Source organism: Geoglobus acetivorans (assembly GCF_039641995.1).
GTDB classification, from domain to species: Archaea; Halobacteriota; Archaeoglobi; order Archaeoglobales; family Archaeoglobaceae; genus Geoglobus; species Geoglobus acetivorans.
This window is the reverse complement of the sequence record NZ_CP087714.1, coordinates 225,208-279,997: the sequence shown is the minus strand read 5'-3', so window position 1 is coordinate 279,997 and position 54,790 is coordinate 225,208. Positions and strand designations below refer to the sequence as shown.

Below are 54,790 nucleotides of genomic sequence, written 5' to 3'. Positions count from 1 at the left end.
CAATAAAAATCGAAAGCGGTGTTGTTGAACTCATTTCAGAGCCTCAGTTTTACGAGAAAGCTGCACTTGAAAAAATTTACAGTGACAGGACCGCCAAGCTGGATGAGAAAATCCTGAGAGAGCTGAAGAAAAGGAAGCTTTTAAGGGAGGAGCAGTTCAAGGAAGTATCCTTCAAAATAATCAGAAAACCCGATATCGAGTTGAAGGAAAAAATTTCGGACGTCACTCCTGAAATCCTCATCTCAGGAGCATGGAAAGGTAAAGAATTCTTGGAATACGACATAAGAATTCCCTCGAAAGAAGTGTTCACTGCCAAAATTCACCCATACGAGAGAATAATAAGAGAATGCAGAAAGATCTTTCTGGAAATGGGCTTCACGGAGATAAAGGGCCATTACATCCAGCCAGCATTCTGGAACTTCGATGCCCTCTTCCAGCCGCAGGATCACCCCGCCAGAGAGATGCAGGACACGTTCTATCTGGATGGGTACGTCGAGCTTGAAGGAGATGCTGTCGAAAGAGTTAAGCTAACGCATGAGGATGGATGGGTGACTGGCTCCAGGGGATGGGGTGGAAAGTGGAGTCCTGAGAAGGCAAAACAGCTCGTGCTGAGAACCCACACAACTGCCATAACAATCCACTACCTTGCCCTGAACCCCGAACCACCAGTTAAAGCGTTCTGCATAGACAGAGTTTACAGGAGAGAGACGATAGACGCTACTCACCTTCCTGAATTCGACCAGCTTGAGGGCGTTGTTCTCGACAGAGACGTTGGATTTACTGACCTGCTTGGCCTGCTGAGAGAGTTTTTCCACAAGATGGGTTTTGAGGATGTGAGATTCAGACCGGGTTATTTCCCGTACACCGAGCCGAGCGTGGAACCGGAAGTCTACGTTGATGGTTTGGGATGGGTCGAGCTTGGAGGAGCAGGGATATTCAGAAAGGAAGTTACCGAACCGCTTGGAATAAAGGGGAAAGTCCTTGCCTGGGGCCTCGGAATTGGCAGACTTGCAATGCTCAGGCTTGGAATGAAAGACCTGAGAAGACTGTACATACCAGATATTGGCTGGCTGAGGTCCCTGCCAGCGATAAAAAGGTAAATGCTCTTTTCTGATTTTTCCAATTTTTCGCCATGTTTATAAATCAAATGGACTTTAGATTCTGTAAAAATCCCTTGACTGTGATACGATGCCGAGGCCGCACACAAAATTCGCCATCCTGATCCTTGCCGGAGTTATTTCGTTTTTAGTCGGCATCAGCACAGGCTCATCAAAGATCGGTCTGAATGAGATACTGGGCGTAATTTCAGGTGTCGAGAAAGAATATGTAGCAAACATACTCGATTTCAGGTTGAGGCGCACCCTTCTCTCAATACTCGTTGGAGTGGCATTATCTTCGTCAGGATGTGCCATGCAATCCCTCTTCAGAAACCCCTTAGCGGATCCATACATCATAGGAGTTTCAAGCGGAGCGAGTGTTGGGGCTGCAATTGCAATTCTGACCGGACATGGTTCTTCTATAAACATAATGGCCGCAGCTTTCATATCTGCCATAATTACAGTATTTGTTGTATATAACCTGGGAAAGGATTCCACATATTCTCTCCTGCTCGCAGGTGTGGCGATGGCCACATTCCTTTCGGGAGTTACATCACTTCTCATATACATCTCGGGACAGAGTCTGCATCAGGTTCTCTTCTGGATAATGGGTGGATTCTGGAATGCAAACTGGTTTAAGGTGAAAATCGCATTTGTGGGGTCCCTGATAGGTGTTGCTATAATCCTGTACAATTCGTGGAGGCTGAACGCCCTTTTGCTTGGAGAGGAGCATGCGCTGAGCGTGGGAATAAACATCGAACGGCTCAAGAGAGAAATTATCGCTGCCACCGCTTTTCTGACGGCAATTGCAGTATCGGTAAGCGGGGTCATAGGCTTCGTAGGCCTGATAATTCCGCACACAATGAGGTTGCTATTCGGAGAGGACAACAGGGTGATTGTTCCGACATCGATTCTCTTTGCATTCACATTCATGCCGGCAGTGGACACGGTTGCCAGAATTGCTGTTCCTGGGGAACTTCCAGTAGGGGTGATTACATCACTTCTCGGCGCCCCATTTTTCATTTATCTCCTGAGGAGGAAGAGGTATGAAACTAAGGGTCAGTAACATCACTGTCAGGCTAAACAGTACTGAAATACTCAAAGAGGTGAGTTTGGAGATACACAGAGGAGAATTCGTAAGTCTGCTTGGACCAAACGGCAGTGGTAAATCAACAATACTCAGAACAATCTACGGCATTCTTAAGCCAACCGGAGGCGCAGTATATCTGAATGGAAAAGAGCTGAATGGTGCCGGTTTTGAGGAGGTTGCAAAGCTCATAGGGTATCTGCCCCAGGAGCAGTCTGAAGCCAATCTGAAAGTTCTCGATGTTGTTCTGCTTGGGAGAACCCCATACATAAGAATAAATCCAGGCAAAGACGATTACGCACTCGCAATGAAGGCCCTCGAACTCGTCGGAATGGAAAATTTTGCACATAGGAGATTCTCAGAGCTTAGTGGTGGTGAGAAGCAGAAGGTCATGCTTGCGAGGATCTTCTGTCAGAACACAGATTTCATGCTTCTCGATGAGCCCACCGCACATCTTGATGTCAAAAGCCAGCTTGAAATTCTGGAAATTGTGAAAAAAATGGTGAAAGCCGGCAAAAGCACCCTCATCTCTCTGCACGACATAAATCTCGCCGCAATGTTCAGCGACAGAATTCTCATGATCAGGAATGGTAAGATCATCTATGCCGGTACTCCGGAAGAGGTTATCCGGCCCGACAGGATTGAGGAGGTCTTCGGGATTCGAGCAGAGGTTATCAGGCACAACCAGAGAATTCTTGTAATTCCGGAGGTTGTCAGATGAGGTACAGAATTGATGACGACACCCTTATCGTAGAAGGCAAATTTGACGCCATAAGCTCGGGTCTGAAGGGTGGCTGGAAAGAAGTTGGCAGCATATTCAACCACACGGTTTCGGATGATTTCTGCGATTCTGATCCAATCCATTATCTCGAAACCGTTGCAGAAAGGCTCGGACTGAAAAATTACTTTGGATTGCTTACATCAGTTCCAATGGACAAACTGGCAATCGTGAAAAAGGACGAGGTTACGGCATTCGTAACTGCAGGGGTCAAAAACCCCAACGAAGTCATCGGGACTATAAACATTATCCTGATAATTGATGCAGGACCATCAGATGGTGCGATGGTGAACGCCATAATAACCGCAACCGAGGCAAAGAGTCATACCCTTCTGGAGATGGGCTACAGCTTTACAGGGACAAACACAGATGCTGTTGTGGTTGCAAGGACTGGTGGCAGATATTACGAGTACGCTGGCCCTGCAAGTGACCTCGGGAGCAAAATCTGGTACTGCGTAAAAAGAGGAGTTTCAGAGAGTTTGGGCAGATGGTGACAGGAGAACAATTCGTTAAAGTTAAATACAATTTTCTTTACCAAACATCAAAAAAAATTTAGAGGTGGTATGGAATGGAGTGGAAAAAAATTTTCATATTCCTGACACTGGCTGCACTGATCCTCGTATCAGGCTGCGCAGATACCAAAAGCCCGGAGATGCAGAGCAAAACCGGTGAAAACATCAAAACCGAAAAATTTCCTGTTACCGTTACCGACGACTTTGGGTTCAACATAACAGTAGATAAAAAACCGGAGAGAATCATTTCTTTAGCGCCATCAAACACAGAGATCCTGTTCGCTCTTGGCCTTGGGGATAAAATAGTGGGGGTTACGGAATACTGTAACTATCCTGAAAAGGCAAAAGAAAAACCCAAGGTTGGGGGATACTCCACAATAGACATCGAGAAGGTACTCAGCCTGAAACCGGATCTGGTCGTTGCATCGTTTGGAAATGGGGAAGAGACGATACAGACTCTCAAGGAATATAACCTGACAGTAATAGCGCTAAATCCAAAAGACCTCAAAGGAATAATGAAGGATATTGAAATGCTCGGTAAAGTCACCGGAGAGGAAGAAAACGCAACCAAGCTCATAAAAATGATGGAAGACAAAATTGAAACCGTGAAAGCTAAAGCCGAAAAAATGGAATCGAAACCAAAGGTTGCCCACATCCTGTGGCATGATCCTATTTACGTCAGCGGTAACGGCACATTTGTAAACGAACTGATAACCACTGCAGGAGGACAGAACGCTTTTGGAGACATTGAGGGCTGGAAGGTTGTGAGCATTGAGGACCTGTACTCCAGAGACCCGGACATAATCATCGTGAACAGTGGCGATGGCATGAATGCAAACGGTGAAAACATCATATACAAGTGGGTTACAAGCGAACTTAAAGATCTCAGAGCCGTGAAGGAAGGAAAAGTATACATAATAAACTCTGACATGATATCAAGACCGTCATACAGGCTCGTCTATGCTCTCGAGGAGATTTCAAACATAATAGCTGAAAATAGTGGTTAAATATCAATTTCAGTAGATTTTTTTGTATTTTTCTTTATCTCCCTTGAAAGTCGCATCCATCCCAAGTTTTGAGGTGATGTTGTCCTTAGCAGAGGGGTCAAGGCTGCTTCCTCTCGCATTCGTTATCACCACCAGGTCTCTGTCCGCCTGAAATCTCGTTGCAATTGCATACTCAACATCCTCCATACTGTAAATGTCAATGTCATCATCCACCACAACCACATGCTTCAGGCTCGGGTGGGCTGAAAAGGCAGCGAGTATCGCATTCTTTCCATCTCCGTCAGTTATCTTCTCAATCTGGACTATTGCATGGAGGTAATGCCTGCCTCCAGCAGTCATAATTACATTCCTCACCCTGCAAACCCTCGCCACGGCTTTGTAAATTTCGGGTTCGTAGGGTATGCCCATCAGGACCTGATGCTCGTAGCCCGCTGGAGTTATCGAGTAAAACATGAAGTCCTCCTTTGCGTAGATAGCATCCACTTCAATTACCGGAGCCTTCCTTACCCGATCGTATGTGCCAGTTATATCTATAAAAGGCCCTTCATCAACCATCTCCCCGGTTATCCTCCCCCTGATAACTATTTCGGATTCAGGAACGTGTATGCCATCAACGTTGCTCACCTCAAGTGTTTTCATCAGTGAAGAGGCATAGTGGTATTCCATGCCCTCATCAACCCTCGTTGCTGCTGCAAACATGAATAGGGGGTGTGGTGAGATGGAAATGGCAATTTCAAGATCATCGCCGCTATCAACGGCAGATTTCCATCTCAAAAAGGTGTGTCTTGGAGGTACGAGTCTGACAGCCATCCTCTTTTTGTCAAGAATGAGCATTCTGTGGAAGCTCGCATTGTAACTTCCATAATCGTTACCATTTCCTGTAACGATAATGCCAGCGGTGATATACTTCCCAGCATCATTCTCAAAATACTTCGGAACAGGCAGATCTTCCAGACTGTCAAGTTCCACATAATCAACATCCCTTTCAACAATCCTGCCACCCATTTTCAGATTCGCAAGATATTTTGCGAGATCAGAAACGCAGATATCCATATAGCCGCATAAAAGCTCTCTTGTTGCGAGAAAGTTCGTGGCAACCTTTTTTCCCTCAACGTTGATGATGGCAGGAGTTTTTTCAAGTCCCCGCTCTCCAATAAACCTCACAACATCCTCATGACCGATTTCCTCTTCAAAGACTCTGTAACCGGCATTCTGGATCGCATCCCTGAAATTCATAAAAATAACAGCAGGGAAAATTATAATAATTTTATTGCAATTTTCAGCTTATGCCATCGTCAAGAATTCCGGGATTCTATAAGATGAGTGTTCATGAAAGAATAGAAAAGATTTCCGAATTTGCAGAATTGACTGAAGAAGAGAAGAAGATGCTCCTCGAAAAGGGTCTTCCCTTGGAGATAGCTGATAGAATGATCGAAAACGTCATAGGTACTTTCGAACTTCCTTTCGGGATAGCAACGAACTTCCTAATTGATGGAAAGGACTACCTCATCCCCATGGCCATCGAGGAGGCGAGCGTTGTTGCCGCCGCAAGCAACGCAGCAAAAATGGCGAGAGAGGGAGGGGGATTCACAACAGACTATTCAGGGAACTTAATGATCGGCCAGATTCAGGTTGTAGGTCTCAAAGATCCGTATTCTGCAAAATTCGAGGTTTTGAGAAACAGAGAGGAGATCATAAAGCTTGCAAATGAACAGGACCCCATTCTGGTTAACCTGGGCGGTGGGTGCAAGGACATAGAAGCGAGAATAATCGAAAGCATTAAGGGAAAGATGCTGGTTGTCCATCTGATTGTGGACGTTAAGGATGCAATGGGCGCAAATGCAGTAAATACGATGGCAGAGGCTGTTGCTCCCCTCATTGAGGACATAACTGGAGGGAGGGTATATCTTAGAATAATATCAAACCTTGCAGTTTACAGACTTGCAAGAGCAAGAGCGGTTTTCAAAAAGGACGCAATAGGAGGAGAGGACGTCGTTGAGGGCATAATGAATGCCTACGCTTTTGCGGAAGCGGATCCTTTCAGATGTGCCACCCACAACAAGGGGATAATGAACGGAATTTCTGCAGTGGTTATAGCAACTGGAAACGATTTCAGGGCGGTTGAAGCAGGAGCACACAGCTATGCTGCTCTTAGAGGCTACAAACCCCTGACGACATACGAAGTAAATAAGGACGGAGATCTCGTGGGAACAATCGAGCTGCCAATTGCGGTGGGAACAATCGGCGGTGCGACCAAGGTAAACCCCTTAGCTCAGCTGAGCCTCAAAATTCTCGGGATAAATACTGCAGAAGAGCTTGCGAGGGTCATGGCTGCTGTTGGACTTGCACAGAACTTTGCAGCTCTGAGAGCTTTGGCCACAGAAGGAATACAGAGGGGACACATGGAGCTGCATGCGAGAAACATCGCAATTATGGCCGGAGCCAGCAAGGACGAAGTGGATCAGGTCGTTGAAGAGATGCTAAAAGCCGGAAAGATAAGGATGGATGTCGCCAAGGAAATCATAGAAAGGCTGAGAAGCTAAAACTGACCTTTAATTATTTTTGAATTCCCTACAGGACCTCCACAAAAAACCTCGCAGGCTCTATCCACTCGCTCCTGCATTTCGGGCATCTTCCAGGATTCATTTTTTCAAACTCAAAGCCGCACTTTTTGCACACTGGCGGAGACATGAGCAGCATTTTTCCCTTCCTCTTCAGAACTTTCGATGCCTTCTTCAATGCTTCATAAACCTCTTTTTCTCTGGAAATGTCTATTTCCAAGGCGTGACAGATTTCTCTGGCAGTTAATGGCCTTTCCTCAATGAGTGCAATAATTCTCTCAAGCTGCACAATTTAACGCAGGTCTGTGCATAATATAAAATCTGCCTTCAATTCATCAGTAAGTAAAGCGTCAAAAACTTACTGCATCATGAACCAGTAGGGATGTGCAGAAAGAGTTCTACCTCACCTGTCCCCCGGGACTCGAATTTGTTTCATCCTGCGAACTGGAAAATAAAAAGCTTGGAAAAGTTTTCGAAAAAAAAGGACAGGAAAGGGGAGGGTGTTCTTCAGATCAGACTGCGAAAAAATACCCCTAATGCACTGCATGCTGAGAACAGCTGAATGGATAGTCCTTCTTCTCGAAAGAGATGAAGCTGAAAATTTAGAAGACATATACAGAATTGTCAGGGGTGTGGACTTCTCATTCATCCGGCCAGACTGGAGTTCTGCCGTTAGAGCCACACGGGCCGGAGATCACGACTTTACATCCATAGATATTGGAAGGGCAGCGGGAAAAGCCGTAATCGACAGCTACAAAGAGAAGAGATGCACAAAGCTCAGGGTAAACCTGAACGAACCGAATGTTATTGTGCAGTGTGATCTGACAGGCACAGACTATATGGTCGGTATGGACATGACAGGGACAGAGGACTCCACAAAAGGAGTTACAGGACATACCATCATCCAGCACCGCTCAACCCGGTTATAGCCGCATCCCTCATACACATTTCAGAATGGAGGGAAGAGAATCACTGCTCGACCCCTTCTGCGGGAGCGGAACAATTCTGTTCAAAACAGGGATGATTGCAAAAAAACATTCCAATTATCTGCTGGAGCCATGATTTTTCCACCCCGGCACAGCCCCAATGTGCATCTTGCACACGAACAAATTTCAAGTGAAAAATATAAAAAATATCTTAGAAAAATACTTCCTCGGACTGTTGGACAAAAAAATTAAATAATTCATGGCTCACTTTTTCCTCCAGGAGGTGATACTGGTGGGAACGGTAAAGCCAGCATATATCAAGAACATCGCAATGGAATTGCTCAAGAAATACCCGGATGCATTCACAAACAGCTTTGATGAAAACAAGAAGCTCGTTCAGGAGTTTACCAACGTAAGGAGCAAAACTGTAAGGAATAGAATAGCCGGATACATTACAAGAAAAATAAACAAGGGCTGGAAGAATGTTTGAGGGTGTAATCCCTGCCCTCGTAACACCATTTAAGGAGAACTTCGAGGTCGATTTTGAAGGTATTGCGAGGAATCTGGATTACCTCGAAAAACATGTTTCAGCGTTTGTGCCTACTGGCACCACAGGAGAAGCTGCTACTCTGAGCTATGAAGAACACATAGAAGTTGTGAGATACGTCTGCGAGGTTTCGAAAAAACCGGTTATCGCAGGAGCAGGGTCCAATTCCACGAGAGAGGCTGTTTATCTCGCAAAGGAGGTTGAAAAAGCTGGAGCCGATGCGGCAATGTTCGTAACACCCTACTACAACAAGCCAAATCAGGACGGGCTTGTGGAACATTACAGGGCTATTGCGGAAGAGATCGGCATTCCCATGATCGTCTACAATGTCCCGAGCAGAACCGGGACCAATATTCTGCCGGAGACTGCCAGAAAACTCTCAGAAATCGACAGCATCGCAGGAATAAAGGAGGCCAGCGGGAACCTGAAGCAAATAGCCCAGATAATAAAGCTTTGTCCTGACGATTTTACAGTCCTCTCTGGAGATGACTTTCTCACCCTGCCAATTATGCTAATGGGTGGAAAAGGCGTAATCAGTGTCACAGCCAATGTTGCACCTCATTTAATGAACGAGATGTACCAGGCATTTGTTTCAGGCAACATTGAAAAAGCAAGAGAGGTCCACTACAGACTGATGCCGCTTTTTGATGCCCTGTTCATAGACACCAATCCAATCCCGGTCAAAAAAGCTCTCGAGCTTATGGGCCTTGCGGGAGGAAAACCAAGACTTCCCCTTGTGGAACTGAGCAGCGAAAAAACAGAGAGGCTCAAGGCAGTTCTGAAGGACCTTGATCTGATTTAGTGTATTCTTTATTCCAACACTCAGTCCCTCACCCAGTCGCTCAGATAGAGCCTGTAGGTCTTTCCAAACCTCTCACGGTAGATCAAATCCTTTTCCTCGAGCTTTTTAACAATCATGGATACCTTTGATGTGGAGAAGCCTGTTCTGAAGTGCAGGCTGTCCTGTGTGACGCCCTCATTTTCCGCAATGATTTTCAGTACCTTCTTTTCGTCCTCCTCGAGGAGTTTTTCCGCAACTGCGAGTGTTTCTGGAGTTTTCCTGTATTTGCGAGACACATGAGTTTCAGACGTGATTCCCGCCCTTTTCTTCGATTTGTCTTTAAAACAGATGACGAAAGGAGTAACAACCAGTGTTATTCCAGCAACAGACAGAATTGACGGCAAATAAGAATAGAATGAAGAATAAACAGAAGGATGCATCATCGTGCATTCGTTCTGATATGCCTGAGACCCCGAAATCACAAAAGAAGACAGTATCATGAACATGCCAACAATGACTGCCGCAAGATGACCGGGCCTCATGAAAGATATTGAACGGTGTGGAAAATTAAACATTACTCTCCTTCACGCCTGAACCGGAAGTATGGGTGGCTGCTTGAAATCCTGAACCATCCCCTCATTCGATAAACATTTATGAAACGTCTCCTATCTCAAATCATCTTCGTTTTCACCCCCAACACATATTGCCCCTTAAGACATAGTTATGTTCAGAGGTGATGTAAAATGATGGGTTACGGTGGAATGATGGGTGGCTACGGGTTCGACGGCATGGGCTATGGCTATGGCCTTGGATTCATCTGGCAGATAATCTGGCTGGTGGTGATCATAGCAGTAATTTATCTGGTGATAAATGCTCTCAGCCAGAACAGGGGCGGTTCAAGCGGTTCAAGCTCTGGAGAGGAAAGCAGAGCGCTCAGAATTCTTGACGAGAGGTTTGCAAGGGGAGAGATAAGTGCTGAGGAGTACAGGAAGCTCAAAGAAGAACTTTTGAAATAACTCAGCCAAAAATCACGTCCAGCACGTCCCCAATGACTCCCTTCTTCCCCTCAACAATATCCAGCCTGTAAAACTCAGTGTAACCGCAGTAGAGGCACGAAACTGCGAGGTACTTATTCATCTGAATGTCCAGAATCTTGCTAAGCCCCGTCCCGGTCATGGCAAGCTTTTTAGCCTCTGCCTTCTCATTTCCGCATTTTGGGCACTTGAATCTTGACTCGAACTCGCTTTCGAGAGACATGGTTAAAGATGGGTTTTGATTCTAAAAATTTTTTCCACCCTTTCGTGTGGGGGACTGTCAAATTAACACCCCCAGATTATACAACCCCACAAAACCCTCCAACCAGCTCTGCACAGAATCAAACGAACTCCTGAACGGAAACCTATTAAAGAACCTCTTTGTTCTTCCTTTAAGCAGAGAAAAGAACCCTTCAACTGCATTCCTTTCTCCGAAGGTCTCATGCTTATACTTCAACCCCAGTCTTTGCAGAGCCAATTTATACCTGAATCTCCTATCAACGACAATTTCCGGTCTATTTTCATAGAATCCAAGTACCTCTTTGAGAAAAACGTAGGCATGGAAGGAACTTCTCCCCTCAGAAGCCCAGATGAACAAATACTCTTTCGTATCCACGTCAATTGCGCTCCAGACGAAGATCTGTTTGTTTTCTAACTTCATTTTGGTTTCGTCTATTGCAATCAATCTCCTCTTCTTCTTTTCAGGTGGTTTCAGAATTCTTTTAATTCTGTGGTAGTAGATTCTTATTGATTCGTGGCTTATTTTCTCAAACAAAGAGATGAATTTGCTTGCTTTCCTTAAAGAGAGTCCGTAGAAGTAAAGCAAAGCTGAGAGGATTTTTAGTTCCACTTTCTTTCTGTTCCTCCGGAAAAGTTTTTTAGCTTTGATCTCTTCTATCAGTTGGGTTATTGCGGGGTGCATGTGGTTTATTTTTTGTTTTTATTTTTTAGTGTTATTCTTGACAGCCCCTTCGTGTGGTTGGTTTTTATAATCTGGAGGTGATGAACTATATGATGGATTTCAAAACCTTGGTTGGCGAGGTTGTTGCAGTTGCAAAACCAAAGCTTGTTGCAATTTTTGGGTCACAGGCAAGAGGGGACGCTGGAAGGTTCTCGGATATTGATGTGCTTGTTGTGACGGATAGCGATGTGGTTGCTGAGAAGCTGAACACAATGCGAAAGAGTAATGTCGAGTTTCATGCCCTGTCAATGAAAAGGGCGCTCGAACTTGTTCACAGGAGCGATCCGTTTTTCAAAAAGATTTTGAGTGAGGCTATCCCGCTTTACGGCCATTTTTATTTATCATTCCTGAGAGAGGTAGCGGAAAATGTTGGAAAAGGCAAAAATATGGCTCGAAATGGATACAGAAAAAACTAATTCTCACGTTGCCTCTAATTCTTACTGGTCTTAGCTACACTTCTTTATTGATTGTATCACCCATGCAAAAGAGTTCCCGTTTTAAAGCGTTAAACCTCTTTTTTCCAACCCCCGGGACTTCCAAAAGCTCCTCTATACTCTCATACGGCCTGCTTACCATTATACGCCATGCCAGTATTCTTCCAATTCCTGGGAGGCTCCTCAAATCCTCTTCGCTCACTATATTTATCTCCCTCTTAAGCCGTTCCCATATTGGGTCTCCACTAAAAACCTTTATTTCATCCTCCAGGGCTTTTTTGTGAGCCTCTTCAACACTCAGTCCTTCTGCACGGTGCTTTATCTCCTGAAGCTCATGAAAGAGGATATACCTCTCGTACTCTCTAAAGCGCTCAGATATCCAGATCTCGTTTAGTGGTATTCCAAGCTTATCTGCAGCAGGAGGATGAATGAGCTGACCATCGTAAATCACGCGATAACAGGCGTTGTAGTCTTTAATAACCTCATGTGGCACATAAACTATCCTATAACCAAGTCTCCCGGCTTCCGCTCTCGGATCCATAGATGACCCCTTACCTATTTTTCAGTGAAGGTTTTAAACTTCTGTGCCTGATGGTTGCAAAAATCGTACAACTGTGGGTTAAGCCAGTCCAACAAAGGTTGAAGTCACAGGGGGCACTTCCCCAGGAGATGGGCATTGAAATCCAGCTATGCACTGCATAAATTGTTGTGGGCAATGGAGACCATTATTTTCGAAAGTAAATTGAATGCCCTATTATCGCATTTTTACATTACGTCGTAAACCAGCCCTTCCTCGGTCACCCTCGCATGCTTGCTCAGCCTGTGCCTTCGCACACTGCTCGCATCTATTATGTGCAGAACCTCAAAACCGAGAACAGCATGAAGGTAGTCGGAGAGAAGCATCCTGTGGCACCTCCAGTAGAGCTTCTCGGCGCACATAACTGCAACTCTTCTTTCCTTTGCCATTTCTGCAAGCATCTCGGCAGCATGCCTGAACTCTTCGGTTAGCATGTAATCGGCGTAGTTTCTGAAACCCTCGCTTTCTATGGCTGTGTTCGGAGAGTTTTCGAGGACTTTTCTTCTGTAGCCTCCAAGCTCTTCGAACCACACATACTCAATCCCGTTCTCTGGCAGTGCTTTTTCGAGATGCACTTTTTTGAAGTGGTCAAACTTTGAGCCCGGAAATCTCCTGACGTCGGCGAGAGCGGCTATTTCGAACCTTTTCAGGATTCTGAGGAATTCGTCAAAGCTCCTGCTGGAGTGGCCGAGGGTGTAAACTGCTGGTTTTTTGGACATTACGGAATTTGGTCTGAACATGGAAACTTAAAGATTTCACAGCTCCTGTCGATTTGAGGGGATGTGAGGGATATGTTATCTTCTTCCTCTTTTGGTGTAGACGAAAGCTATCAGGGATATGATGAGTGCTGTGACCGAAATCAGGAGCAGCCAGTCATATTGTGCTCCCATAGCCGGATATTCTGGTATACTCTTTCTTTTCATCGTTCTCAGCAAAACGGCGGTAAATGTTAGTATTGCAGAAGCAGCAATGCTGATCACAGGCAGGATGATCCTCAGCTTTCTCCATTTCAGGACAGACCTGCCGGAGTCTGTTACTTCGTAGTAAATCCATTTTCTGCCATCTTCAATTCTCTTCACATATCCGGCATTTTCGAGAATTTTCATGTGGTACAGTATCGTTGGTTTGGATAGATTCAACGCCCTTGAGAGCTCTGACACCGTGTGCTTCCTCTCATTGAGCATTTTCAGAATTGTCACTCTGGTCTTGTCGGCAAAAATTTTGAGATCATCTACGGGAATTTCTGGTTCTGAGTTCACTTAAACGGGCTTTTTTACCTTTTTATAAATTTTACGAAAATGTTAGATACTCACCTAACATTTCTGATGTTTTTATATGGTTATACTTTAGAATTAGGTACAATATAAGGTACAATATAGTGACCAGTTTAAAAATGGAGGGGGGTGAAGGATGAAGAAAGCAATCGTACTAGGAATATGCTTGCTGGTAGTGTTAGCCGTAGGAGCGGTTTCTGCAGAGGGTATTAAAAAGTACAACGATAGTAAACATTCAAAGATACAAACACTATTCAAACCCATAGATGCAGAAGCTCGTAAATATATAAACGAAAACGATATCCTATTCTCCCAAGACATCGATAGTTTTGCAGGATACATAGTGAAAAGATATGGAGAGAATTTAGATCTAATTGTTGATGAGTTGGAAAACGTTGTTGGAAAAAGTTTAACAAAAATAGATAAAGAGGAACTTAAGTTCCTAATAGTCAGGGAACACTTAAGCAAAATTCTCCACGAACATAATGGCATCCAAAATGCCTATAAGCAAGAGGTAAGACTGATTCCCATCGATACTTACAAAGATTCTACGTATACTTATATGGTTTTTTACGCACCACTAAGCAGCGATATTCCATATCCGATATACTACTGGATACAGGTTTCTCCCGATGTTAATGGGGGAAGCGGCACAGATGATGCCGGTAATAGTTACAATGTCAATGGAAATAACAGCCTTTACAAAGTTTCCGTGGAGTATTCGTCGAATTACGTGAAATACACGTTGCATTTCTATGATGAAGACCACCCAGACCCGACATTGGATGCAACTTACGATGCTTGGAGGCTGATATGGTATGGCAGGACCGAAGACGTAGAGAGCTTTACCGTACAAGATGGCGTAATAAATTTCAATGACATATGGGATAACAACAAAACCTATGCGGAGTGGTGGGGACAACACGGTGATATAACGCGCAACTACACCAGCAGCACTAAGGTGTATGTTAGCAACGTCTGGAATCATGCTATGGACACCTTGGACAAAAACCTAGGCATGGATAAGGTTTGGTTGTATACTGGCTGGGGTTAAATTTTATATTTTAAACTTTATGTTTGGTGTAGAAATGAGCGTTTACAAACCTTTAACCTATCTGGTGGTTTTTATCTTGATGGTGTGGTCGGCAGGCCGAATAATAATAGCTTTTACAAATCCAGAATCGTACTTCATTGGTTTTAAACTGGGTGGCTTGCCAGCAGCTGTACACCTATTAATAAGTGGTTTGGTTGGGATCGTGCTCGTCTACATGCTTTTAAGAGGTTTAAAAGTTGGAATAATTGTGTCAATAGCATATTTTGGATACAATTTTGTCGAGTCTGGAATGTCTTCTTTGTTGTTGCATGGCGAACTCTCATTTTCGTATATTTCTGCACTTGGATTATTTTTGTCAACAATCTTGTTATCTCAAAAACGTTAGACTTGTTTGCCTTAAAAGTGAACAGCGAGGCTAAAAAACTGCAATCGCCAATTCAAAATAGCGAACACTTTTTTACTTCGTATTTGAGCTTTACGAAAATGTTAGAAATTCATCTAACAAATTCGTTATTTTTTTGGTGAATTAATGAATTGACGAATTAAAAAGAAATGGAGGGGGTACTTGGTGAAAAAGGCTGTGGTGTTGGTGTTGCTTTTTGCCATAATTGGAAGTGCATTAGCAGCACCAATAAATGGTAACGAAAAAAGTCCAGCAAAGAACGGAGAAATCAGCGAGTTTTACGCAGGTAGAGAGGTGAAAGCTATTGTATCTGAGGATGGTTATTCTCTAATAGACTTAAAAACTGGAGATACAATTCTTTTAGTCAATTTCACAGCTATAGAAGAGAATCTTAGTGGCAAACCAGCAATTACAAAGGAAGAGGCTGTTAAACTGGCAACTCAGCTATGTGGTCCTGCATACACACTAGTTAGAGCTACTGAAAATCCATACGATTTTGACATTCTATTTGAAAGACGGGTTAATGGGATTAGTGTTTTCGGAGAAAACTGCTACGTTTCTGTGAACAAAATGACAGGCAAGATTGCAGCTTACAGGAAAATGCCTGTGAGGGAGATAACATTCAAGCCTGAAGTAAAAATATCTAGGGATGAAGTTATAAAAATGACTGGTGCAGTCGACGCTAAACTTATACTCATTCCACTGAAAGGAACATTCTGGGTCACATCTAAGCCCAATAGTACAATTATCAATGCCGTTACTGGAAAGGAATTGAGTAAAAAAGAGATAGAGGCTCTTAAGGAGCTATATAAAACGACAGTAGATTTTAACGAATTGGGCAAAATGTCAGTCGAAAAAGACCCTGGAATAATGGCGACTGACAATAACCAAGGTGCAGTATTCAGAGACGATGACGACATCACGAAAGATGACATTATGGCTGCAAAAGAATCAATGGAGAAACAACGCCCATATGGTGAACTCGCTTGGGACCCTTATGTTTCGGATTATGATGTGGTGGGCAGTGAAAGTACAGTAAATTTTATCTTGGAATATTTCGAGGGGGTCTACTTCTCTGGACATGGAAACAACGATTGTATAGGGATTGGTGGTGACAACCAATATTGTTACTGGGAGGCTTCAGGTAATCTACAGACAAGGGTGTTTGTGGTAAGCGCCTGTTATGCAGGGAACAATTTTGCTACATACCTGAATAACAAAGGAGTTCAATGTGTGATAGGGGCTTCTAATACCATTTCTGATGGAGGAATATGGTGGTCGGAGTGTGCGAATTGGGCGGACATTTTCTGGGATAAGGCCACCGGAAATATTGATGCTGGTTATCAGCGAAGTGCACATACGGCAAGGATAGAAACTAACACGGACACTTGGCTTAACTGGTGCGATCTTGATGTAGAAAAAGGGAATTGCAATACGTACATTTAGTCATGCTGGCCGACTTTCTCCTTCCGTGGGCGTTTGGAAGCCAGTATTCCCCTCTTTTTTACTCGTTGATAACCAATGGACTTGCCCTGATGGCTTATCCCTACATTAGCAAAACGAGGTTGGCTGGAAAAGTTAGAGTGCTGGCAATCCTGTTCGTCTTGTGGCTTTTGAATCTGGCGGGTCTCGGACTGGCAATACTTATGTTCAGAATCGAGAGCATCCTGCTCTGGAAGATCACGGGTGATTACAGAGTGATGAGTGACATGGTTAAAGTTACGGTTTTGGGGATACCGGGTAAAACTGTAAGCAACCTTCTTTTCTCAGCTGCAAGCATCCCGGGAAGCGCTCTTATGGGATATGCATCCTGCTATGCATATCTGCATGCTGATAAAAAGAAGGTAATTGTCTACTGGATTCTAATAAACTTCTTGGTAACGTATGTCGCAGTAAGCGTGGGTTTTTGCGGGTATTCTCCATGGAAGTGCTGAAAGCCACAGCAGAAGGCCGCACGAAGTACGTATTATGGTGACCTCACGTACCTCGGATCCGGAGCGGGCGAAGCCTGAGGCAGGCGGAGAGGTGGTGCAGAGAGAACATGAAATTGCTGAAACGGCTGGGCTACGACAGGGCCAATCCGCAGAGCTACGTGGCTTTTAAGCGCACGCTTAACTCTATGGATCCGAAGATGATCCAGCGCATAACAGCGAAAGTGAAGTATCTTAAGGGAGAATTGAAGGCGCTATGGTTTTGAATTTTTTGGTAACCTTTTAGCCATCTTTCCTAAACGAATCTATCTTTCCTTATGACAGTTACTTCGGGGAATCTCTCTCTTAACCCATTAACCCATTCATCGTATCTCGTAGGGTTTACAGTTACGTCAAATAGAACGACTATAACGTGATTGAAGTGCCGGGAATACCTAAGTAACTTATCCGCTATGGATTGGAGTTCTTTAAATCCTGTTGGTCCTTTAACCTCTATTGCGATATCACCTACAACTATGTCTGGCCTCGAAGATCCTCTTTGTTCTTCTATCTTTACGTCTTGGAATTTGGCCTTAAGCCATTGATAGAGTTCATTCTGATAACTGCGTTCATTTTGATAATATTTAACCGGTCTAAATTCCTTTATTTCCTCTATAACTTGATTGTAGTAATCCATTATTTCAGATTCTTCAAGTGTGACCCGTACGTCTCTTTCATTAAGTTTCTCCTTTTTTTTAGAGTAGGCGAAATATATTATACCCCCAACGAGTGCAACCGATACCCCAACCAAACTTGCTGTTACAAGTGTTCTAATGGCATTCTGGACTACAGGAGTGTCCCAGAATACGTAAGTAAAACCAACTACGAGTATTATTAGGAAGACCAACTTCTGGAGAGGTGAGAACTCGCTTAAGTCGATGTTATCCAGACCCGTATCCAACTCATCAAAATAGAGACTGTTTGATTGCGCTGATTTATCTAATCTTTTAGTTCTTGAAATCTTTCCTACTTTCGTTTTTTGGGATCGTGATTTGCTTTGTGTTCTCTTTTTCTGAGTCTTTTTACGCCCAAATGATGCAATTTGCGATCTTTCGACGTCTCTCTTAAGGGCTTTTCTGTCTCGCTCTATACTTTTCCGAAAATCGCGCATCTCTTTTTCCAGTTGATGGTAAAAGTTGTTAACTTCTGAAAAAGGGTCTGGGTCTTTTCTTTTACGTCTTTTACCCATAATTGAATATTAGTACTTATACAATTTTAAAATTTACTATGATCTCATGAACTCTCGTTGTACATGTTGTGGTTTTAAAACTCCCTCAGCGCTTCGAGCACCACATCCGAGTCATACCTCTTGTGGATGTACTTCGTATCTCCTCACTTCTCGTCGAATACGATGTCCACCAACCTGAGCTTCTCCAGCACGTTCAGAATCAACAAGATTGAAAGACCTCCAGTTGAGTATTATATCGGTTTCAAAAGATCTAATCTTTTCCTACTAAAAGTTTGGGATTTGAACATAAAGTAATAGAGCCACGGGCGGGATTTGAACCCGCGACCTCGTGCTTACCAAGCACGCGCTCTACCTGCTGAGCTACCGTGGCCTGCAATGAAGGTAGGGGCTTAGTTTTAATAAATTTGCGGTGTGAGTTATGAACCCCCGCGGGGACATAATGAAAGAAAGAGGGTTCAGCCCCCTCCAAAATAGCTGTGCAGCACGGGCGATCCGCAATTCTGCAGACCTGACACACCTGCATGAAACCCAATCATTTCAGTTTAGTAAATGCATACATGTGAAAAATAAAACAGAACAGAAAAATTTATTATCTCACGGTCATTCCATGCCCAGAATGCTTGAGGTAAGGGAAGTGCAGAAAGCCCTCGGAGATTTTCGCCTGGGGAAGATATCCTTCACAGCAAACAGAGGAGAAATTTTCGGCATCCTTGGACCGAACGGAGCTGGAAAAACAACAACCCTGAGAATTGTGGCCGGAATTCTGAAGCCAGATTCGGGAGAGGTCACGTTCTCAGGAAAAAGTCCCGAAGAGGTCAGAGATTCGATTGGATATCTGCCGGAAGAGAGAGGACTTTACAGAAAGTGGAAGGTCAGAGAGGTTCTGAGATATTTTTCGGAGCTTAAAGGCAACAGTGCTGACACAGACTACTGGCTCGAGAGGTTTGGGCTTACAGAACATGCCGGCAAAAGAGTAGATGAGCTCTCAAAAGGAATGCAGCAGAAGGTTCAGCTGATAGTCGCCATACAGCACGATCCGGATTTGCTCATACTGGACGAGCCCTTCTCTGGACTTGATGCAGTGAACATAAACCTCGTCATGGAACTCGTGCGGGAGATGAGGGAGAGGGGCAGGTGTGTGGTGATCTCCACCCACATCCTCAATCTTGCCGAAAGACTGTGTGACAGAGTTCTGCTGATCAACAAGGGCATGGAAATCCTCTCCGGCAGTATAGACGAGCTTTCCGGTGATGAAATTTGCGAGGTGGAGTACGTCAGGGATGGGAGAGTCGTGAAGGAGATCACGGACAGAAGCCTGAGGGAGCTGCTCGATTTGGGGTATGACATCGTGTCGTACAGGAGGCGAAGGCCGTCGCTGGAAGAGATCTTCCTGAAGGAGGTTGGAAGATGAGAAAAGCCATTATCGTGGCAAAGCAGGAGATCAGGGTAAACGTGAGGAGAAAAGGGTTCATACTCGGAGTGGTGGGGCTGCCACTACTGATTCTGGCGTCCTTTTTCATTCCTCTGCTATTCATAGAGAATCTGACGCTGCCAGAAGTCTTCAAAGCTGGCGTTGTGGATAAAGCCGGAATATTAAATCAAAGCGAAATTCTCGTTAGTAAAGAAGAAAAAGCGCCCCTGAACGTCTCGAAAAAAATGAGAGTCGTTTTCGTGAAGTTTGACAGCAGGGATGATGCTGAAAGGGCGTTTCAGGACGGGGAGATCGACGCCTACTATGTGATTCCAGAGAACTTTGAGGAAACTTTCACCATACTCAGGAAAAGCCGTGGACTTGTAAACGCCGACGAAGTCCTTGAGCAGACCATTGCAAGGAATTATGGAGATGTCGCCTACAGGTTTGCTGTGGGAGTGAGCTTTGAGGATATTGGCAAGGGCGGGAAAGAGCTGGACTTTCTGGCAGCAATGTTCCTCCCCCTCCTGCTGTTCGTGGCAATCTTCTCCTCCTCAGGATACCTGATGCAGGGCATAGTCGAGGAAAAGGAAAACAGAGTGATGGAGGTACTGCTGTCCTCAGCCTCGCCTGATGAGGTCTTTGCCGGGAAGTTCATCGGCAGTGCCGTTACAGGACTGATGCAGGCATCGGTATGGCTTGCGCTTGCAGGTTTCGCCTCCACAATCCTTGCCTTCATGAAGCTCATCAGTCTCTCGGCAATACTTGTGTCAATCGTGTACTTCATCCTCGGCTACCTCCTTTACGCGTCAATCCTTTCCGCCATAGCATCAGTCTCCAGCACCTTAAAGGAGGCCCAGCAGGCCACGTCAGCCATAGTCTTTGTCGGCATCTTCCCTGCACTGTTTCTTGGACAGATGATTTCGTTAAACCCGGATGCACAGGTCTTCAAGGCAATCGCCCTCTTCCCGCTGACAGCTCCGGCGCTCATGCCCTCGCTCTACCTCTCGGGCTCAGCGTCCATAGCCGATGTTGTGGCAGGGATGCTGTTGCTGCTCGCCACCTCGATCATAATGCTGAAGCTCTCTGCGAAGGTGTTCAGGTTTTATGCCCTGACATACACGAAACCCCACTGGAAAGAAGTTCTCAGGAGTGTCATTAAAGTTCGCGGAGAGTAGTTTCTCATTTTTCTAAGGATTTTTCGTGTCAGTTTCCGACCAAAATCCTTAAATAACCGACGCAGCCTTACCATGTATTGCCGACGGTCATAGGGACGGGGGAAACACCCGGACTCATTCCGAACCCGGAAGTTAAGCCCTGTCCCGTTCCGCGTTGTACTGCCTTCCGAGAGGGGGCGGGAAGCGCGGAAACTGTCGGCACCCCTCCCCTTCTGCGTTCAAATTTCTTGGCGATTTTGCAAGGCAATAAGCCTACCTTAGCCATCCACCGTTCATAAGACCATCAGGATTTCCAGAAAATGGAGAAAATATTCAGAGGAAATGTCAGATTCTTCTTCTGTCAATCACTCTCTTGGCCTTGCCCTCAAACCTCTGAAGTGTTCCGGGGTTCACAACTTCAACCCTGGCCCAAACATTCAGAACGCTTTTCAGCCTTTCGGAGATTTTCTTTTCAAGCTCGAGGATGTCAGAAGTCCTGTCAATTTTTGCCCTCTCGCTCAGTTCAACATGTATGGTCATCACATCAAGCCCATTCTCAGCCCTCTCGAGGATTATCATGTAATGCTCACCCACTTCAGGAACCTGCATGAGAACATGCTCTATCTGGCTTGGAAAGACATTGACTCCTCTGACAATTATCATGTCGTCCGCCCTGCCGAGAATCCTCATTATTCTCGGATGGGTTCTTCCACATGCACATTTTTCCTCCTCAAGGACAGTTATATCTCCCGTCCTCCACCTTATCAGAGGCAGAGCTTCCTTGCTCAGCGTGGTTATCACAAGCTCACCCTTTTCGCCCTCACCCACCTGTTCCCCGGTCTCTGGATCTATAACCTCTATCAGAAAGTGATCTCCCCAGATGTGTATTCCGTTTTTCTCCTCACATTCTGTGAACAGCGGCCCACTGAGCTCAGAAGTCCCGTAAACATCATAAGCTTCAATTCCGGTTTTGTTTTCGATCCTCTTCCTGGTCTCCTCACTCCAGGGTTCCGCACCGAATATGCCCATTCTGAGCTTGGTGTCGCTCGCAATATCCACTCCCATCTCTTCAGCCTGCTCAGCAAGATAGAGCATGTACGATGGCGTGCAGGCTATCACTGTCGTATTCAGGTCCTTCATAAGCTCAATCTGCCTTGCAGTGTTTCCCGCTGAGATTGGAATCACGGCAGCACCTATCCTCTCCCCAGCATAGTGGAATCCCAGCCCTCCGGTGAATAGTCCATAACCGTAGGCGATTTGCATAACGTCCTCTCTTCTGACTCCACTGGCTACGAGACTTCTTGCAAGGCTCTCCACCCAGACGTTCAGATCATTCTGAGTGTATCCCACAACTGTTGGTTTTCCCGTGGTTCCGCTTGAGGCGTGGAACCTCACAACATGTGAGAGCGGGACGGCAAACATACCGGTGGGATAGTTGTCCCTCAAATCCTGCTTTTTCGTGAAGGGCAATCTGTGCAGGTCTGAAAGACCTTTAAAATCCGCCGGATGTATTCCTGCCTCTTTGAACGTTTTTCTGTAAAACGGAGAGTATTCATAAACGTAATTCACAAGAGACCTGAGCTTCCGTTCCTGAAGTTCTTTAAGATCGCTCTTAGGCATCGTTTCAACAAAGGAATTCCAGTACATGATATTGCCAAAGATTAGCACAATTTAAACGTTTTGATTGTATCTCAGTTTTGCCAGAAAGTCCATGACATAGGGCATGTCTGGAATCACAGCTACCGGTTCCCTGAATTTCCCATATAAAACCACCAAACGGTCCTCAATTCTGTACCCATGGATCCTGTCCCACCTTGTCAACTTTCCATCAATTACAATACCTTCCTCAGCCAGAACAGTTTTTTGAGAGAGTCTTCCAGCAATTCCCCCAAGCAAAGCCATATACACTGCCGGGAAAATCAAGCTGTTGACGTATCTTTCCGTAATCAACGAAAAAAGCAAGCCAGGAACCAGATAAACCAGGGTAATTATCCAGAAAAACTCAAGTCTGATGATTGCTCTGATGACTTCTCCTGGTTTAACCCGTGTTTCAGCGATAGGCCGGATTGAAACGTCATCAACCCTGACACTTTCTCTTTCGACTCTGAAAACCACAAAAATCATTGTAAGGAGAGATGCTATGAAAATCAGCACTGATGCAAGAAGCTCCACCATGCCAGACGCCCTGTATGTGGCGTATGCAAGCATAAATCCGGAAATTGCGAAAAATGAAGTCCCCGCAACGAGCATGATTCTGTGCTTTGCAGACATTGAATACCTTATTTCTTTTGCATACACAAAGAAAATTTGTTCTTTCAATATATAATTTTACCTGGTCTTTTTCAGCCTCTCCTTCAGATTCTCCGACTCCTCCCAGCTCTCCTCAACCTTCCTCACAATATCCAGAATCCTCTCAATCTGCACATCGACCTTCTCGAAAACATTCTGACAGAACATTTCAGAAAAACCTCTGATTGCGGTGAGCGGGTTTCTTATTCGGTCCACAAGAGTCATCATGTGTCGTATGTTCTTATCGAGCTGTTTCAGAACGAGATCTTTCTCCCTTTCCACCTCTATACTGTGTACGGCAAAAGCGATATCCTCGGCAAGGGTCTCCAGCAGTCTGACCTCTCTGCCCGTAAGTCTCGATTTACTCTGTATCGCCATCACGCCCCTGATTTTGCCTTCATACATCATGGGGAACACGTAGCTGTGAAATCTGCCACCCGCATCAACATGCGGACAGTTTCTTGGATGCCTCTCGGGAGGGTAATGGCGCATTTGCATTGAGTCCAGTGCCCCCTTGATACAGAGATACTTTGAAAGGTCTTCCCGGCTTTTTATGGTTCTCGCCCCACCTCCGTAAGCCACAACACCATCGTCTGAAAAAACCACCACCATTACGTTAAGGTAGTCTCCAAGCACATCTACAGATTTTCTAACAAGCGTATCCAGGTCTTTTTCCTTGAGCATCAGCTCATTAATTCTGCTAATTCTTTTCAGAAGCCTGTAGGCTCTGATGAGCTGCCTCTCCCTCTTCTTCAGCTCCTTTTTTATGTAATATTCCTTGTAAAGGGCAAAAATCGAAACGACTGCGAGTATCGAGAACCCGATGTATACCCACTTCGGTATCTCTTCCTCCTCATAACCGCCAACCCATTTATCGAGACTCGAATAATATATGGAACCGCTATTGTTTTTCAGCTCGGCGAGGTGGAAATCTATCGCCCTGAGCAGATGCTCTTTGCCTTTGGGTGATGCGAATTTCAGCTCAACCGGTGAGAAGACGATGGGTGTCATCTTCAGACCGTACTTCTTGCAGTACATCTCCCCAAACAGCCGCGATACTACCCCCACATCAGCCTTTTTGTTCTTCACAGCCTCGAGAACGTCCCCGTAATCCCCAACAACGTCAACAAAGTCGCATTCCAGCCCAAAAGACCTGGTCAGTTCCTTCAGATTCTCAAAATATACGTCATCTTTAACACCCGCAATTGTCAGCCCATCGAGGTCGAGAATGGAATCAATCCCGGACCTGCCACAAACCACGCCCCAGTTGGAGATTACCGTTTCATTGCCGAAGCTCAGGGTTTCTGCTCTCTCCTGCGAGTAGGCAACATCGGGCATCAGATCAATCTCTCCCTTCTGAAGCTTGTCGAGCAGTACGGGAAAGGTGGAGTGAACGTACTCTATTTTCCAGCCCTCCTTCTTTGCCACATATTCAAGAATATCTATGAACAGACCCTTAGCCTCACCATTCTCATAGAATACCAAAGGAGGGTTGTTGTAAACGCCTACTTTAACATCTACGGCGGTTACAGGCAGGATAAGAAAAATCAGGAGGATGAGTGTGAGGAAGGCTGGCTTCATCATTGCGGAATATCGTTTGCAATATTTTATAGTTTTTCATTCTTAATGGCGTTTTTAAATATTGGTAAATATGGTAAACGTTATTAAAAACCCCAGCAAAAACACAGTCGTGGACATCGTATTCGGAGGAGGAAAATACGGGCTTGAAGCTGCAAGACATCTCATCTCGGAAGGCAGGGAGTTTGTGGTTATTGATGTTGACGAAAACTGTCCTGTGAGAGTGAATTTTGATCTGCCAGAGTACCGAAAGGGAACAAGAAAGAGCTCGTTTGTGAAGGGTGGAATGAGGGAGCTCATTGACATATTTTTCGATCTCCAGCCGGAATACGTCTTCCCCACCGCCCCCATCCACGTTGCCGGAGCATTCCTCATGGAGCACCTCGGCTTTGAGGTGTGGTACGAGGGCGTGGACTTTGCTCTGGCAGGAATACCGATGAAGGTTGTCGTTTCAGCAGGCAGGGGGAGCGTGGTTGTGAGCTACAACAGGGACAGGGATTGCATTCCGAAGTGCAGGGCTCCGGACGTGTGCCCTGTCACGGGGATAAAGAAGCCTGCCCCAATGTACGAGCTTGTGAGGTTCGCAGTACCCGATGGATTCGTCATAGAGAGTCACTACCTCCAGCCCGGGCTTGGCGCGATCAGAGGAGAGAGGCTGAGGGAAATGGTGGAGTGGGCCGAAAGCAGGGAGAATGCCCTTGTGGCAACGGCCTGCAGGTGCCATGGCGTGATAACAGCCCTGAGGATGGCTGAAAGATGAAAATCGTTACGTTCAACGTCAATTCAATCAGGGCAAGGCTGCACATAGTAATTCCATGGCTTAAGGAAAACAGGCCGGACATTCTTTGCATGCAGGAAACAAAGGTGGACGACAGAAATTTTCCCGAAAGTGAGTTTTCCAGGGCGGGATATCAGGTCTACTTCTCCGGCATAAAGGGGAGAAATGGCGTGGCAGTTGCAACACTCCATGAGCCGGAAGAGGTTCTCATCGGCATGAACGGAGAGGAGAGGGACAGGGTGATTACCCTGAGGTTTGATAACCTCGCGGTCACGAACGTATACGTGCCTCAGGGGCAGAGCATAGAGTCCGAGAAGTACCAGTACAAGCTCGACTTCCTGGGGAGGTTGAGAGACTATTTGAGGGAGATCGTGGACTTCAGCGGCAATCACGCGGTCTGCGGGGACATGAACGTTGCGCCTGAGGAGATAGACGTCCACAGCCCCCAGAGGCTCAGGAACCACGTGTGCTTCCACATCGATGCGAGGAACGCTTACAGAGAAATCCTGTCCATGGGCTTTGTCGACCTCCTCAGGAAGTTCCACCCGGAGGAGAGGGTTTACACGTTCTACGACTACAGGGTGAGGAACGCGATAGAGAAGGGCTTGGGGTGGAGGGTTGATGCCATACTCGCAACACCAAAGCTTGCAGAAAAGTGCAGGGACTGCTACGTTGACATCAGACCGAGGTTGATGGAGAGGCCGAGCGATCACCTGCCCTTGATAGCGGAGTTTGACCCATGAAGCTGTTTGAGAACATCTACGCCTACACGTGGGGAAGCGCTTTCTACGACTCCTCCAACAGCTACGTAATTTCAGATGGTGAGACTGCCATAATCGACCCCGGCACGTACAAGAGCTACACCAACCTGTTCGGTCTGCTGAAAAACGACAGGATTGAGAGCGTGGATTACGTGCTCAACACACACCTTCACAAGGACCACTGCGAGAGCAATCAGATGTTCATGAAAAAGGGAGCATTGCTGGGATTTGACGAGAGAGACAAAGTCATTTCCCAGTTTGGCTTCTCATCAGACCTTAAACTCGGAAAGGCGTTTGTTGTGGGCAATACTGAGATTGAAGTTATCAGAACTCCTGGCCACTCCCCTGGAAGTCTTACGTTCTACATTCAGAAGTATGACGTGGCGATAACCGGTGATCTGATTTTCGAAGGCGGAATTCCTGGCAGATTTGACCTGTATGGGGGTGACAGGCACGAACTCGTGAAGTCGCTCGAGAAGCTTAGAGAGCTTGATGCAGAGTACATCCTGCCAGGGCATAAGAGGATAATGAAAGGCAGAAAGGGGATAGATTCAATGCTTGAAAGGGCTGTTGAGATGGTTGGGTTATACTGAGTTCAAAAAATAAATGAAAAAATTATCGACCCCTTCTCAGAGCATATACTGCAACCAGAAGTCCAACGGTAGAGAGTATCAGCTCAAATCCAGGTGTTTCTTCCTCTTTCTCCTGTTTCGGTGTTTCCGTGGCCGTAGGCGTTGAGACAGGCTCCGGGGTTGAGGTGTGCTCAGGGGTCGGGGTGGGTGTTGGTGATGGTGGAGCAGGGGTTGGAGTTTCGACAGGCTTCAGCTCCTCCAGATTGCCCAGCATGAGTTCTCCGGTCAACTGAGTCATGGCCGCAACCTGCCTGTAGAACAGATCCTTGTCAAACTTCTCAATTCCGGTTGAAGTTGCCCAGTAGGCTCCCTGAGTGCCCATCGTGGCAAAGGCCGGAACCTTCCACTTCCTCGCTATCTTGCCCATTCCGTACCATATTCCCTGGGACTCACCATGCACTCCGGGCCTGTCAACGCACTGAACCTGCACCCTCGGCCACCCGCTATCCTTGACAGCCTTGATGGCCATGTCTATGAGCTTCTGGTTGTTCTGAGTCCAGAGGAAAGATGGCTCAACAAGCCCTGTTGGCTCGAACTTGTTGCCGACCTCACGGTACTCCACCTGCCCCAGATGCTCCATTGCAATGAGGCCAACGATCTTTTCCTTAACTTCTGGATGTTTTTCCAGCCAGTCGTATTCTGCCCACTGCTCTTCCTTGCCCGGCATGTAGTGTCTCGAATCGAGGTAAACCATAAGGGTTCTCGGCCTTTCCTCCTGCGGTATGTGGGAGAAATATCCAACAACTCCCAGCAGCCCCAGAGCACCGTTTTCCTGTGAAATGGATGGTCCATCAGTGTGAGTTATCAGCAGTACTATCTCGTCATCAGGAGTTCCGTAGTTCTTGCCCGGAAGGAATCCTATGAGCTGGTACACCTCTGCGGGTTCTTCTTTGGCAACAAGCCTCAGGGTTGCGTTCTTTCCTTCAAGAGCCGCCTGCTTTACAGTCTCTCTAGCCTCCCTGTCAAGGAACAGGGTTGGAACACCGAGCACAGATGATGGAACGGGGAACGTGTAAAGTCCGGCAGCCCGGTCATAGCTCATGTTGAAAATTACCAGCCCGCCAGCGGCTTTACCCTCTGCCATTATCTTGGCAAAACTCCTAACCTGATTGAGCTGGTACCACACATCCAGCGAAACGGTCACGTTTGTTGAGACGGGAGTGTGGATTGGTGGAAACGTCTCTGGATCGGAAAGGTACTCGTAATCATTGAACGTAAACAGGGCCAGATACTTCGGGCTGTAGGGTGGTTTGGGGTGGGGTGCAACGGAGAAAACGACAATCTTGCCCTCAATGGACTCAGGGGGATTTGCCGGGTCATAATACACGAGAGGAGCAGTAACTCCATCTTCATCCGTTGAACCGGAATATGCAGAATAGCTGGCCACCCTGATCTTTACCCCATCGACGTAGAGGCTCCACCCGCTGTCATCAGGCCACTCCGTCGTGTACCATCTCGTGTACGTCCAGTTGTTCCTGATTATGTCCACAACACCGTATTCCTTCAGCTTATCCTCCAGAAAGTTCATGTAGCTCTGCCATGCAGGGCTTCCTGCAAAGGTTGGCCCCCAGGCGTCCTTCATTTCATGCCATCTGTAGAACTCGTCCGCAGAGATTATCCATTCCGGGTTGACGTTATTTACGCTATACTCGTATGGTTCTTCTGCTCCAGCAGCACTGACAGCAGCAAAGGCCATAACTATGGCCAGAATGGCTGCAGCAAAGGCTGATTTCAACAAAATACCGTAATTTTTTTCAGACACAGTATCACCACAGTTCTGGCATATTGGAATTATAATATTTAAAAATTACTGAATCAGAAACCGAAATCCGAGCGGACAAAATTGCGCATATCCCGAAACCAACACAATTTGTATTACTAATGTAATACAAAAATTAAGCTTATATTTCCTCATGCAAATTTCCAGTCATGGCGTACAGCTACATGTTCGAGTGCGAGGTTGGTGGAGGTCTTACGCATTACGTCATGCCCGGGGAAGACTCCCCGTTCTAATTTTTTGAGGTGATTTTATGGAAATTGTAGAGTTCAGCGGATTTAAGGTTGCAATAGATCCTGAAACGAATTTCTGGGCGATTTATGAAGAAATCCTGCCCGAAGAGATACTGAAGTTTCACGAAGAGAACAGTAAGGCACTCACAGAAAGGATGAAGAAGTACAGATTTGAGGTTAATTTCAACACTGCCTACATAAACCCCACAGAGAGGTGCAATGCAAACTGTCCCTACTGTTACATTCCTCCAGAAATAAGAAACAGGGGCAGGGAAATGGATTACGGAACTCTGAAGGATATTCTGGAAAGGCTGGAAACTCTGGGAGTCAGGAATGTAATCTTTCACGGTGCCGAGCCTCTAATCGTTAAGAATGAGATCTTCAGAGCGATTGACGAATTTGACTACAGGTTTGGTGTGCAGACCAACGGCTTTCTGCTTGAAAGTCAGGACGTTGAATTTCTCGTTGAGAGAGGCGTGAATGTGGGCCTCTCATTCGACTCTCCGAGACAGGAAGTTGACGACCTTTTGCGGGGGAAGGGGCACCACAGAAAAATCGTCGAACTGCTCGACACGTTCAACGGCTATGAGAACCTGAACATCATTACAACGATAAACCGGCATAACTACACCCACCTTGCTGAAATGGTGGACTTTCTGGCAGGAAAGGTCAGGCTTGTTCTGATGAACCCCGTCAGGGGAACGAGCGAGGGAGGAAGGGCATTGAGGCCAGACCCTCTTGAGGCTGCCGGACACTTTATCGAGGCAGTTGAGAGAGCGATATGGCATACGAAGAACGGCAAAAGGATCGTTATTGGAGATTTTGCAAACGTGCTGCTCGGGATCATTGCTCCGTATTCAAGAGTGCTCCAGTGCGACATATCCCCATGTGGAGGAGGAAGAAGGTTCATATCTATAACTCCTGACGGAATTTTCCCGTGCGGAGAATTTATTGGAATGGAACAGTTCAGAACAGGTCTCGAAGATCTTGAAAATGTAAAGAACCATTTCCAGGAAGTGAAAAACAGAACCGTGGAAAACATCGAGGAATGTCGGGAATGCGTCTACAGAAACATCTGCGGTGCTCCATGTCCGGCAGAGGTGTATGCTGAAACTGGGACAATGCTCGAAAAAAGTCCGTTCTGTGAGTTTTACAAAAAAGTCATAGAGCACGCATTCAGGGTAATCCACCGCAGAGATGTCGAACATGTGATAAACCTCAGAGGTTTGAGAAAAATCTACGAAATTGAGTTCGGGAAATGATGACTGAAAGTTTAATATATTAAAAGTTCAAGGGAATTATTGGTGGGTGAAAATGATTGGTGAAGTGTCATCAGTTCTTGGACTGCGAGTTTACACGGATGAGGGGAGGTACGTCGGCAGAGTGGCAGATCTTTCAATAGATATCGAGGCACGACAGGTCAAGGGACTGGCGATTGTTGACGTAAACAGAATGCTGATAAACACCAGAGCAAACGGAGTCATTATCCCGTACAGGTTCGTTAAAGCTGTGGGGGACATCGTTATAATCAAAGACCTCTTCAGGAAGATGGAGAGGAAGAAGAGCGAGGAAGAAAGCTAAAGTATTTCAAGTTCAACTTCTACAACTTCCTGTTCCAGCACATAGCCCCGAATTTCTTTTCTGGACATTATTATCCAAAGGCCCGGGAAATTTCTCATACCCCGGATGTCTTTTGCAGAAGGAACGGCATTTTGCAGGTGTGTGTGCCAGACACCCACAACCTCCAGGTTTTTTTCTTCAGCCTCTTCAAATGCCTTCAGAGACTCCAAAGGAGAGAGTTCGAACTCAACAGGAGATTTTTTGATATTCTCTATTTCAATCGCCTGTAAAACGCTATCACCTCTGCCAAAAAGAAGCCCGCATCGCTCGAAATCCTTCTGTTCCACCGACCTCAAAAAATCCCAGACATCTCTTGAAATTTTGAACTTCACAGCATACTTTCAGAGAGATGCAATAAAAAATTTTAGAGAATCTTCACTCCCGGAAGGTTTCCGAGATACAGCAGCAGAAGTGAAGCGAAAACAGGCTGATGTATGAGATATATTTCCAGAGTGTGCCTCCCGAGAGCGGATACCATCCCGGAAACGGGATTTTCAGGGAATATGAAGTCAAACCTCCTGACGCCATCCGGATAAAAAACCGCGCCTGTTCCCACCCCCAGCAGGAAAACACCAAACCAGGGGAATACCGGGAAGTAGTCAAAGGTGAAAAACGGCACGGGGGTTATGCCCAGAGGTAGAAGCAGAAGGTTCTCCGAGTGCAGCCCCTCAACAAGAAACTTACCCGCAAAAAACGGGATTGCGAGAAAAAGGTTGTACGGCCCAAATTTCAGAAAAGGGATGGCAAGAAGGCCTGCAATGGCAAGAAAGTGAAGAACTCCGAAGTAGATAGTCCCCTCTTCAAGAAAAATTTTTGTGAATACTGTTATCGCCAGTCCGAGTCCAAAAAGCCTGAAAAATCTCTTCAAAAACTTCGACATGGAGGCGTGAAAGTGGGACATCCATGCAGAGACCCCTGAAATGAACACAAACATTGATGCAGTCAGCAGGGCAAACATCCTCCAGAACATCTGATACTGATCATATCCTGCGAAATACTGTAAATCGGTCACAAAATTGGATATCAGCATCATAATCAGAGCGATACCCCTGAAAAAGTCAATTTCAACATATCTCATCCGATTTTTGCGGCTGATGTGTGAAGCTGAAGGTTCTGCCATTTCATTCATGGTCATTTCAGACATCTCGCATATTTCTTAAGATTACCGCCATCAAAGACAGCAAAAGAAAACTCTTAAATACTAACCCTCGATAGAGCCTTCAAATGTATGAACAGATATGATGTCATAATTGTAGGAGCCGGCCCGGGCGGCCTTTTTTCAGCATACAAGTTAGCTGGGAAAGCCAGAGTCGCCGTTTTCGAAATGGGACGGAGCATTGAAAGGAGAAAATGTCCAAGTGACCTCTCTGAAAGCTTCTGCCTCAAGTGCAACCCATGCAACGTTACTGCTGGTGTGGGTGGTGCGGGAGGACTGTCTGACGGTAAACTGAATTACGTGCATCCCAATTTTCCGGAGAGCTTTACAGTTGGTGGAGACTTTCTGGGACTTGTTGATGAAGAATACCTCATCGAAAAGATGGATGAAGTTGACAGGATATTCCTCGAGCATGGAGCTCCGGATGAGCTTTACGGAGACAACGTGGACGAGCTTTTGGCTCTGATGAGGAGGGCAAACTCGGCAGGAATAGAGTTCGTCCCGCTCAGACAGAGGCATGTGGGGAGTGATGAGCTGCCAAAGGTTATAGGGAGCATGCAGGACTACCTCTCCGGAAACGGGATTGAGATATACACCAACACGACAGTTGTCAACATAGATCCAAAGGAAAAGAAAGTGGTTACACAGGATGGGAAGGAGTATTTTTATGATTACCTCATAATCGGCGTAGGGAGAGGAGGGGCTGAATGGCTTGAGAAGTGGGTCAGAAATTACGATTTTGCGATAAGCAAGGAAGCAAAAGCAATAGACGTCGGCGTCAGGGTTGAGGTGCCTGCAACGATAATGGATGAGATAACGTCGATAATCTATGATCCAAAGCTCAGGATAACGACGAAGAAGCATGACGACTACATGAGAACGTTCTGCACCTGCCCGAGGGGCTGGGTGATCAGGGAGGACTACGGGGAGTTCAGCCTCGTAAACGGCCACAGCAAGGCGAAGGAGAAGACGAATAACAGCAATTTCGCTTTGCTCGGCCACTACGTGTTCACAGAGCCTTTCGACATGCCAAACGAGTGGGGGAGAGACTTAGCGAAGATAACAACGAAGCTCGGCGGAGGAAATCCGCTCGTTCAGAGGCTCAAGGACCTGAGGCTCGGAAGGAGAAGCACTGAGATGAGGATAAAGAACAACAGGCTCCTCAAGCCCACGCTCAAAACAGCGGTCCCGGGAGACATCAGCTTAGCGTATCCCGGAAGGGTTGTGGATGATATCATTGACGCACTCGAACAGCTCGACAAGGTTATTCCAGGCGTGGCGGACGACTCAACGCTGCTCTACGCCCCGGAAATCAAGTTCTACTCGCTCAAGCTTGAGATAAGCCCCGAGATGGAGACAAACATTCCCGGCATTTACGCCATAGGAGATGGAGCGGGGATAAGCAGGGGAATTGTTGGTGCGGCAGTAACGGGGCTGATTGCTGCAGAGAGCATCCTCAGGAGGGTCAAGAATGATCGATGAGGCGAGAAAGGTCGCAGATAGCTACGAGGACATCACCATAGGCATTTTCGGATCGCACTCAGCCAAGGAGACGGGGATGGCCGCAAAGGCCTTCGGGCTGAAAACAGTGGTTGTTGTTCAGAAGGGCAGGGAGAAGCTCTACACCAAGTACAACCGCCACCTGTTCGACGAGGTCATCCTGCTCGACAGCTTCAGGGATCTGGTCAGCGAGGAGGTTCAGGAGACACTCATCGAGATGAACACCGTCTTCATACCCAACAGGAGCTTCGCGGTTTACGTTGGCTACGATGCTATTGAAAAAAAGTTCAGGGTGCCAATCTACGGAAACAGGTACCTGCTGAGGGCCGAGGAGAGGAACTACGAGAGGGGACAGTACTACCTGCTGGAGAAAGCTGGTCTCAGGTACCCCAGGGAGTTCAGGTGCCCCGAGGAGATAGACAGGCTCGTCATAGTCAAGGTTCAGCAGGCGAAGAACCCGCTCGAGAGGGCGTTTTTCTACGCGAACTCTCCCGAAGATTACCACAGGCAGGCGGAGAAACTTCTGAAGGAGGGAGTTATAGACGAGGAGGGGCTTGAAAAAGCCAGAATCGAGGAGTACGTTCTTGGGGCAAGATTCAATGCCAACTTCCACAGCTACGCCCTGAAGGACATTTTCGGTAACTTCGACTTTGTTGGTTTCTCGGACAGAAGACAGGTGAACCTGCAGGGCTTCCTCAATCTACCGGCTAAAGAGCAGCTCAAGATAGACGTACCCGTTAAAAACGAGGAGATCGGCCACTTTGGGGTGACGATGAGGGAGAGCAAGCAGGAGATGGTCTATGAAGCTGGAGAGAGGTTCATAGATGCGTGCATGAGAGAATATCCTCCGGGCATAATCGGCATGTTCGGGCTGCAGGGGGCCATCGCATACTCGCCTGAAGATGAGACGAAGCTGGAGTTCGTGATTTTCGACGTCTCGATGCGAGTTCCAGGAGATCCGGCGATAGGGCCGACCTCACCGGAGATGAGGAACCTGAGCCTGAAGCACGGGATAAAAATAGAGGATCCGCTCGACCTGACGATGATGGAGCTGAAGCAAGCCCTCGAAGCGGGAAGGCTGAGCGAAACGGTAACCTAACTCCTTCTTTTTATGTAAATCAGGAGCAAGATGAACGAGATGGTTATAAGCGCTGTTGCCACATAAAACATAATCTCCGCACCACCCAGAGCCTTTGCAGCTTCAATTGCCGGGGTTTTAGCCGGTGTGGGAGTTAAGGCTGGTGCTGGGCTTGGCGTGGCGGTTGGGGTTGGCACAGGCGTGGGGGTGGGTGTTGCCGTTGGAACGGGTGTAGGCGTGGGTGTTGGCGTTGGTGCGGGGGTTGGAGAGATTGTTGGTTGAGGAATCGCTTTCTCAGCAATCTCTGGAGTGGGAGTTCTCGCAACCTCATAGGCCGGAGCTTCTTTCTGCGCTCTCATTCCACTCATGAACGAAAGCAGCAGCATGACGGTTCCAGAAATGAACGCAGCTATGGAGGCGAAGAGCTCTATTGCTGGCCTCCTCGCCTTTTCCGGCATCACAACCTTCAGACCTTCGGGCGTGATTTCGTAGTATATCCACTTCCTGCCCTCGTCTACCCTCCTTATAAGCCCGGCTCTCTCAAGGCGTTCGAGGTGCTCCTTCACACTTGATTTCGACACCCCGACCTCCTTGGAAAGCTCGCTGAGGGTTTTCCTTCTGTCTGATAGCCTTTTCAGAATTTCCACTCTCGTCTCCGACGAGAGCAGGAGAAGTGCCTCTCGATCAAGGCTGATTTTCACTCCAATGCCTCCTCTGCGGGAAATATAAAAGATTTGGAAATGTTAGTTTTTATAAAAATTGAAAAATACGTTAATATTCTTTCATTAAAAGTTACAAGAGTATATAAAAACACTAATCAATAAATATCCCAATAAGAGAACAACCAAAAACAAAGTATACCCAACATTATAGATCACAAAATCTTGGGCTTTTTTCACGAAATTTGCTTTTTCTTCGATAATTCTTTGATTGGAATAACTATAGTCAAGTAGTTTTTTAATATAGTGTTTTCTCAACTCTTTATATCTGATACTTACTCTAAAATCGCTAGGTAGTTCTGAATAATCGCCCCAAATACCATGTGCTTCTTTAATGATTTTCCCAGGGTCAGGAATTAAATATGCAAGTGTTCTTACTCTTAGTGCTTTAATTGAAAAGTACATCCCAAAAATCAACAAAATCAAACTTATACTTATTGCAATTAAGAATATAGGAAAATACGTATTAAAGAAGTTAAAAACGACTGGCAATGTGGCCAAGTCTGCAGCTACCATTAAAAGTATAGTTCGACAAATCATATCCGCTTTGTCATCGATGACATTCTTTCTTTTCCAATTGTGATCGAAAAACCATTTTGATAAATCGTAAATCAAATTTTCAGGATCTTCTTTCGTACGTCGTTTGTATTTCATATATCCTATTTTTTGATTATTGTTGCTATTTTAACCTTACTGTTTGATTTTCGATAGATACAATCTAAAACTTTTTAGAAAAATAATAATCTACCAAAAATATTTTTTAAGATTATGTCGAATTCAAAGCCTCCCTTTTCCCCTCCTGATACTTCTCGTAAAGCAGGATTCCAAAGCCGTAGAAGAAGATGACCATGCCTGCGATCTTCACGGACGGTGAGAACCACAGGATGAGTCCGACGACGATCAGGTCCTTCACCCTGTTTCTCCTGCTCTCCTCAAGGCTCTTCGCAGGATTCAGCACCGCCAGCAGCAGGAGGATTATGAAAATCACGAACAGGATTACTATCATCTCGTTAACACCAAATGATACCACCTAACCACCTCCCACCGGCACAGGAGTCCCCAGAGGAACGGGCTTTACTGGCTGGTAGCAGACCACGGCCTTCTTCACGTTTCCTGCCTCAACCACAAAGACCCTCGTTTCATTCAGAACGCTGCCGTCAAGATAGCAGACCTCCTCGCTGCCCTTACCAATGCTGTCGAACCTGCACAGCTCTTTATCCTTTGCACTCACCACAACGTCGCTCAAATCTTCTCTTGCGGTTATCACTATCGCGTTCTCGACGCACCTCGCCCATAGCGGTTCCTGGATTCCACCACCCCTCTCCACGCTCTTCTTCAGCTCCAAGTAGAAGCCTATCGCGGCTATGCCTATCAGCAGAACTCCGACAGCAAGGATTACCGAACTGAATCTCGTCAGCTCAGTCTTTTGTTTTTCATCCGTCATTTACAAAATAACCGATTCAGAAATATTTAAAATTTTCCTGTTTTTATAAGGTTTATATGCTATGAAGCCCTTATGAGAGTTTTCGCCCAGATTTGCAGGCAGAAACAGCTACAGGGTTTTGCAGTACTGATGGAAAAAATTTAAATTGCATCGGATTCAATACCTTCAAAAACTTGGAGGTAATGCTCATGAAACAGCAGGCAGAAGTCAGACAGCTTAGAGAGGGAGGATATGTCGTAATCGACGATGAACCATGTGAAATTCTCAGCATCTCGGTCAGCAAGCCAGGAAAGCATGGAGCTGCGAAGGCGAGAATTGATGCCATCGGTATTTTTGACAGGCAGAAGAGGAGCATCGTTCAGCCGGTTACAGCGAAGACATACATCCCGATCGTGGAGAGGAAAAGGGCTCAGGTAATAAGCGTCTCAGGTAACGTTGCCCAGCTGATGGACCTGGAGACATACGAAACTTTCGAGCTTGAATTTGGAGATGAGGTTGCAGATAAGGTCCAGCCAGGTAATGAAATCGTGTACATCGAATCTCTCGGAAAGAGGAAGATAGCGGAGAAGTAATTCTATGCACATAGACAGTTTTTTTGCCACTTCCAATTCTTCTGTTAGCGATGCAGACTACATTATTTTTGGAATTCCCTACGACGCCACGCAGTCATTCAGACCAGGCTCGAGGTTTGCCCCCACGGCAATAAGAGAGGCCAGCTGGAATCTCGAAAGCTATTCCCTATATTTTGACTACAATCTCGACTTTGCGAGGATTGCCGATGGAGGAAACATTAACTGTGATGGGGGCTTTGAAGAGGTTTCAGAGAGAGTTTCAAAATTCATGGAGGACATTGTTGGAATTCCTGTCGTGCTGGGAGGAGAACATTCAGTGAGTTACATGGTTGCCAGAAATCTCGAGGATTTCACATACCTTGTTTTCGATGCTCATTTTGACCTTAGAGAGGGTTTTGACAGCAACCCCTACAACCACGCATGCACGTCCAGACGGATACTGGAAGTTGCAGATGAAGTAATAATAGCCGGAGTTAGGAGTGGAACCAAAGAAGAGAGGGAATTTGCCGAAAATTCTGGTATTGAAGTATACTACTCATGGGATTTGCTCGAATACGGATTTGACGACCTTCTCGATTCTCTCGAATCCAAAGACAGAATATATCTCTCTGTCGACCTGGATGCTTTCGATCCCGCTTTTGCCCCGGGAGTTTCCACCCCTGAGCCTTTCGGGCTGCACCCGTATGATCTCGTGAAGGTGCTCGATGAAATCGCTGACAGAGTTGTCGCTTTTGACGTTGTTGAGGTTGTGCCTGACCTGAACAAGGTAACTCAGACTCTGGCAGCCAAGTTCGTAAATGAGTTCATAGCCGCTAACGCTTCGCTAAACTTCTGACGTATCTGGCAGACTCCACAACACTCTTCCTGTGCAGCACCAGAAATGGGACTGCCAGAGCCATGTATGCGATGCTCAGAATTATTCTTGCATGCACGGAGGGCAGTGCAAACTGTATCAGAAAGAGCACAAGGAGGGCAGCAGCCTCATAAACGTTTACCTTCCGATCCATTATAACTGCAAGGGCAAACACTGACTGTGCAGCCGTAAGCAGAACTTCTTCGGACTGTCTGGCATCGAGAGGCAGTGCTGCAAGGCGCATGGAGGAGATGCTGAATATTACCGCTATGGTGCCTATCAGCAGAGTCCACTGATTCACCTTCGACGAAATCAGGGCGTTAAATCCCGCTGAAGTTCTGAGTTTCCTCACGAGATACAGAGCTACAATGAATTCGGGCGCCTCGCTTGCCAGCGGTGCAAGCCACTGAACCATGAGAAAGCTGTCAATGCCGAACATTTCAGCAGTGCCGAGCAAACCCTCACTGAATGCCTCAACACTTATGAAAATTATGAATCCAGAATAAAACATATAAAAAAGGACATTGGCCCTTCTTCTGGGTGCGGGTAAATTGCAAAGGTATTCTGGAACGCCTTCCGGTTCAAATTCTTCCCTTTCAGATTTTGTCGTCAGGTAAGCATACGCGGCATACAGCGAAACAAAGACCACACTGTCAAATACAGAAATGCTGCCCTTCAGAGGCAGGATGAATGCATAGATTGAGGCGAGAAACAGGAAGAAGATTTCGAGATTGAGGGCCTTATCAAGCTCAACCTCCTTCCGTTTTGTCTTCAGCATCGCAACCAGCGTCACAGCACTCCACCCAACGCCTATGAGCAGTCTGTTGGCTCCAGTCATGTTGGCAGTGGCGTAATGAATGTAATCTCCTCCAACCTTTCCAGCCATCCAGGCAAAATAGCCGTCAACCGCATACTCGGGCAAAACCGCAAGGAGAGCCACTGCAGCAAGACTGACACTCCTCGGCACATCCATTTCGGCAGTTTCTGCAGCCCACGAAAGCAGGAATGCCGAACCCAGAACTGCAAGACCTGAAAGAAACGCCTCTATGTGTGGAAGGTATTGAATTTTCAAGAAGAAAGACACGAGCCATGGGAACGTTAATGCGAATGCCAGTGCAATCTGGACTCTGTGCTTCATGGAGCTCCGATAAGGCATTGCCAACAGGTTCTGTAGTGGGCTTAAAAAGATATCCTGAAAAATTTATTTACTGTTTCCATACTTCCAGTGATGAAGGTTCTTGTGGTTGATGCTGGAGGAAGGGGAAACGCGATAGCTCACGCTTTTTCGAGGAGCAAGAACGTCAGCAGAGTTTTTGTGGCCCCCGGAAATGGTGGTTCTCTGTTATTCGAAAAATGTGCCATTGCTGAGCTTGACGGAAAAAAGATACCTTCAATCCGAGCGATAGAAGATATTGTAAGGTTTGCAAAGAAAAATGGCATAGATATTGTATACATTGGTCCGGAAGAGCCGCTGAGCCTCGGCCTTGTCGACAGGCTTGAGGAAGAGGGCATTCCTGCGGTAGGTCCGAGAAAGGAGGCAACAATTCTTGAGGCAAGCAAGTGCTGGGCGAAGGACTTCATGAAGAAGATCGGTGTCCCCATACCAGAATACTGGAATTTTGATGATCCCGATGAGGCCAAAAGTTTTGTTCGCGATTATTACGCAAACAACCCGGGGAAAAATCTCGTTGTGAAGGCAGATGGGCTTGCTGCAGGGAAGGGTGTGTTTGTCTGCGATTCACTAAGTGAAGCCCTTACCGCAGTGGACGAGATAATGGTCAAGAAGAGATTTGGCAAAGCCGGAGATAAAATCGAGATTGAAGAGAGGCTTTACGGGATAGAGATTGCGTTCACAGCCCTGAGTGATGGCAGACATGCAATTCCCTTCGGTCATGCTAAGGATTACAAGAGAGCGTTCGATCCCGAAGACGTGCAGGGAATGAGGAAGTTCTACATGGGATACTTTGGCAGATACATCACCGAGAACGATGCGAAATCATTGTTTGAGAGAGGAGAACTGCTGAACCCCAACACGGGAGGAATGGGAGCCATCTCACCACACCCGGCCGTAAACGAGGAGATTGAAGCCAAAATTATGGATACGGTTGTCGAGCCAATAATAAAGAAGTTCAGAGAGCTTGAAGGTAAGGAGTTCAGGGGCGTTCTCTATCCGGTTATAATGCTCGTGGAAGAGAATGGAGAGCCCGTTCCGAAAGTTCTCGAAATCAACGTAAGAGATTGCGATCCAGGGGCTGAAGCGAAGCTTCCAAGGCTTGAGAGCGACATTCTCGAACTCTCCTGGGCAGTTATCGAAGGAGGGTTGAACGAGGTGGAGGTGAAATTCAGCGAAAAGCATGCTGTTGCTGTGTGTGCAGTCTCGGGCGCCATGGTGGGAAGAGAAGGGTTCAAACCAGGTTATCCTGGGGACCACTACACCAATCAGCCGATTGCAGGCATTGAAGAGGTCAGTCAGGCTCACATATACGCAAACGGCATAGCAAAAGCTGATGGAGGATTCGAGACTACAGGAGGAAGGGTTTTAACACTCACCGCCCTAGGAGACAGTGTTGAAGAGGCAAGAGAGAAAGCTTATGGAGAGCTGAAGAAAATCAGGTTCCCGGGAATGCGATACAGAAGAACAATAGGTCTAGACGTTCCGGATTGATAGAGATCACAACCTCCTTAATTTTTGTTCCTGTGCAACCCAGAAGCTTGCTGAATTCCAGACAGAAAACTGAGCTTCTACGAAGGGCTTAAAAACAAAGCCCGGTTCATATACCTGATGCCGGACCTTCTGAAAATGCTCGTGGACTCCGGAGCCATAAAATATGGCGAATTCACTCTCTCTTCCGGAAAGAAAAGCAGCGTTTACATAGACATAAAGCGGGCAGTCACTCGCCCCGACGTTCTTGAAACCGTTGCCGGAATGATGGCCGAAAAACTCAAATCTGCAGATTTTGACAGAATCGCCTGTATCGAACTTGGAGGAGTGCCTCTGGCAGTAGCTTTATCCCTGAAAACAAAAAAACCCATTGTTATTTTCAGAAAAAAGAAAAAGGAGTACGGTACCCAGGAAGAATTTATCGGGGACATTGACAGAGGAGACAGGATTGCTGTTGTTGAGGACGTCATAACCACAGGAAAATCGGCAAGGAGCGTGGTGGAGAGGGTAGAAAAAGCCGGTGGTATAGTTGTGGCAGTTATTACCGTTGTTGACAGAGAGGAAAGCGACCTAAATCCGTTATCTCTACTGAAGCTCTCGGACATCCTGCCCCAGTCTAAATTTCAATGAAAACGCTTTCAAGACTCTTTTTCGAAATTTCAAATCCGGATTTTCCGATAATCCTGCATATTTCTTCGACCGAATAATCTGGATTGAATTTATAGCTCTTAACTGTCTTTTTCACAACATCCTCATCGAATCCAAGCACTCTTGAGGCTTTTTCGTAATTCGAAACGACTTTCCTGGTGTTCCTGATGAACATTTCCACATCCTCTTCGCTTTCCTTCAGAAAAGACAGATTTACGGCAAGAGAACAGCACGGGAAATCCCCTGCCATCTCACTGAACGGAATTTTGTGTCTCTCAGCAATCGTGAAATACGGCTCCCATATTGCAGAGCCGTTTACACTCTCAAGGCTCGAAACCAGACATTCTGCCGAATCACAGTATTTGAACTCTCTTACGCCCAGCCTGTTTCTTATAGCCCTTAAATTCATCTCCATTGCAGACATCTCAGTCGTGGCAAAAACGCCATTGGTTTTATCTCCAAAAACAACCCCGCTTCCATTTTCAGCAACAATTCCCGCAATTTTAAAGCTCTTCATTGTGATTCCAAGCATCACCTGAGTTATGATGGGCGAAGCAGCAAATTCTATCCTTCCAAGGGCAAGGTCTCTGGTGAGTTCGAGAGCGTTACTGTAAACGATGAATTCGTAATCCCCCGCACTGATCAGCTTCACATATTCTGTTGCCCTCAAAATGCCCACCTTTATTCTGCTCTCTGAATATTCTCTCAGCCACACCCTGTAATTTTTACCCGTTTCTTTTTTTCGAACGATTCTGCCCTCTTTTTCCAGTTTTGTCAGAATTTCGGAAATTCTGGATTTTGAGGCTCCGGTGATTTCAACAAGCTCGGTTTGCAGCGCACCGTCGAATTTTCTCCCTTTTAGAATTTCGACAACCATTTCCTCGAACATCACCTCTAATTAGTCAAAGCTTAAATATTGTTTGCGAGAGAAATTAAAAAAGGTGAAATATCATGGAAAATGAGGTTAATAAAATAGTAACTCTATGCGGTAAAGACTGGGCGATTACCGGTATAGAATTCACGTTCGTTGGTGGATCACAGGAGTGTGAACAGTGCAGACTTAAAAAAGTCTGCTTAAAGCTGAGAATAGGTTCGAAGTACAAAATTGTGGGTGTGCGGAACGGAGAAGTCCAGCCCTGCCAGCTCCACGATGATGGTGTGATTGCCGTGGAGGTTGTGGAACTTCCCCTGCTTTTGGCAGTCGATTCCAAGATGGCGGTTGAAGGGGCAGTAATCAGAATCAATGGCAACTGCAGCAATGTGGAGTGCAGCTTCTTCAACATCTGCAACCCATCAAATATCGGAACAGACGAGAGTCTTGAGATTGTTGGAGTGGGGGAGGCGTTTGAATGTCCAAAAGGTAAGACAATGCGGGTTGTTGAGGTCAGCAGGTCATGATGAAGCAGTGCAGCAAAGATCACAGGTAGCAACGATCCCATTACAAAGGCAAAGTTGCCAGATGTTGACTTCGCTTGAGTCTGAAGTGGATGTTGCGTGACTTAAGGTACAGTCCGGGCCGCCTACAGTTTTCATACAGATTCCACATTCTGCAATGACCATCTGTTAGAAACGTTAAAATCCTGTTGCCAGAAACATCTTCCATGCGCTCAATGTCATCTCTCGACATTTCGATTGTGATTGATGAGATCAGGGAAATGCTGATCGGGGCAAGAGTGGACAAGATATATCATTACCCACCTGACGAAATCAGAATAAAACTGAGAGGAAAAAACAGGATTGACCTCACGATTCAGGCCGGAACCAGAATACATCCCACACTTTTCCCGAAGGAGAGCCCTCGCTTTCCCTCGTCCTTTGCCATGCTCCTGAGGAAGCACCTCGACAATGCGAGAGTGGTTGACATAAGGCAGCACGATTTTGACAGAGTTGTCGTTCTGACATTCCAGAGGGAGGAAAAAAAACACATCGTTGCAGAACTTTTCAGCAAGGGGAACGTTATTCTCGCAGACGAGAATTTCAGGGTTATAATGCCCCTAAAGCATGAGATAAAGATCGGCTCAACATACTCTTTTCCAGAACCCAGGCCGAGTCCAAGGGAGATGAGAGAGATCGAGGATTTCAGAAAAATAGCAGACGGAAGAGACGTCGTTAGAACTATTGCTCTGAGGCTTGGAACCGGAGGACTTTACGCCGAAGAGATACTGAGGAGAGCAGGGGTCGATAAAAACAGGAAGAGCGACGAGCTCGAGAATGACGAAATCAGAAGAATAATTGAGGCAATGCATGAAATTTATACGCCCGGAGAAATAAAACCGCACATAGTTCTTGATGGGGGAAAATACCTGGATTACCAGCCTGTAGAGCTTCTCGCCTACGATAAGTACGATAAAAAATACTTCGACGATTACTGGAAAGCCATAGATGACTTCTTTTCTTCCAAGACGGTTGAAAGTGTTGAACAGCAGGAAAAAAGAAACGAAGTTCTTGAAAAACTTGAAAGGAGATACAGAGAGCAGAAGGAGGCCAAAGAAAGATTCGAAAGAGAAATGGTAAAGTTCAGAAGAATCGGAGACCTAATATACGAGAATTATCAGAAAATGGAAGCCATACATTCATCTTTCAGGAAAGCGGTGGATAGCAAGGGCTGGAAAGAGGTCAGGAAAATAGTTGAAGAGCAGAAAAAGGAGGGTAAGCTCAGAGAAATCGTTGCCCTCATACCTGAAGAAAATGCAGTTGACATTGAGCTGGAGGGACACATCATAAGACTGTGGTTGAGGAAGTCAATCCACGAGATTGCAGACGAGTATTACAGCAGATCCAAGAAATTCAGAGAAAAACTTGAAGGAGTTACCAAAGCTCTGAAAAAAACCGAAGACGAGATGAAAAAGGCTGAAAACCTTGAAGAAAAGAGACTTCTATCGTCAATAAGAATTGCAAGAAAGAGAGAATGGTACGAAAAATACAGATGGTACATAACCTCCGAGGGATATCTGGTTATAGGAGGGAGAAGTGCAGATATGAACGAGGAAATTGTCTCCAAGCATCTTGAAAGCAGAGACCTCTTCTTCCACACAGAGATGCCGGGAGGAGCTGCAACGATACTGAAAAAAGGCCAGGATGCTGGAGAAAAAAGCATAAAGGAGGCATCAGAATTCGCAGCCATTTATTCTGCTCTGTGGAAGGAGGGTAAGCACAGCGGAGAAGTGTACTATGTTCTCCCGGATCAGGTTAAAAAGGCGGCGAGGCCCGGAGAGTACCTGCCAAAAGGTAGCTTCTTCATAGAAGGCAGGAGAAATTACCTGACTGTTGAGCTTAAAATGGCTGTTGGAGTTGATTTAAGCAATCTCAGGCTTATTGGCGGCCCGGTTGATGGAGTTATGCAAAACTGCGATTACTATGTGATTCTTGAGATAGGAGACCTGAGCGTTAACGAGATGCAGACTCTCCTGGCAAGAAAACTCGTTGAAATGGCAAAGGATGATGAAAAGCACATTGTGAGGGCTATAGCATCTCCAGAAGAGGTAGCAAAATTCCTCCCACCCGGAAGGTCGAGAATTGCCGAGCCTAAGTAATTCGGGAAAACAGAATTATATATTTTTAATAGACATAATCTCATGGAACCCGAACAGAAAAAGTTCAGATCTGATTTGAAGCTCACAATTTTCTATCACGGTGAGTTCGGAGAGAGGTTCATAGCCAATCTCATGAATTACAGGAATTCCTGTCCTTCATTCGGCGCATGCAGCATCGACGGATGCGTTCAGTGCAAGGAAAACATTTACAGCTTCTCCAAAAACATAGTTGCAACTTTCGGTATGATTGATCCCATGAACATGCCCGATTTTATTGAGGATGCAGACGAATTCCTGCCAAAGGAGATTCCCAGAGCAGACATAGCAATAGCAATAAACCTGCATCCCGATATCCTGATTGCTCTGCCAGATAAACTGGCCGAACTGGGATACAAGGCATACATCGTCCCGGTCGAGGACTCGAGATGGTGCAGTGCAGGACTTGCAAAGCAGATAAAGGAGAAGTGTGAAGAACTCGGCATGGAATTCGCAGCACCCAAACCCTTCTGCATTCTCAGAGAGGACCCCAAACACCCCACGATAAATCGATTCATCAGGGAAATGGGAATGGGGTACCCGGAATTCGAGATCGAAGTGGAGGAGACTAACGGGAAAAAGAAGATAACTTCTGTCAGAATCCTGAAAAGCGAGCCGTGTGGGGCAGCCTGGTATGTCGCAATCAAGCTGAGAGAGCTTGAGTTTGAGGATATGAGAGAGCTGTGGAATGTGGTTGCCGAGGCGCACCACAGCTTTCCGTGTACGGGCAGCATGGAGAGGGATAATGAGTACAATGAAACCATACTGCACATCGCAGGTTACTCTGTAAGGCATGCCGTGAACAAAGCACTTGGTTATGAGGGTGACGAGGACATCCCTGAGCACATACAGCACATAATCCTGGGTGAAGATTAAAATAGTCTCAAACCCAGTTCCATTTATGATTATTGACGTAAACGGTGTTGGAGTTTATGCTGATGGTAGCGGAGATTTTCTCTTCATCCATGGGGCAGGAATGAGTTCAGACGTTTTTGAAAGGCAAAAAAATATTGGCATGGTCATCGATCTTCCAAATCATGGAAGGAGTGGAAAGCTTGATGTTAAATCCCTTGGAGACTATGCTGAATTTCTGATAGAACTTATTTCCGAGCTCGGATTGAACCCTGTGATTGCAGGCCATTCAATGGGAGGAGCCATAGCTCAGGAATACATTTTGAGGGGTGGGAAAGCCAGAGGTCTTGTTCTTATTTCAACAGGGGCAAAACTTCCTGTAAATCCAAAACTCATCGAAGGGTTGAGGAACAACTTTGAAGAGATGGTTGAAAAGCTTGGAGAGTGGATTTTTGCAAAGGACTTTGAAGGAATCAGGCTAAAACAGAAAATAAAAAGCATGCTCCTTCAGAGCAGAAATGTTGTTCTGGATGACTTCATGCTCTGCAACTCATTCAACCTTGAAGATAAGTATATCTCAGGAGAAATGGATTTCGAAATCCCCGTACTGATAGTTTGCGGAAACGCAGATGTGATGACCCCTCTGGCATTTTCTGAATTCCTCAGAGATCACATACGGACATCAAGACTTGCAGTGATTCATGGTTCGGGACACATGCCGATGGTGGAAAAACCGTCAGAATTCAACAAAATAGTAATGGAATATTTAAGAAACGTTGGATGACTTAAGCTTTTTCAGCAGCTTCTCTTTCTTTTCTGAATCCACAAGGCTGTGTTCAAGCACTTCGTCAATTCTCGATACCGCCACGATCTCGATTCTGCCCTCATGCTCCGCATCAAGCAAAACATCATCAATGTTGTCCTTCGGAATTATCACCTTCTTCAAGCCAGCCTGAATTGCCGCCTCTATTTTCTGCGTAACTCCTCCAACGGGCAGAACGTCTCCCTTCACTGAGAGGCTTCCGGTCATGGCAACGCTCTGATCAACCTCCACACCCTCCAAAGCAGAGACAACTGCTGTTGCTATGCTGATGCTTGCAGAATCTCCCTCCACTCCCTCGTATGTTCCGACGAACTGGATGTGCACATCATAGTTTGACATATCCTTACCAATGATCTTCTTGATTATTGCCGAAACGTTCATCACCGCCTCTCTCGCAATCTCCTGCAACCTACCCGTTGCTATGATCTTTCCTTCTTCCTTGCTAAGTGCAGGTGTTACTTCCGCTATAATTGGCAGAACAATTCCAGCCGATTCTCCAATGACAGCAAGACCATTAACTCTGCCCACCATCTCCCCTTCAGTTATGAAAAGTCTGTAATCCTTCCTTCTTTCGATATACTTGTCTGCAAGCTGCTCCTCTATGCTCTTGGAGATTCTCTTGGCTTTCAGTACATGCTCTACAGTTACGTATTCTGCTCCCTCAGACCTTGCAATATCTCCTGCAGTTCTGACGATTCCTCCAAGCTCTCTCAGTCTCAGGGTCAGGTGTCCTCTTCTGCCAGCCCTCCTCTTCGCCTCCCGTATAATTTCAGCAACGGCCTCTCTCGTGAAATGGGGTATTTTCCCATCCCTCACAATTTCCTGAGCAACAAATCTGACAAGCTTCCTTCTGTTTTCCTCGGTATCCTCCATGGTATCGTTCATGTATATTTCATACCCATAACCCCTTATTCTGCTTCTCAGGGCAGGATGCATTCCGTAAAGTGCATCAAGATTTCCGGCAGCAACAAGAACGAAGTCACACGGAACTGGCTCGGTCCTGACCATTGCTCCGCTGCTTCTCTCACTCTGCCCAGTGATCGGAAACTTCTTTTCCTGGAGAGCTGTCAGCAGCTTCTGCTGAGATTCTATCGTCAGCGTGTTGATTTCATCAATGTAAAGCACACCCCTGTGCGCCCTGTGGATTGCACCCGATTCAACTCTCTCATGTGCCGGAGTCTCAAGACCGCCGCTCTGGAATGGATCGTGCCTGACATCACCAAAAAGAGCGCCCGCATGCGCTCCGGTCGCATCCTCAAAAGGGGCAGTTTCCCTGCCAGAGTTGTTCACAAGGAGCTTTGGGACGTTCTTTTCTTCCCTCGGCATCATGTATCTTGCGAGCATGAATATCATGACTGCCGCAATGATACCCCAGAGGAATTCGCCGATGAGGGCTGAGTAAGCTATGACAAAGAACACAAGTGTGAAAAGGAACATGTTCTTTGCCTGTTCCTTCTTCATCGCTTCCTGTTTGTACGCCTCGACAATCTCCTTACCCTTTCCGGCAGGTACAGTCCTTATTCTGGGCTGGTTGGGGTCTTCAGGGTTGGGATATACCAGAATGTCCTCAAGTTCTTCTTTCGGCAGTAATTCTGCCATTGCCTTTGCAAGCATCGATTTTCCTGTTCCGGGGGAGCCTATGAGCATCACATGCCTTTTCTGGACTGCTGCCTTCCTTATTGCCTCTACTGCATGGTCCTGACCGATGACCTGATCAATGAGGCTTTTGGGAACTTCAATTTCTTCAGTAGTTCTGAACTCCAGCCCACCCAGCAGTTCATCAATGTTTTCTGACATTTAGCATCAGAATGTATGGAAGGTATTTAAATAATTAACCAAATCAGGAGTCATCGAGGTCACCCATATCAAGCTCGGAAAGGATTTCGAGGTAAAAACTTTCCAGCTTTTTGTGCCTTATCTCGGCTATTTTTCTTGCAGTGTTTGTGTACATCAGATTTCTGAGGTTCAGCAGTTTTTCCTCAAAGTGATTCAGCGTGCTTTTTATGTCCCTGCCCTTCTCTCCAGAATACATGAACGCCCTCGCAACACCTATCAGCCCAATGGCGTCGAGTTTGTCTGCATCACTCAGAATTTTGGCCTCAAGTGTCTTCGGTTTGATTCCTCCTGAAAAAGAGTGAGCCTCAATGCAATGACAGACCCTTTCTACGAAATCCTCGCTGTAACCTCTTTCCTCCAGAATTTTCCGGGCAATTTCTGCCCCTCTGATCGCATGGTTTTCCTCACCCCTGGCTATGTCGTGAAGTTCTGCGGCAATTCTGATAATCTCTATGTCACCTCCCTCTCGCTCTGCTATGAACAGTGCAAGTTTTTTTACTCTTTCAACGTGATCTCCATCGTGGGGCAGAGAGACACCTCCCATCAGCTATTTCCTGAAATTTTGCTGTCAGAATTTAAATTCCTTCCCTCCAGGCTGTTTGAAAGAGTCCACAAGATTTTTAAACAGACTCGCATCACAGCGCTATTGAATCCCGCCTTAGCTCAGAGGTAGAGCGCGGGACTGTAGTCTGCCCTGCCCCTGCAGGGGGGCAGTGATCCCGTGGTCCCCGGTTCAAATCCGGGAGGCGGGACCATTTACTTTTGGTTCAGGTCCCATTTTTTAATCCCCCTTCAAGATGTCCTGCATACCGGTTGAACCACTATTCGGTCCGGAATCTCCCGCCCTGAAAATCGCTTACATTTAAATAAAGAAAATTTTATAAAAGCTAACAAAACAAAAACCTATTAGTAAATAAATAAACAAGTTGAAATATGAAAAAAATTGTACTGATTCTAAGTTTGATAGCAGTCATGGTGGCGGCGGGATGCATCGATTCGGAGAATCAGGTGAAGCCCACACCCACCCCTGCAGAAACCCCTACACCCCTCCCGGAGAAGACTCCTGAGGTTGTGGGAGAGAACGTATCTGGCCTGAGCAACCTCGCCCGATTCAAGTCGGAGGAGGAGCTTAAGGAATACCTTGCAATGAGGGAGGTCTTCTACGGCTACCCCATGTTCGGCGTAGCTGTGCAGAAGGGGATGCCAGAGACTGCAGAGGTGCCGCTGCCGGCTCCGACACCCACTCCAACCCCCATACCAACGCCAACGCTGGTAGGTGATCGCGGTGTGGTGGAGAAAGCTGCGGAGAGGTATTCCGAGACCAACGTTCAGGTTAAGGGCATAGACGAACCGGACATAGTCAAGACGGACGGAAAGAACATCTACTACTCAATCGGCATGGCCAGAATCTACATGCCGCGGGTTATAATGCCAGAATATTACGGGAAGATTCTGTCCGTTTTCGCCTTCCCTCCAGACAACATGAGCGTCAGCTTCGAGATACCGAAGGACGGAAACCTGCTTCTCTACAAGGACAGGCTGGTGGTGCTGAGGTACAACGAGATCTCTGGTTATGACAAGGAGAACGGGAAAAACGTGTGGAGAATTGACGTTGACGGCAGCATTGTGACGGCGAGGCTCTACGGAGACTACATCTTCGTCATCACGAGGAGCTACCTCGACTACTACGACCCCTGCCCGGTAGAGCCAGTGAGAGTTAACGGAGAGGCTCTGGAGGTCAAGTGCACGGACATCTACTTCCCCAGAGGTATAAGCTCTGAAGTGCTTTACACGGTGATGAAGATTGACCCTGAAAGCGGAGAGGTCGAGAAGACTTTCAGCTTCATGGGCAGCTACAGCTCCACAGTTTACATGTCAGAGAACGCCATCTACATCGCCTACACCAAGAGGATGGGTGAAGATGAAATTTACTTCAAATTCCTGCAGGAGAACCGGGACCTTCTTCCAGAGGACGTGCTGAGCAGGATAGAGAAGGTGATGGGCTACGACATAGGCAATCAGGCCAAGTTCATCGAGATTCAGAGTGCAATCTCAAAATATCTGCTCACCCTCGACAAGGAGGAGAGGCTGAAGTTCGAGAACGACTTCTGGAACAGGATGCAGGACTTCAGGAAGGAGCACAAGAGAGAAATTCAGAGGACGTACATCGTCAAGGTCAGCCTGAACCTCGAGCCGCTTGCAGATGGAGAAATTCCGGGAAGGCTGCTCAACCAGTTCTCTATGGATGAGTATATGGGATACCTCAGGGTGGCAACGACCCTCGGAGATGAGAACGACCTGTACGTGCTCGACGAAAAGCTGAGGGTTGCCGGAAAGATTACCGGCTTTGGCGAGGACGAGAGGATTTACGCGGTCAGGTTCATCGGAGACAGGGGCTACATAGTCACGTTCAGAGAGACAGACCCGTTCTTCGTCATTGACCTGAGCAACCCGAGGAAGCCGGAAATAAAGGGCGAGCTGAAGATACCCGGTTTCTCCTCGTACCTGCATCCGGTTGAGAGTCACTTAATCCTTGGAGTGGGGAGAGAGGGAAGTTACGTCAAGCTCTCGCTCTTTGACGTGAGCGATGCAGCAAACCCGAAGGAGGTTAGCAGGTACACTCTGAAGGAGTACTGGAGCGAGGTGCTGTACAACCACCACGCCTTCCTGATGGACAGCAAGCACGGGATATTCTTCCTGCCAGCTGGCAACCACGGATACGTGTTCTCCTATAAGGACGGCCTGAAGCTTGTGAGGGCGATAGACGTGCCTGCGGTCAGGGCAATCTACATAGACGACTTCCTCTACATCCTCGGAGACTCGATCGCGGTTTACGACGAGAACACCTGGGAGAGGGTCGCAGAGCTCAAGTTCGGGTGAAAACCCGATTTTCCCAATTTTTTGAGGTGAGGCGTCGTGGATCTCAGGCACGCGATCGCCGTGGTGGTTTTGGGAATCCTTTCCGGCCTTATTGTGTTTGGTGTGATGAATACTTTCGAGGAAATTAAGGGGTTTCAGGCTTTTCTGGCAACCTCCGCAGTCATCAGCTTTGCTCTCACCGCGTTGTACCTCGCTGTCATCGGGAAGCCTGGAGACAAGAGGGTCCTCTTTTTCTCAGCATTTGCTGTGCTTATGGTATCTCTCGCAGTCTTTGTCATCATACTTGGCTTTGCGCTTAGATCGGAGTAAAGGAGCTGCATGTTGAAGTAACAGAAGTTGGTGAGCGTGCATTTCTGTATCGGAGGAGGAGCTGAGCAAGAATCCAAAGCTGAATGAGGCGATAGAAAAAGCGATGAATTCCGGGAGTACAATAGTTGAAATCACGGGCGGGGAGTCGAAAGGCCTCGGGAAATATTACGGGAAATGCATCATCTACCGGGGGGAAGGAGTTTGAGATCCGGCTTGCGGTTACATAATCCAAAAATCTCAGAATTTCGCTTTCACGCTCTGACCATCAAACTCGACAAGGCCCGCTTTCTGCAGAACTGCCACATGGTAGTGCAGGGTCTTGTAGCTCATTTCGAGAGCTTTTGCCAGCTCACCTATCCTCATTCCTCCATTTCTGCTCAGCACGTCAAGAATCTTTTTCCTCGCATCAGATCTGAGAATTATTTTCCTGTCAATGTCTCTGCCGTTGAAAATGAAGTACTCGAGCGGGAATGCGAGCCTCTCCTTACCCGCTTTTATGGTTATTATGAGCCCCTCACTTTCGAGAACCTCAATGTGGTGCCTGAGCGTGCTTCTGTTCATTTTGAGATGGTTTTCCAGGTCTCTCAGGCTGACTCCCGGATTCCGAGACAGGAACTCCAGAATTCTTTTTCTGTTTCTGTTCTCCAGCCTGACCTTAATTTTTCCGGCGAAGAGCGGAAGGAGCTTCCAGATGGCAAGGGCGCTTACGGCGAGAGTGGCTATGTGGTGCATCTTTATCCAAAGAGGCAGTTCCCAGAAGGAGACCCTGACCTCATCTGCAGGGTCGTTTTTAACCCTCTCCATTAGTTCCTCATCGCTGACGTTTGCCGGTTTTATCGTGGCAGCATCAGAAATAGAGAACAAACTCTGAAAAATCAGTAAAAACGTGAACAAGAGTAAAACTGAGATTTTAACCATCATAACACTGTTAAAGAATAATACTGAACCCCACTCACCCTCTCGCCGTACACCCTGAAATACCACACTCCCTGTTCGGAATTCTCGACGGTTAATGCTATTTTACCATCAACCGCACCATCACTCGAATCTCTAAAAGGGCCATACACATCACCGTTTGGAGAGTAAAGCGTTAGGGTGAGGCTGCTGGACGGATTGTTCCAGATCAGATAAACATCGAATGTAGGTGAAGAGACGTATCTGCTGAACCAGTCGGTCTCTCCCTGTTTGATGGAGTCGTACACGGTATTTATTCCAATTTCCCCGGACTTTGCGTAGACTGGAAATGAGAGGATGAGAACCGCCGCCACCATCATTGCAGCAAGTCTTAGCTTCATAGCTGGTATTGATTTTGAAGGAATATAAACTTTCTGACCATGTTTTGAGAATATAAAATTGTAAAAATAATTCTCAAGATATGGTCAGAAAATATTTATGTCTGAAAAGTTATAATATTAGATGACAGAACCGAGAGGTGGTGCGATGAGAGGAGCATTGGCGGTGTTGCTGGTTTTGGTGATAGGGGGAGGAATAATAAGTCCGGTGGTGGCTGCAGAAATGACCAGCGCTGGGGATCTTGACTCTCTGATATCGAAATACAATGGAACAGGGAAAGAGTACATCAAAAAAGTCGGCCCGGGGAAATATGTTGTTAGAATTGACGAAAACAGTAAAATAAGAAATGTAATTTTAAAGGACATTTCGGAATATCTTAAAAACAAAGCTACTAAAGACTTAGAAAATCTCAAGAAAAAAGGGATTCAGGTGCCTTCACCAGGAGAAAGAAATTCCAAAACTTCTGGATCGATTGTGTCACCAAATTCCATAAGAGGTACGTGCATACTGGATACCTCCAGGGACATTGTAACGTGTGCCGGATGGGACGATCAGTGGGAATACTGGAATGGCGATTATGTTGAGGGACAGACTTATTTTGTGGCAAAGTGCGACCCCATATATACTAGCTGCGATCTGGAAGGCTGGTCCTCAGGAACATGGCATGGAAGCGGCAATGCGGATGAAATAAGGCTAATTACGGAAGTTACAATTAGCGGATTCTTCCTGACCATTTCATGGCCTCCATCGTTTACGTATTACAGCAACACCGGAACTTTTGAAGACACGTTTAACGATGTTTCAAGTGCGATGCACAGCTACGCAAATCTCCATGCAGAAGACTGGCTGGGCATCACTGGCATGCGCCAGCGAGACGATGCAAACGTCAGAATAGGGAATAATGCGATACATGTCATTTCAGAAGTTTATTTTTAAATTTTTACAAATTTTATAAATCTTCAAGAGGTGAAAAGTTGTGAATAAAAAATCTGTGTTGCTTGTTTCCATCCTACTTTTTTTAACAGTTATGGGGATTAAGGTGAATTTGAATTCAGAAAAGGAATCTGGCAGCAAGTTTTCAAATCATGATTTCTTTGAAAGCAACTGGACAGAAAACACTATCAGGCTGATAAGAGCATCAAGAACTGTAGATGGTGGTTACGCAGGATTCAATACTAAACCGGAACTGCATTCTACATACTATTTTGTAATGATTTCAGATTTCATTGGTTTGGAGCCACTGTACAGACAGAGAACTGTAAAATATCTGGAGGGAGAACTCGAAAAATTCAACACATCAAAAAATACACTTGAAGACCTCTACTATATCTCCAAATCTCTGTATTATCTCGACAAAGCAAGGTCTTATGAGCACAGGAGTAAAATAATGGGTCTACTGAATTCATATCAGGCGGAAAGTGGAGGTTTTGCAAATGCTGTTGGGGGTGTTCCAACCGGATTTGCCAATCTTGCAGCCTCTGAGTTAATGGGCCTGTATCAAATCCCATCTGAAAAATTTTACGAATACATGTATAGTAAATACTTGAATAATAGTTATATGAGAGACTTATTCCACCTTGAAGAAGTTATCGTCTCTCTCCACAACATTGGAGTGGATGTGAAAAGATTGCCAAATATTGACCAGAGAAAAGACTATCTAAATGAGGTTAAAAAAGAAATTCTTTCCCTAAAAGAGCTGAAAAAATCAGGAAATCTGGCGTATGTACTTGCGTATTTAAATGTTGCAAGTATATTAAATGAGTCTCCAGGAATACCAGACGAAGTGATTAGATATATAATCTCCCAACAAAACAGGGATGGGGGTTTCGGTTTTGATTTTAGTCCTGTTTCTAACGAATTTGGAACGTATGTGGCTCTTAAAATTATTGCGGAATCGGGCTATGAAATCCCAAACAGGGAAAAAATAGCCGAGCTCGTGACACTTCATGAATTGCCTACAGGAGGATACACGCCGATCGTAAGAGGTCTGGCTGCAGCAAAATACACGTATTATGCGGTAAGCATCCTTAAGGATTTAAATGAATCCTACGACAAATCTGTGGAGACTTTTTTTGAGCATAGATTCTGGGAAGCTGTCGAAGACCTGAAATCTGGAAGATACAATTTTGATTTCTACCCAAGCATTGCTGGATTAACTCTTCTGGGGA

Annotated in this window: 63 protein-coding genes, 2 tRNA genes and 1 rRNA gene (2 of these 66 running past the window's edge); 40 read left to right on the top strand and 26 right to left on the bottom strand. The window is 46.2% G+C overall.

Going from position 1 to position 54,790, the window contains the following annotated elements; genetic code table 11:
• The 5 genes from LPQ35_RS01620 to LPQ35_RS01600 form a co-directional block, all read left to right on the top strand.
• A protein-coding gene (locus tag LPQ35_RS01620) for a phenylalanine--tRNA ligase subunit alpha (protein WP_193806486.1) crosses the window boundary here: on the top strand, window positions 1-1,100 show its 3' portion. It extends 334 nt beyond the left edge of the window; only the last 1,100 of its 1,434 coding nucleotides appear in the window; the start codon falls outside the window, past its left edge; its stop codon occupies window positions 1,098-1,100.
• An 88-nt stretch (window positions 1,101-1,188) separates the two neighbouring features.
• A complete protein-coding gene (locus tag LPQ35_RS01615) occupies window positions 1,189-2,163 on the top strand; it encodes an iron chelate uptake ABC transporter family permease subunit (protein ID WP_193806487.1) in 975 nt (324 codons plus the stop codon).
• A complete protein-coding gene (locus tag LPQ35_RS01610; protein ID WP_193806488.1) occupies window positions 2,144-2,905 on the top strand; it encodes an ATP-binding cassette domain-containing protein in 762 nt (253 codons plus the stop codon). The genes LPQ35_RS01615 and LPQ35_RS01610 overlap by 20 nt, the downstream gene beginning before the upstream one ends.
• Window positions 2,902-3,456 (top strand): adenosylcobinamide amidohydrolase, encoded by a 555-nt coding sequence (locus LPQ35_RS01605; protein ID WP_193806489.1) that lies wholly within the window; start codon window positions 2,902-2,904, stop codon window positions 3,454-3,456. Before LPQ35_RS01610 ends, LPQ35_RS01605 begins: the two co-directional genes overlap by 4 nt.
• Window positions 3,457-3,530: 74 nt before the next feature.
• A complete protein-coding gene (locus LPQ35_RS01600) occupies window positions 3,531-4,481 on the top strand; it encodes a helical backbone metal receptor (protein ID WP_193806490.1) in 951 nt (316 codons plus the stop codon).
• A gap of 9 nt (window positions 4,482-4,490) precedes the next feature.
• On the opposite strand, the gene LPQ35_RS01595 is transcribed toward LPQ35_RS01600, so the two are convergent.
• On the bottom strand, window positions 4,491-5,717 hold the full coding sequence (locus tag LPQ35_RS01595) for a UbiD family decarboxylase (RefSeq protein ID WP_193806492.1): 1,227 nt from the start codon (window positions 5,715-5,717) through the stop codon (window positions 4,491-4,493).
• A 50-nt stretch (window positions 5,718-5,767) separates the two neighbouring features.
• Between LPQ35_RS01595 and LPQ35_RS01590 the strand changes: the two genes are divergently transcribed.
• On the top strand, window positions 5,768-7,024 hold the full coding sequence (locus tag LPQ35_RS01590; protein ID WP_193806494.1) for a hydroxymethylglutaryl-CoA reductase, degradative: 1,257 nt from the start codon (window positions 5,768-5,770) through the stop codon (window positions 7,022-7,024).
• A gap of 28 nt (window positions 7,025-7,052) precedes the next feature.
• On the opposite strand, the gene LPQ35_RS01585 is transcribed toward LPQ35_RS01590, so the two are convergent.
• Window positions 7,053-7,331: a transcriptional regulator gene (locus LPQ35_RS01585; protein ID WP_203218940.1), complete on the bottom strand. Its 279-nt coding sequence runs from the start codon at window positions 7,329-7,331 to the stop codon at window positions 7,053-7,055.
• A gap of 211 nt (window positions 7,332-7,542) precedes the next feature.
• Here LPQ35_RS01585 and LPQ35_RS01580 point away from each other — a divergent pair, with 211 nt between their 5' ends.
• The 4 genes from LPQ35_RS01580 (at window position 7,543) to dapA (ending at window position 9,317) form a co-directional block, all read left to right on the top strand.
• Entirely contained in the window at window positions 7,543-7,971 is a 429-nt protein-coding gene (locus LPQ35_RS01580) for a THUMP domain-containing protein (RefSeq protein WP_193806497.1), read from the top strand.
• Window positions 7,968-8,066 carry a hypothetical protein gene (locus LPQ35_RS11175; RefSeq protein WP_428832254.1) on the top strand — a complete coding sequence of 33 codons (99 nt, stop codon included), beginning with the start codon at window positions 7,968-7,970 and terminating at the stop codon, window positions 8,064-8,066. The genes LPQ35_RS01580 and LPQ35_RS11175 overlap by 4 nt, the downstream gene beginning before the upstream one ends.
• A 194-nt stretch (window positions 8,067-8,260) precedes the next feature.
• Window positions 8,261-8,458 (top strand): 30S ribosomal protein S17e, encoded by a 198-nt coding sequence (locus tag LPQ35_RS01575; protein WP_048093845.1) that lies wholly within the window; start codon window positions 8,261-8,263, stop codon window positions 8,456-8,458.
• Entirely contained in the window at window positions 8,451-9,317 is an 867-nt protein-coding gene (gene dapA, locus LPQ35_RS01570) for a 4-hydroxy-tetrahydrodipicolinate synthase (RefSeq protein WP_193806499.1), read from the top strand. Before LPQ35_RS01575 ends, dapA begins: the two co-directional genes overlap by 8 nt.
• Window positions 9,318-9,337: 20 nt before the next feature.
• Here dapA and LPQ35_RS01565 read toward each other — a convergent pair whose 3' ends face one another.
• Window positions 9,338-9,838, bottom strand: coding sequence for a DUF7343 domain-containing protein (locus LPQ35_RS01565; RefSeq protein ID WP_193806501.1), 501 nt, complete (start codon window positions 9,836-9,838; stop codon window positions 9,338-9,340).
• A gap of 201 nt (window positions 9,839-10,039) precedes the next feature.
• Between LPQ35_RS01565 and LPQ35_RS01560 the strand changes: the two genes are divergently transcribed.
• On the top strand, window positions 10,040-10,312 hold the full coding sequence (locus tag LPQ35_RS01560) for an SHOCT domain-containing protein (RefSeq protein WP_193806504.1): 273 nt from the start codon (window positions 10,040-10,042) through the stop codon (window positions 10,310-10,312).
• A 1-nt stretch (window position 10,313) separates the two neighbouring features.
• On the opposite strand, the gene LPQ35_RS01555 is transcribed toward LPQ35_RS01560, so the two are convergent.
• Window positions 10,314-10,553 carry a zinc ribbon domain-containing protein gene (locus tag LPQ35_RS01555; RefSeq protein WP_193806506.1) on the bottom strand — a complete coding sequence of 80 codons (240 nt, stop codon included), beginning with the start codon at window positions 10,551-10,553 and terminating at the stop codon, window positions 10,314-10,316.
• Window positions 10,554-10,610: 57 nt separating this feature from the next.
• Entirely contained in the window at window positions 10,611-11,252 is a 642-nt protein-coding gene (locus tag LPQ35_RS01550) for a DDE-type integrase/transposase/recombinase (RefSeq protein ID WP_193806508.1), read from the bottom strand.
• Between the two features lie 89 nt (window positions 11,253-11,341).
• Here LPQ35_RS01550 and LPQ35_RS01545 point away from each other — a divergent pair, with 89 nt between their 5' ends.
• The gene (locus tag LPQ35_RS01545) at window positions 11,342-11,707 is read left to right on the top strand and encodes a nucleotidyltransferase domain-containing protein (protein WP_193806510.1); all 366 of its coding nucleotides are present in this window, start codon (window positions 11,342-11,344) and stop codon (window positions 11,705-11,707) included.
• Window positions 11,708-11,741: 34 nt separating this feature from the next.
• Here LPQ35_RS01545 and LPQ35_RS01540 read toward each other — a convergent pair whose 3' ends face one another.
• From LPQ35_RS01540 to LPQ35_RS01530, 3 genes are all read right to left on the bottom strand, one after another.
• Window positions 11,742-12,266 carry a helix-hairpin-helix domain-containing protein gene (locus tag LPQ35_RS01540; RefSeq protein WP_193806513.1) on the bottom strand — a complete coding sequence of 175 codons (525 nt, stop codon included), beginning with the start codon at window positions 12,264-12,266 and terminating at the stop codon, window positions 11,742-11,744.
• Window positions 12,267-12,490: 224 nt separating this feature from the next.
• Complete coding sequence (locus LPQ35_RS01535) at window positions 12,491-13,021, bottom strand: DUF488 family protein (RefSeq protein WP_193806515.1); 531 nt, start codon at window positions 13,019-13,021, stop codon at window positions 12,491-12,493.
• Window positions 13,022-13,096: 75 nt separating this feature from the next.
• Window positions 13,097-13,561 (bottom strand): metalloregulator ArsR/SmtB family transcription factor, encoded by a 465-nt coding sequence (locus tag LPQ35_RS01530; RefSeq protein ID WP_193806517.1) that lies wholly within the window; start codon window positions 13,559-13,561, stop codon window positions 13,097-13,099.
• Between the two features lie 151 nt (window positions 13,562-13,712).
• On the opposite strand from LPQ35_RS01530, the gene LPQ35_RS01525 reads away from it, so the two are divergent.
• From LPQ35_RS01525 to LPQ35_RS01505, 5 genes are all read left to right on the top strand, one after another.
• On the top strand, window positions 13,713-14,630 hold the full coding sequence (locus LPQ35_RS01525) for a hypothetical protein (RefSeq protein WP_193806519.1): 918 nt from the start codon (window positions 13,713-13,715) through the stop codon (window positions 14,628-14,630).
• A 34-nt stretch (window positions 14,631-14,664) separates the two neighbouring features.
• Window positions 14,665-15,015, top strand: coding sequence for a hypothetical protein (locus LPQ35_RS01520; protein WP_193806520.1), 351 nt, complete (start codon window positions 14,665-14,667; stop codon window positions 15,013-15,015).
• 183 nt (window positions 15,016-15,198) lie between these two features.
• Window positions 15,199-16,479, top strand: coding sequence for a hypothetical protein (locus tag LPQ35_RS01515; RefSeq protein WP_193806521.1), 1,281 nt, complete (start codon window positions 15,199-15,201; stop codon window positions 16,477-16,479).
• A 2-nt stretch (window positions 16,480-16,481) separates the two neighbouring features.
• Window positions 16,482-16,967, top strand: a complete 486-nt coding sequence (locus tag LPQ35_RS01510; RefSeq protein ID WP_193806522.1) for a hypothetical protein — start codon at window positions 16,482-16,484, stop codon at window positions 16,965-16,967.
• 107 nt (window positions 16,968-17,074) lie between these two features.
• A complete protein-coding gene (locus tag LPQ35_RS01505; protein ID WP_193806523.1) occupies window positions 17,075-17,230 on the top strand; it encodes a hypothetical protein in 156 nt (51 codons plus the stop codon).
• 29 nt (window positions 17,231-17,259) lie between these two features.
• Here LPQ35_RS01505 and LPQ35_RS01500 read toward each other — a convergent pair whose 3' ends face one another.
• Window positions 17,260-18,192 (bottom strand): hypothetical protein, encoded by a 933-nt coding sequence (locus tag LPQ35_RS01500; protein WP_193806524.1) that lies wholly within the window; start codon window positions 18,190-18,192, stop codon window positions 17,260-17,262.
• A gap of 297 nt (window positions 18,193-18,489) precedes the next feature.
• Window positions 18,490-18,562: transfer RNA gene (locus LPQ35_RS01495), tRNA-Thr, on the bottom strand.
• Window positions 18,563-18,808: 246 nt separating this feature from the next.
• On the opposite strand from LPQ35_RS01495, the gene LPQ35_RS01490 reads away from it, so the two are divergent.
• From LPQ35_RS01490 to rrf, 3 genes are all read left to right on the top strand, one after another.
• Window positions 18,809-19,603: an ATP-binding cassette domain-containing protein gene (locus tag LPQ35_RS01490; protein WP_193806525.1), complete on the top strand. Its 795-nt coding sequence runs from the start codon at window positions 18,809-18,811 to the stop codon at window positions 19,601-19,603.
• On the top strand, window positions 19,600-20,781 hold the full coding sequence (locus LPQ35_RS01485) for an ABC transporter permease (protein ID WP_193806526.1): 1,182 nt from the start codon (window positions 19,600-19,602) through the stop codon (window positions 20,779-20,781). The genes LPQ35_RS01490 and LPQ35_RS01485 overlap by 4 nt, the downstream gene beginning before the upstream one ends.
• Window positions 20,782-20,860: 79 nt before the next feature.
• Window positions 20,861-20,982, top strand: a 5S ribosomal RNA gene (rrf, locus tag LPQ35_RS01480).
• Between the two features lie 123 nt (window positions 20,983-21,105).
• Here the strand turns inward: rrf and LPQ35_RS01475 are convergent.
• From LPQ35_RS01475 to LPQ35_RS01465, 3 genes are read right to left on the bottom strand one after another with little or no spacing between them, the layout of a single operon-like run.
• Window positions 21,106-22,407, bottom strand: a complete 1,302-nt coding sequence (locus LPQ35_RS01475) for an AMP-binding protein (protein WP_193806528.1) — start codon at window positions 22,405-22,407, stop codon at window positions 21,106-21,108.
• 24 nt (window positions 22,408-22,431) lie between these two features.
• Window positions 22,432-23,058: a hypothetical protein gene (locus LPQ35_RS01470; RefSeq protein WP_193806530.1), complete on the bottom strand. Its 627-nt coding sequence runs from the start codon at window positions 23,056-23,058 to the stop codon at window positions 22,432-22,434.
• A 30-nt stretch (window positions 23,059-23,088) separates the two neighbouring features.
• Entirely contained in the window at window positions 23,089-24,630 is a 1,542-nt protein-coding gene (locus LPQ35_RS01465) for a transporter substrate-binding domain-containing protein (RefSeq protein ID WP_193806532.1), read from the bottom strand.
• A gap of 109 nt (window positions 24,631-24,739) precedes the next feature.
• Between LPQ35_RS01465 and LPQ35_RS01460 the strand changes: the two genes are divergently transcribed.
• Genes LPQ35_RS01460 through LPQ35_RS01450 form a run of 3 tightly spaced genes read left to right on the top strand, consistent with a single transcriptional unit; the run spans window position 24,740 to window position 26,759 of the window.
• Complete coding sequence (locus LPQ35_RS01460) at window positions 24,740-25,387, top strand: hypothetical protein (protein WP_193806534.1); 648 nt, start codon at window positions 24,740-24,742, stop codon at window positions 25,385-25,387.
• Entirely contained in the window at window positions 25,384-26,148 is a 765-nt protein-coding gene (gene xth / locus LPQ35_RS01455; RefSeq protein WP_193806536.1) for an exodeoxyribonuclease III, read from the top strand. Before LPQ35_RS01460 ends, xth begins: the two co-directional genes overlap by 4 nt.
• Window positions 26,145-26,759, top strand: a complete 615-nt coding sequence (locus LPQ35_RS01450) for an MBL fold metallo-hydrolase (RefSeq protein WP_193806538.1) — start codon at window positions 26,145-26,147, stop codon at window positions 26,757-26,759. Before xth ends, LPQ35_RS01450 begins: the two co-directional genes overlap by 4 nt.
• Window positions 26,760-26,781: 22 nt before the next feature.
• On the opposite strand, the gene LPQ35_RS01445 is transcribed toward LPQ35_RS01450, so the two are convergent.
• The gene (locus LPQ35_RS01445; protein ID WP_193806540.1) at window positions 26,782-28,560 is read right to left on the bottom strand and encodes a PGF-CTERM sorting domain-containing protein; all 1,779 of its coding nucleotides are present in this window, start codon (window positions 28,558-28,560) and stop codon (window positions 26,782-26,784) included.
• Between the two features lie 268 nt (window positions 28,561-28,828).
• Between LPQ35_RS01445 and cbpB the strand changes: the two genes are divergently transcribed.
• Both cbpB and LPQ35_RS01435 read left to right on the top strand, forming a co-directional pair.
• A complete protein-coding gene (cbpB, locus tag LPQ35_RS01440; protein ID WP_193806542.1) occupies window positions 28,829-30,070 on the top strand; it encodes a peptide-modifying radical SAM enzyme CbpB in 1,242 nt (413 codons plus the stop codon).
• Window positions 30,071-30,122: 52 nt separating this feature from the next.
• On the top strand, window positions 30,123-30,389 hold the full coding sequence (locus LPQ35_RS01435) for a PRC-barrel domain-containing protein (RefSeq protein WP_193806544.1): 267 nt from the start codon (window positions 30,123-30,125) through the stop codon (window positions 30,387-30,389).
• Here the strand turns inward: LPQ35_RS01435 and LPQ35_RS01430 are convergent.
• Window positions 30,386-30,760, bottom strand: a complete 375-nt coding sequence (locus tag LPQ35_RS01430; RefSeq protein ID WP_193806546.1) for a Mov34/MPN/PAD-1 family protein — start codon at window positions 30,758-30,760, stop codon at window positions 30,386-30,388. The genes LPQ35_RS01435 and LPQ35_RS01430 overlap by 4 nt on opposite strands.
• Window positions 30,761-30,792: 32 nt before the next feature.
• Window positions 30,793-31,506: a heparan-alpha-glucosaminide N-acetyltransferase domain-containing protein gene (locus LPQ35_RS01425; protein WP_203218943.1), complete on the bottom strand. Its 714-nt coding sequence runs from the start codon at window positions 31,504-31,506 to the stop codon at window positions 30,793-30,795.
• A 150-nt stretch (window positions 31,507-31,656) separates the two neighbouring features.
• Here LPQ35_RS01425 and LPQ35_RS01420 point away from each other — a divergent pair, with 150 nt between their 5' ends.
• Together LPQ35_RS01420 and LPQ35_RS01415 are read left to right on the top strand one after the other, a co-directional pair.
• Window positions 31,657-33,066, top strand: coding sequence for an FAD-dependent oxidoreductase (locus tag LPQ35_RS01420; RefSeq protein ID WP_193806547.1), 1,410 nt, complete (start codon window positions 31,657-31,659; stop codon window positions 33,064-33,066).
• Window positions 33,056-34,183, top strand: coding sequence for a DUF1297 domain-containing protein (locus LPQ35_RS01415; protein WP_193806548.1), 1,128 nt, complete (start codon window positions 33,056-33,058; stop codon window positions 34,181-34,183). The genes LPQ35_RS01420 and LPQ35_RS01415 overlap by 11 nt, the downstream gene beginning before the upstream one ends.
• On the opposite strand, the gene LPQ35_RS01410 is transcribed toward LPQ35_RS01415, so the two are convergent.
• The 4 genes from LPQ35_RS01410 to LPQ35_RS01395 all read right to left on the bottom strand — a co-directional run bounded on the left by LPQ35_RS01410 (window position 34,180) and on the right by LPQ35_RS01395 (window position 36,325).
• A complete protein-coding gene (locus LPQ35_RS01410; protein ID WP_346297659.1) occupies window positions 34,180-34,863 on the bottom strand; it encodes an ArsR/SmtB family transcription factor in 684 nt (227 codons plus the stop codon). The genes LPQ35_RS01415 and LPQ35_RS01410 overlap by 4 nt on opposite strands.
• Window positions 34,864-34,947: 84 nt before the next feature.
• Window positions 34,948-35,535, bottom strand: a complete 588-nt coding sequence (locus LPQ35_RS01405; RefSeq protein WP_193806549.1) for a hypothetical protein — start codon at window positions 35,533-35,535, stop codon at window positions 34,948-34,950.
• 112 nt (window positions 35,536-35,647) lie between these two features.
• Entirely contained in the window at window positions 35,648-35,911 is a 264-nt protein-coding gene (locus tag LPQ35_RS01400) for a hypothetical protein (protein WP_193806550.1), read from the bottom strand.
• Window positions 35,912-36,325, bottom strand: a complete 414-nt coding sequence (locus tag LPQ35_RS01395; protein WP_193806551.1) for a hypothetical protein — start codon at window positions 36,323-36,325, stop codon at window positions 35,912-35,914. It abuts the gene before it with no gap.
• A gap of 188 nt (window positions 36,326-36,513) precedes the next feature.
• Between LPQ35_RS01395 and eif5A the strand changes: the two genes are divergently transcribed.
• Window positions 36,514-36,897 carry a translation initiation factor IF-5A gene (eif5A, locus tag LPQ35_RS01390; RefSeq protein WP_193806552.1) on the top strand — a complete coding sequence of 128 codons (384 nt, stop codon included), beginning with the start codon at window positions 36,514-36,516 and terminating at the stop codon, window positions 36,895-36,897.
• A gap of 4 nt (window positions 36,898-36,901) precedes the next feature.
• Window positions 36,902-37,732 (top strand): agmatinase, encoded by an 831-nt coding sequence (gene speB / locus LPQ35_RS01385; RefSeq protein ID WP_193806553.1) that lies wholly within the window; start codon window positions 36,902-36,904, stop codon window positions 37,730-37,732.
• On the opposite strand, the gene LPQ35_RS01380 is transcribed toward speB, so the two are convergent.
• The gene (locus tag LPQ35_RS01380) at window positions 37,710-38,906 is read right to left on the bottom strand and encodes a sodium:calcium antiporter (protein WP_193806556.1); all 1,197 of its coding nucleotides are present in this window, start codon (window positions 38,904-38,906) and stop codon (window positions 37,710-37,712) included. The two genes, speB and LPQ35_RS01380, sit on opposite strands and share 23 nt — an antisense overlap.
• A gap of 72 nt (window positions 38,907-38,978) precedes the next feature.
• On the opposite strand from LPQ35_RS01380, the gene purD reads away from it, so the two are divergent.
• Together purD and pyrE are read left to right on the top strand one after the other, a co-directional pair.
• Window positions 38,979-40,415, top strand: a complete 1,437-nt coding sequence (gene purD / locus LPQ35_RS01375; protein WP_193806558.1) for a phosphoribosylamine--glycine ligase — start codon at window positions 38,979-38,981, stop codon at window positions 40,413-40,415.
• Between the two features lie 117 nt (window positions 40,416-40,532).
• Window positions 40,533-41,042: an orotate phosphoribosyltransferase gene (gene pyrE / locus LPQ35_RS01370; protein WP_193806560.1), complete on the top strand. Its 510-nt coding sequence runs from the start codon at window positions 40,533-40,535 to the stop codon at window positions 41,040-41,042.
• Here pyrE and LPQ35_RS01365 read toward each other — a convergent pair.
• The gene (locus LPQ35_RS01365; protein WP_193806562.1) at window positions 41,029-41,949 is read right to left on the bottom strand and encodes a DUF7343 domain-containing protein; all 921 of its coding nucleotides are present in this window, start codon (window positions 41,947-41,949) and stop codon (window positions 41,029-41,031) included. The genes pyrE and LPQ35_RS01365 overlap by 14 nt on opposite strands.
• Window positions 41,950-42,011: 62 nt before the next feature.
• Here LPQ35_RS01365 and LPQ35_RS01360 point away from each other — a divergent pair, with 62 nt between their 5' ends.
• From LPQ35_RS01360 to LPQ35_RS01345, 4 genes are all read left to right on the top strand, one after another.
• Window positions 42,012-42,458: a UPF0179 family protein gene (locus LPQ35_RS01360; RefSeq protein WP_193806563.1), complete on the top strand. Its 447-nt coding sequence runs from the start codon at window positions 42,012-42,014 to the stop codon at window positions 42,456-42,458.
• A 203-nt stretch (window positions 42,459-42,661) separates the two neighbouring features.
• Entirely contained in the window at window positions 42,662-44,593 is a 1,932-nt protein-coding gene (gene rqcH, locus LPQ35_RS01355) for a ribosome rescue protein RqcH (RefSeq protein WP_193806564.1), read from the top strand.
• Between the two features lie 42 nt (window positions 44,594-44,635).
• Window positions 44,636-45,505, top strand: a complete 870-nt coding sequence (locus LPQ35_RS01350; protein ID WP_193806565.1) for a DUF166 family protein — start codon at window positions 44,636-44,638, stop codon at window positions 45,503-45,505.
• Between the two features lie 25 nt (window positions 45,506-45,530).
• Entirely contained in the window at window positions 45,531-46,265 is a 735-nt protein-coding gene (locus tag LPQ35_RS01345) for an alpha/beta fold hydrolase (protein ID WP_193806566.1), read from the top strand.
• Here LPQ35_RS01345 and lonB read toward each other — a convergent pair.
• Both lonB and LPQ35_RS01335 read right to left on the bottom strand, forming a co-directional pair.
• Window positions 46,248-48,101 carry an ATP-dependent protease LonB gene (lonB, locus tag LPQ35_RS01340; RefSeq protein ID WP_193806567.1) on the bottom strand — a complete coding sequence of 618 codons (1,854 nt, stop codon included), beginning with the start codon at window positions 48,099-48,101 and terminating at the stop codon, window positions 46,248-46,250. The genes LPQ35_RS01345 and lonB overlap by 18 nt on opposite strands.
• 43 nt (window positions 48,102-48,144) lie before the next feature.
• Window positions 48,145-48,684, bottom strand: coding sequence for an HD domain-containing protein (locus LPQ35_RS01335; RefSeq protein ID WP_193806568.1), 540 nt, complete (start codon window positions 48,682-48,684; stop codon window positions 48,145-48,147).
• 108 nt (window positions 48,685-48,792) lie between these two features.
• Here LPQ35_RS01335 and LPQ35_RS01330 point away from each other — a divergent pair.
• The 3 genes from LPQ35_RS01330 to LPQ35_RS01320 all read left to right on the top strand — a co-directional run bounded on the left by LPQ35_RS01330 (window position 48,793) and on the right by LPQ35_RS01320 (window position 51,329).
• A tRNA-Tyr gene (locus LPQ35_RS01330) sits at window positions 48,793-48,895 on the top strand.
• Between the two features lie 178 nt (window positions 48,896-49,073).
• Window positions 49,074-51,020 carry a beta-propeller domain-containing protein gene (locus LPQ35_RS01325; protein ID WP_193806570.1) on the top strand — a complete coding sequence of 649 codons (1,947 nt, stop codon included), beginning with the start codon at window positions 49,074-49,076 and terminating at the stop codon, window positions 51,018-51,020.
• Between the two features lie 36 nt (window positions 51,021-51,056).
• Window positions 51,057-51,329 carry a hypothetical protein gene (locus LPQ35_RS01320; RefSeq protein WP_193806571.1) on the top strand — a complete coding sequence of 91 codons (273 nt, stop codon included), beginning with the start codon at window positions 51,057-51,059 and terminating at the stop codon, window positions 51,327-51,329.
• A gap of 237 nt (window positions 51,330-51,566) precedes the next feature.
• Here the strand turns inward: LPQ35_RS01320 and LPQ35_RS01315 are convergent, their stop codons facing one another.
• Window positions 51,567-52,193 (bottom strand): ArsR family transcriptional regulator, encoded by a 627-nt coding sequence (locus tag LPQ35_RS01315; RefSeq protein WP_193806572.1) that lies wholly within the window; start codon window positions 52,191-52,193, stop codon window positions 51,567-51,569.
• A 53-nt stretch (window positions 52,194-52,246) separates the two neighbouring features.
• The gene (locus LPQ35_RS01310) at window positions 52,247-52,624 is read right to left on the bottom strand and encodes a hypothetical protein (protein WP_193806573.1); all 378 of its coding nucleotides are present in this window, start codon (window positions 52,622-52,624) and stop codon (window positions 52,247-52,249) included.
• Between the two features lie 145 nt (window positions 52,625-52,769).
• Here LPQ35_RS01310 and LPQ35_RS01305 point away from each other — a divergent pair, with 145 nt between their 5' ends.
• A complete protein-coding gene (locus LPQ35_RS01305; RefSeq protein WP_193806574.1) occupies window positions 52,770-53,558 on the top strand; it encodes a DUF4179 domain-containing protein in 789 nt (262 codons plus the stop codon).
• Window positions 53,559-53,598: 40 nt separating this feature from the next.
• Window positions 53,599-54,790, top strand: the 5' portion of a protein-coding gene (locus tag LPQ35_RS01300) for a prenyltransferase/squalene oxidase repeat-containing protein (RefSeq protein ID WP_193806575.1). The gene runs 566 nt beyond the window's last position; only the first 1,192 of its 1,758 coding nucleotides appear in the window; its start codon is at window positions 53,599-53,601; its stop codon lies beyond the right edge, outside the window.

Excerpts from the sequence above, each read along its gene's own strand:
- cbpB (WP_193806542.1), top strand. The coding sequence starts at position 28,829 with ATGGAAATTGTAGAGTTCAGCGGATTTAAGGTTGCAATAGATCCTGAA.
- LPQ35_RS01465 (WP_193806532.1), bottom strand. The coding sequence starts at position 24,630 with ATGAAGCCAGCCTTCCTCACACTCATCCTCCTGATTTTTCTTATCCTG.
- LPQ35_RS01550 (WP_193806508.1), bottom strand. The coding sequence starts at position 11,252 with ATGCACCCCGCAATAACCCAACTGATAGAAGAGATCAAAGCTAAAAAA.
- LPQ35_RS01305 (WP_193806574.1), top strand. The coding sequence starts at position 52,770 with ATGAGAGGAGCATTGGCGGTGTTGCTGGTTTTGGTGATAGGGGGAGGA.
- LPQ35_RS01380 (WP_193806556.1), bottom strand. The coding sequence starts at position 38,906 with ATGCCTTATCGGAGCTCCATGAAGCACAGAGTCCAGATTGCACTGGCA.
- LPQ35_RS01405 (WP_193806549.1), bottom strand. The coding sequence starts at position 35,535 with ATGAAATACAAACGACGTACGAAAGAAGATCCTGAAAATTTGATTTAC.
- LPQ35_RS01610 (WP_193806488.1), top strand. The coding sequence starts at position 2,144 with ATGAAACTAAGGGTCAGTAACATCACTGTCAGGCTAAACAGTACTGAA.
- LPQ35_RS01435 (WP_193806544.1), top strand. The coding sequence starts at position 30,123 with ATGATTGGTGAAGTGTCATCAGTTCTTGGACTGCGAGTTTACACGGAT.
- rqcH (WP_193806564.1), top strand. The coding sequence starts at position 42,662 with ATGCGCTCAATGTCATCTCTCGACATTTCGATTGTGATTGATGAGATC.
- LPQ35_RS01335 (WP_193806568.1), bottom strand. The coding sequence starts at position 48,684 with ATGGGAGGTGTCTCTCTGCCCCACGATGGAGATCACGTTGAAAGAGTA.
- LPQ35_RS01345 (WP_193806566.1), top strand. The coding sequence starts at position 45,531 with ATGATTATTGACGTAAACGGTGTTGGAGTTTATGCTGATGGTAGCGGA.
- LPQ35_RS01555 (WP_193806506.1), bottom strand. The coding sequence starts at position 10,553 with ATGTCTCTCGAAAGCGAGTTCGAGTCAAGATTCAAGTGCCCAAAATGC.
- LPQ35_RS01425 (WP_203218943.1), bottom strand. The coding sequence starts at position 31,506 with ATGAGATATGTTGAAATTGACTTTTTCAGGGGTATCGCTCTGATTATG.
- LPQ35_RS01540 (WP_193806513.1), bottom strand. The coding sequence starts at position 12,266 with ATGGATCCGAGAGCGGAAGCCGGGAGACTTGGTTATAGGATAGTTTAT.
- LPQ35_RS01365 (WP_193806562.1), bottom strand. The coding sequence starts at position 41,949 with ATGTTCGAGGAAATGGTTGTCGAAATTCTAAAAGGGAGAAAATTCGAC.
- speB (WP_193806553.1), top strand. The coding sequence starts at position 36,902 with ATGCACATAGACAGTTTTTTTGCCACTTCCAATTCTTCTGTTAGCGAT.
- pyrE (WP_193806560.1), top strand. The coding sequence starts at position 40,533 with ATGCCGGACCTTCTGAAAATGCTCGTGGACTCCGGAGCCATAAAATAT.
- LPQ35_RS01600 (WP_193806490.1), top strand. The coding sequence starts at position 3,531 with ATGGAGTGGAAAAAAATTTTCATATTCCTGACACTGGCTGCACTGATC.
- dapA (WP_193806499.1), top strand. The coding sequence starts at position 8,451 with ATGTTTGAGGGTGTAATCCCTGCCCTCGTAACACCATTTAAGGAGAAC.
- LPQ35_RS01420 (WP_193806547.1), top strand. The coding sequence starts at position 31,657 with ATGAACAGATATGATGTCATAATTGTAGGAGCCGGCCCGGGCGGCCTT.
- LPQ35_RS01510 (WP_193806522.1), top strand. The coding sequence starts at position 16,482 with ATGCTGGCCGACTTTCTCCTTCCGTGGGCGTTTGGAAGCCAGTATTCC.
- LPQ35_RS01325 (WP_193806570.1), top strand. The coding sequence starts at position 49,074 with ATGAAAAAAATTGTACTGATTCTAAGTTTGATAGCAGTCATGGTGGCG.
- LPQ35_RS01535 (WP_193806515.1), bottom strand. The coding sequence starts at position 13,021 with ATGTCCAAAAAACCAGCAGTTTACACCCTCGGCCACTCCAGCAGGAGC.
- LPQ35_RS01525 (WP_193806519.1), top strand. The coding sequence starts at position 13,713 with ATGAAGAAAGCAATCGTACTAGGAATATGCTTGCTGGTAGTGTTAGCC.
- purD (WP_193806558.1), top strand. The coding sequence starts at position 38,979 with ATGAAGGTTCTTGTGGTTGATGCTGGAGGAAGGGGAAACGCGATAGCT.
- LPQ35_RS01475 (WP_193806528.1), bottom strand. The coding sequence starts at position 22,407 with ATGTACTGGAATTCCTTTGTTGAAACGATGCCTAAGAGCGATCTTAAA.
- xth (WP_193806536.1), top strand. The coding sequence starts at position 25,384 with ATGAAAATCGTTACGTTCAACGTCAATTCAATCAGGGCAAGGCTGCAC.
- LPQ35_RS01545 (WP_193806510.1), top strand. The coding sequence starts at position 11,342 with ATGATGGATTTCAAAACCTTGGTTGGCGAGGTTGTTGCAGTTGCAAAA.
- LPQ35_RS01350 (WP_193806565.1), top strand. The coding sequence starts at position 44,636 with ATGGAACCCGAACAGAAAAAGTTCAGATCTGATTTGAAGCTCACAATT.
- LPQ35_RS01415 (WP_193806548.1), top strand. The coding sequence starts at position 33,056 with ATGATCGATGAGGCGAGAAAGGTCGCAGATAGCTACGAGGACATCACC.
- LPQ35_RS01590 (WP_193806494.1), top strand. The coding sequence starts at position 5,768 with ATGCCATCGTCAAGAATTCCGGGATTCTATAAGATGAGTGTTCATGAA.
- LPQ35_RS01360 (WP_193806563.1), top strand. The coding sequence starts at position 42,012 with ATGGAAAATGAGGTTAATAAAATAGTAACTCTATGCGGTAAAGACTGG.
- LPQ35_RS01605 (WP_193806489.1), top strand. The coding sequence starts at position 2,902 with ATGAGGTACAGAATTGATGACGACACCCTTATCGTAGAAGGCAAATTT.
- LPQ35_RS01310 (WP_193806573.1), bottom strand. The coding sequence starts at position 52,624 with ATGAAGCTAAGACTTGCTGCAATGATGGTGGCGGCGGTTCTCATCCTC.
- LPQ35_RS01450 (WP_193806538.1), top strand. The coding sequence starts at position 26,145 with ATGAAGCTGTTTGAGAACATCTACGCCTACACGTGGGGAAGCGCTTTC.
- LPQ35_RS01520 (WP_193806520.1), top strand. The coding sequence starts at position 14,665 with ATGAGCGTTTACAAACCTTTAACCTATCTGGTGGTTTTTATCTTGATG.
- LPQ35_RS01560 (WP_193806504.1), top strand. The coding sequence starts at position 10,040 with ATGATGGGTTACGGTGGAATGATGGGTGGCTACGGGTTCGACGGCATG.
- LPQ35_RS01505 (WP_193806523.1), top strand. The coding sequence starts at position 17,075 with ATGAAATTGCTGAAACGGCTGGGCTACGACAGGGCCAATCCGCAGAGC.
- eif5A (WP_193806552.1), top strand. The coding sequence starts at position 36,514 with ATGAAACAGCAGGCAGAAGTCAGACAGCTTAGAGAGGGAGGATATGTC.
- LPQ35_RS01500 (WP_193806524.1), bottom strand. The coding sequence starts at position 18,192 with ATGGGTAAAAGACGTAAAAGAAAAGACCCAGACCCTTTTTCAGAAGTT.
- LPQ35_RS01485 (WP_193806526.1), top strand. The coding sequence starts at position 19,600 with ATGAGAAAAGCCATTATCGTGGCAAAGCAGGAGATCAGGGTAAACGTG.
- LPQ35_RS01565 (WP_193806501.1), bottom strand. The coding sequence starts at position 9,838 with ATGAGGCCCGGTCATCTTGCGGCAGTCATTGTTGGCATGTTCATGATA.
- lonB (WP_193806567.1), bottom strand. The coding sequence starts at position 48,101 with ATGTCAGAAAACATTGATGAACTGCTGGGTGGGCTGGAGTTCAGAACT.
- LPQ35_RS01490 (WP_193806525.1), top strand. The coding sequence starts at position 18,809 with ATGCTTGAGGTAAGGGAAGTGCAGAAAGCCCTCGGAGATTTTCGCCTG.
- LPQ35_RS01615 (WP_193806487.1), top strand. The coding sequence starts at position 1,189 with ATGCCGAGGCCGCACACAAAATTCGCCATCCTGATCCTTGCCGGAGTT.
- LPQ35_RS01395 (WP_193806551.1), bottom strand. The coding sequence starts at position 36,325 with ATGACGGATGAAAAACAAAAGACTGAGCTGACGAGATTCAGTTCGGTA.
- LPQ35_RS01595 (WP_193806492.1), bottom strand. The coding sequence starts at position 5,717 with ATGAATTTCAGGGATGCGATCCAGAATGCCGGTTACAGAGTCTTTGAA.